Source organism: Sagittula sp. (assembly GCF_052825245.1).
The window spans coordinates 1-45,368 of sequence record NZ_JBRBWD010000056.1; the positions used below are offsets into that span (position 1 = coordinate 1).

At 62.1% G+C, this 45,368-nt stretch carries 44 protein-coding genes and 1 pseudogene; 32 read left to right on the forward strand and 13 right to left on the reverse strand.

Features of this window, described 5'->3' with window-relative positions:
* Positions 1–259: 259 nt before the first annotated feature.
* Positions 260–517, reverse strand: coding sequence for a helix-turn-helix domain-containing protein (locus ACU0DV_RS22810; protein WP_271109763.1), 258 nt, complete (start codon positions 515–517; stop codon positions 260–262).
* Between the two features lie 156 nt (positions 518–673).
* A complete protein-coding gene (locus ACU0DV_RS22815; RefSeq protein ID WP_223228095.1) occupies positions 674–994 on the reverse strand; it encodes a hypothetical protein in 321 nt (106 codons plus the stop codon).
* A gap of 144 nt (positions 995–1,138) precedes the next feature.
* On the opposite strand from ACU0DV_RS22815, the gene ACU0DV_RS22820 reads away from it, so the two are divergent.
* The 17 genes from ACU0DV_RS22820 (at position 1,139) to ACU0DV_RS22900 (ending at position 13,898) form a co-directional block, all read left to right on the forward strand.
* Positions 1,139–1,495 (forward strand): hypothetical protein, encoded by a 357-nt coding sequence (locus ACU0DV_RS22820; RefSeq protein WP_028093938.1) that lies wholly within the window; start codon positions 1,139–1,141, stop codon positions 1,493–1,495.
* Positions 1,496–1,538: 43 nt separating this feature from the next.
* A complete protein-coding gene (locus ACU0DV_RS22825; protein WP_088652953.1) occupies positions 1,539–2,159 on the forward strand; it encodes a lytic transglycosylase domain-containing protein in 621 nt (206 codons plus the stop codon).
* A complete protein-coding gene (locus ACU0DV_RS22830) occupies positions 2,156–2,446 on the forward strand; it encodes a TrbC/VirB2 family protein (RefSeq protein ID WP_009803468.1) in 291 nt (96 codons plus the stop codon). Before ACU0DV_RS22825 ends, ACU0DV_RS22830 begins: the two co-directional genes overlap by 4 nt.
* A gap of 12 nt (positions 2,447–2,458) precedes the next feature.
* Positions 2,459–2,737, forward strand: coding sequence for a type IV secretion system protein VirB3 (locus ACU0DV_RS22835; RefSeq protein ID WP_088652952.1), 279 nt, complete (start codon positions 2,459–2,461; stop codon positions 2,735–2,737).
* Entirely contained in the window at positions 2,727–5,102 is a 2,376-nt protein-coding gene (locus ACU0DV_RS22840) for a VirB4 family type IV secretion/conjugal transfer ATPase (protein WP_271109762.1), read from the forward strand. The genes ACU0DV_RS22835 and ACU0DV_RS22840 overlap by 11 nt, the downstream gene beginning before the upstream one ends.
* The gene (locus tag ACU0DV_RS22845; RefSeq protein ID WP_169726939.1) at positions 5,099–5,266 is read left to right on the forward strand and encodes a hypothetical protein; all 168 of its coding nucleotides are present in this window, start codon (positions 5,099–5,101) and stop codon (positions 5,264–5,266) included. Before ACU0DV_RS22840 ends, ACU0DV_RS22845 begins: the two co-directional genes overlap by 4 nt.
* A 10-nt stretch (positions 5,267–5,276) precedes the next feature.
* Positions 5,277–6,410 carry a lytic transglycosylase domain-containing protein gene (locus ACU0DV_RS22850; RefSeq protein ID WP_408630835.1) on the forward strand — a complete coding sequence of 378 codons (1,134 nt, stop codon included), beginning with the start codon at positions 5,277–5,279 and terminating at the stop codon, positions 6,408–6,410.
* Positions 6,410–7,237 (forward strand): type IV secretion system protein, encoded by an 828-nt coding sequence (locus ACU0DV_RS22855; RefSeq protein WP_233152353.1) that lies wholly within the window; start codon positions 6,410–6,412, stop codon positions 7,235–7,237. Before ACU0DV_RS22850 ends, ACU0DV_RS22855 begins: the two co-directional genes overlap by 1 nt.
* Positions 7,238–7,247: 10 nt before the next feature.
* Positions 7,248–7,904, forward strand: a complete 657-nt coding sequence (locus ACU0DV_RS22860) for a virB8 family protein (RefSeq protein ID WP_088652949.1) — start codon at positions 7,248–7,250, stop codon at positions 7,902–7,904.
* A gap of 120 nt (positions 7,905–8,024) precedes the next feature.
* Positions 8,025–8,696, forward strand: coding sequence for a TrbG/VirB9 family P-type conjugative transfer protein (locus tag ACU0DV_RS22865; protein WP_446273608.1), 672 nt, complete (start codon positions 8,025–8,027; stop codon positions 8,694–8,696).
* Positions 8,693–10,075, forward strand: coding sequence for a TrbI/VirB10 family protein (locus tag ACU0DV_RS22870; RefSeq protein ID WP_271109760.1), 1,383 nt, complete (start codon positions 8,693–8,695; stop codon positions 10,073–10,075). Before ACU0DV_RS22865 ends, ACU0DV_RS22870 begins: the two co-directional genes overlap by 4 nt.
* Position 10,076: 1 nt before the next feature.
* Complete coding sequence (locus ACU0DV_RS22875) at positions 10,077–11,066, forward strand: ATPase, T2SS/T4P/T4SS family (RefSeq protein WP_027264449.1); 990 nt, start codon at positions 10,077–10,079, stop codon at positions 11,064–11,066.
* Positions 11,063–11,254, forward strand: a complete 192-nt coding sequence (locus ACU0DV_RS22880; RefSeq protein WP_027264450.1) for a hypothetical protein — start codon at positions 11,063–11,065, stop codon at positions 11,252–11,254. Before ACU0DV_RS22875 ends, ACU0DV_RS22880 begins: the two co-directional genes overlap by 4 nt.
* Entirely contained in the window at positions 11,251–11,655 is a 405-nt protein-coding gene (locus ACU0DV_RS22885) for a hypothetical protein (RefSeq protein WP_027264451.1), read from the forward strand. Before ACU0DV_RS22880 ends, ACU0DV_RS22885 begins: the two co-directional genes overlap by 4 nt.
* Before the next feature lie 6 nt (positions 11,656–11,661).
* Entirely contained in the window at positions 11,662–12,741 is a 1,080-nt protein-coding gene (locus ACU0DV_RS22890; RefSeq protein WP_027264452.1) for a type IV secretion system protein, read from the forward strand.
* A 331-nt stretch (positions 12,742–13,072) separates the two neighbouring features.
* Positions 13,073–13,342, forward strand: coding sequence for a hypothetical protein (locus ACU0DV_RS22895; RefSeq protein ID WP_036051617.1), 270 nt, complete (start codon positions 13,073–13,075; stop codon positions 13,340–13,342).
* Positions 13,335–13,898, forward strand: coding sequence for a hypothetical protein (locus tag ACU0DV_RS22900; RefSeq protein WP_017467933.1), 564 nt, complete (start codon positions 13,335–13,337; stop codon positions 13,896–13,898). The genes ACU0DV_RS22895 and ACU0DV_RS22900 overlap by 8 nt, the downstream gene beginning before the upstream one ends.
* A gap of 70 nt (positions 13,899–13,968) precedes the next feature.
* Here ACU0DV_RS22900 and ACU0DV_RS22905 read toward each other — a convergent pair whose 3' ends face one another.
* From ACU0DV_RS22905 to ACU0DV_RS22920, 4 genes are all read right to left on the reverse strand, one after another.
* Entirely contained in the window at positions 13,969–15,993 is a 2,025-nt protein-coding gene (locus tag ACU0DV_RS22905) for a type IV secretory system conjugative DNA transfer family protein (protein WP_027264453.1), read from the reverse strand.
* Entirely contained in the window at positions 15,993–18,320 is a 2,328-nt protein-coding gene (locus ACU0DV_RS22910) for a relaxase/mobilization nuclease domain-containing protein (protein WP_027264454.1), read from the reverse strand. Before ACU0DV_RS22910 ends, ACU0DV_RS22905 begins: the two co-directional genes overlap by 1 nt.
* Positions 18,307–18,900, reverse strand: a complete 594-nt coding sequence (locus tag ACU0DV_RS22915; RefSeq protein ID WP_027264455.1) for a helix-turn-helix domain-containing protein — start codon at positions 18,898–18,900, stop codon at positions 18,307–18,309. Before ACU0DV_RS22915 ends, ACU0DV_RS22910 begins: the two co-directional genes overlap by 14 nt.
* Positions 18,901–19,462: 562 nt before the next feature.
* Positions 19,463–20,220 (reverse strand): IS5 family transposase gene (locus tag ACU0DV_RS22920; RefSeq protein ID WP_283984001.1). Its coding sequence is split into 2 segments (ribosomal slippage): positions 19,463–19,899 and positions 19,899–20,220, totalling 759 coding nucleotides; the frame shifts between segments, so codons are not numbered across the junction.
* 461 nt (positions 20,221–20,681) lie between these two features.
* Here ACU0DV_RS22920 and ACU0DV_RS22925 point away from each other — a divergent pair.
* From ACU0DV_RS22925 to ACU0DV_RS22960, 8 genes are all read left to right on the forward strand, one after another.
* Positions 20,682–20,999: a Dabb family protein gene (locus ACU0DV_RS22925; RefSeq protein ID WP_088652447.1), complete on the forward strand. Its 318-nt coding sequence runs from the start codon at positions 20,682–20,684 to the stop codon at positions 20,997–20,999.
* Positions 20,986–22,167 carry an aminodeoxychorismate synthase component I gene (locus ACU0DV_RS22930; RefSeq protein WP_143747362.1) on the forward strand — a complete coding sequence of 394 codons (1,182 nt, stop codon included), beginning with the start codon at positions 20,986–20,988 and terminating at the stop codon, positions 22,165–22,167. Before ACU0DV_RS22925 ends, ACU0DV_RS22930 begins: the two co-directional genes overlap by 14 nt.
* Positions 22,168–22,340: 173 nt before the next feature.
* Positions 22,341–23,393: a quinolinate synthase NadA gene (gene nadA, locus ACU0DV_RS22935; RefSeq protein WP_088652446.1), complete on the forward strand. Its 1,053-nt coding sequence runs from the start codon at positions 22,341–22,343 to the stop codon at positions 23,391–23,393.
* A 4-nt stretch (positions 23,394–23,397) separates the two neighbouring features.
* Positions 23,398–24,981 carry an L-aspartate oxidase gene (locus tag ACU0DV_RS22940; protein ID WP_446273602.1) on the forward strand — a complete coding sequence of 528 codons (1,584 nt, stop codon included), beginning with the start codon at positions 23,398–23,400 and terminating at the stop codon, positions 24,979–24,981.
* Entirely contained in the window at positions 24,978–25,826 is an 849-nt protein-coding gene (nadC, locus tag ACU0DV_RS22945) for a carboxylating nicotinate-nucleotide diphosphorylase (protein WP_088652444.1), read from the forward strand. Before ACU0DV_RS22940 ends, nadC begins: the two co-directional genes overlap by 4 nt.
* Positions 25,827–25,951: 125 nt before the next feature.
* A complete protein-coding gene (panB, locus tag ACU0DV_RS22950; RefSeq protein ID WP_088652443.1) occupies positions 25,952–26,779 on the forward strand; it encodes a 3-methyl-2-oxobutanoate hydroxymethyltransferase in 828 nt (275 codons plus the stop codon).
* The gene (panC, locus tag ACU0DV_RS22955) at positions 26,776–27,663 is read left to right on the forward strand and encodes a pantoate--beta-alanine ligase (RefSeq protein ID WP_088652442.1); all 888 of its coding nucleotides are present in this window, start codon (positions 26,776–26,778) and stop codon (positions 27,661–27,663) included. Before panB ends, panC begins: the two co-directional genes overlap by 4 nt.
* A 361-nt stretch (positions 27,664–28,024) precedes the next feature.
* Positions 28,025–31,888 carry an nSTAND3 domain-containing NTPase gene (locus ACU0DV_RS22960; RefSeq protein WP_446273603.1) on the forward strand — a complete coding sequence of 1,288 codons (3,864 nt, stop codon included), beginning with the start codon at positions 28,025–28,027 and terminating at the stop codon, positions 31,886–31,888.
* A 199-nt stretch (positions 31,889–32,087) separates the two neighbouring features.
* On the opposite strand, the gene ACU0DV_RS22965 is transcribed toward ACU0DV_RS22960, so the two are convergent.
* Both ACU0DV_RS22965 and ACU0DV_RS22970 read right to left on the reverse strand, forming a co-directional pair.
* Positions 32,088–33,125, reverse strand: coding sequence for a nucleotidyl transferase AbiEii/AbiGii toxin family protein (locus ACU0DV_RS22965; RefSeq protein ID WP_271109747.1), 1,038 nt, complete (start codon positions 33,123–33,125; stop codon positions 32,088–32,090).
* Complete coding sequence (locus ACU0DV_RS22970) at positions 33,122–33,787, reverse strand: DUF6088 family protein (protein WP_446273604.1); 666 nt, start codon at positions 33,785–33,787, stop codon at positions 33,122–33,124. The genes ACU0DV_RS22965 and ACU0DV_RS22970 overlap by 4 nt, the downstream gene beginning before the upstream one ends.
* 228 nt (positions 33,788–34,015) lie before the next feature.
* Between ACU0DV_RS22970 and ACU0DV_RS22975 the strand changes: the two genes are divergently transcribed.
* A complete protein-coding gene (locus ACU0DV_RS22975; RefSeq protein ID WP_271109746.1) occupies positions 34,016–35,029 on the forward strand; it encodes an AAA family ATPase in 1,014 nt (337 codons plus the stop codon).
* Positions 34,998–37,610 carry a S8 family serine peptidase gene (locus tag ACU0DV_RS22980; RefSeq protein WP_446273605.1) on the forward strand — a complete coding sequence of 871 codons (2,613 nt, stop codon included), beginning with the start codon at positions 34,998–35,000 and terminating at the stop codon, positions 37,608–37,610. Before ACU0DV_RS22975 ends, ACU0DV_RS22980 begins: the two co-directional genes overlap by 32 nt.
* 87 nt (positions 37,611–37,697) lie before the next feature.
* On the opposite strand, the gene ACU0DV_RS22985 is transcribed toward ACU0DV_RS22980, so the two are convergent.
* From ACU0DV_RS22985 to ACU0DV_RS22995, 3 genes are read right to left on the reverse strand one after another with little or no spacing between them, the layout of a single operon-like run.
* Positions 37,698–38,060, reverse strand: a complete 363-nt coding sequence (locus tag ACU0DV_RS22985) for a DUF6527 family protein (RefSeq protein ID WP_271109744.1) — start codon at positions 38,058–38,060, stop codon at positions 37,698–37,700.
* 1 nt (position 38,061) lies between these two features.
* A complete protein-coding gene (locus ACU0DV_RS22990) occupies positions 38,062–39,453 on the reverse strand; it encodes a HesA/MoeB/ThiF family protein (RefSeq protein WP_271109743.1) in 1,392 nt (463 codons plus the stop codon).
* The gene (locus ACU0DV_RS22995) at positions 39,453–40,355 is read right to left on the reverse strand and encodes a multiubiquitin domain-containing protein (protein ID WP_446273606.1); all 903 of its coding nucleotides are present in this window, start codon (positions 40,353–40,355) and stop codon (positions 39,453–39,455) included. Before ACU0DV_RS22995 ends, ACU0DV_RS22990 begins: the two co-directional genes overlap by 1 nt.
* A gap of 165 nt (positions 40,356–40,520) precedes the next feature.
* Between ACU0DV_RS22995 and ACU0DV_RS23000 the strand changes: the two genes are divergently transcribed.
* The 3 genes from ACU0DV_RS23000 to ACU0DV_RS23010 are packed head-to-tail and all read left to right on the forward strand — an operon-like array spanning position 40,521 to position 42,342.
* Positions 40,521–41,120, forward strand: a complete 600-nt coding sequence (locus ACU0DV_RS23000; RefSeq protein WP_446273607.1) for a hypothetical protein — start codon at positions 40,521–40,523, stop codon at positions 41,118–41,120.
* On the forward strand, positions 41,117–41,536 hold the full coding sequence (locus ACU0DV_RS23005; protein WP_271109740.1) for a hypothetical protein: 420 nt from the start codon (positions 41,117–41,119) through the stop codon (positions 41,534–41,536). Before ACU0DV_RS23000 ends, ACU0DV_RS23005 begins: the two co-directional genes overlap by 4 nt.
* Positions 41,533–42,342: an ImmA/IrrE family metallo-endopeptidase gene (locus ACU0DV_RS23010; protein ID WP_271109739.1), complete on the forward strand. Its 810-nt coding sequence runs from the start codon at positions 41,533–41,535 to the stop codon at positions 42,340–42,342. Before ACU0DV_RS23005 ends, ACU0DV_RS23010 begins: the two co-directional genes overlap by 4 nt.
* 24 nt (positions 42,343–42,366) lie before the next feature.
* Here ACU0DV_RS23010 and scpB read toward each other — a convergent pair whose 3' ends face one another.
* Positions 42,367–42,990: an SMC-Scp complex subunit ScpB gene (scpB, locus tag ACU0DV_RS23015; protein WP_271109738.1), complete on the reverse strand. Its 624-nt coding sequence runs from the start codon at positions 42,988–42,990 to the stop codon at positions 42,367–42,369.
* Positions 42,987–43,940 carry a DUF1403 family protein gene (locus ACU0DV_RS23020; protein WP_271109737.1) on the reverse strand — a complete coding sequence of 318 codons (954 nt, stop codon included), beginning with the start codon at positions 43,938–43,940 and terminating at the stop codon, positions 42,987–42,989. Before ACU0DV_RS23020 ends, scpB begins: the two co-directional genes overlap by 4 nt.
* 156 nt (positions 43,941–44,096) lie before the next feature.
* Here ACU0DV_RS23020 and ACU0DV_RS23025 point away from each other — a divergent pair, with 156 nt between their 5' ends.
* Positions 44,097–45,212: a tyrosine-type recombinase/integrase gene (locus ACU0DV_RS23025; RefSeq protein ID WP_027264267.1), complete on the forward strand. Its 1,116-nt coding sequence runs from the start codon at positions 44,097–44,099 to the stop codon at positions 45,210–45,212.
* Positions 45,213–45,270: 58 nt separating this feature from the next.
* Positions 45,271–45,368: pseudogene (locus ACU0DV_RS23030) on the forward strand (recombinase family protein); the annotation flags it as partial.

Below are 45,368 nucleotides of genomic sequence, written 5' to 3' on the forward strand. Positions count from 1 at the left end.
CAACAATCGCCGCCTTCTCGAACCCATCGGGAACATTCCGCCCGCAGAGGCCGAGGCAAACTTCTACGCTGCTCGGGAAACATCAGGCATGGCCGCGTAACTAAGACAAATCAGCCTCCGGCAAACCCGGCGCGGTTCACCTGTACCAGAGGCCGTGCGTCGCAGCGCCCCGTAACAATTCGTTGTTATCATTGCCCCTCGGTCCCACCGGGGCTTGAGCTCATCACTCCATAAGAGGCGACGATCCCATCGCCTCGTCCTAAATCCGGTGATCGAGATCCGTCGCCGCCTCGGCTGCCGCCAATAGCGTAACCGGATCGATCTGCAGAGCACGCGCGAGTACGATCAACTCAACCACGTCGACCCTACGCTCGCCGCTCTCCAGACGGGCGACAAAAGACTGGTGACATCTCAGACGCAAAGCGAGCTCCGCCTGCGTTAAACCAGCCACCTTCCGCGCCGCAATCAAAGCGTCGCGAAGTGCTTCATGTCCCGAACTCCTGATCGTTTTCGCCACGTGTCACAAACCTCTTGTGACAGGGCTAATCTACTTTATAGATTATCTAAAAAGTGGATAATGAGCGTTTACATGATGATAGAGACTCCGAATTGCACGCCGCCGATACGGCGGAATGTCACAAGACGGCGGCCCTTCGAAAAGGTCGCGGCCAATTCACTCGTCCATCAATTCCAGGAAGCGTCCGTAGTCCTGGCTCACCTCGCGCGCCTCTTCGAACGCCCGGGCACGCTCCTCCTCCAAGCACCGAAAGTAGCTTTGGATGTCCCGGATGTAGAGCTCAAAGTCGCTGCGGATGAGATCGGCATAGGCTTGCGCGGCTTCGGAATCGCTTGGCACGAACGGCCTGGGCGGCGGCAAACAGGACGCGGCGGAGGCTTCACCCACCAGGCACGTGACCAGAAGTATAGCTTGTGCCACGGTCGATGTGCACAACCTGAGGGCGTCCAAGCCCCCTATTTCCTTGATCAAATGCATGGGAACCGTCTATTCGTTAATTGAGCAAGAATCCGCTTGTCGCATCAAAAGTTTATCTTGTGCGTCAATAATATATCATCGTATGACTTGGTTTCAACACCTGAAGCCCGGTCATTCGCCCTGTTGGAGAACGTGATCCGGGTGATGGACCTAGAAAAAGAAGCCCCGAATGTGGTCACCGAACCCAGATTCCGCGATCTGGTCGCCAGCGGCTATCGCGTCGAAGTTGTCTGCAAGGAAGACGCCTTCAAGAAAGGCCCCAACTGGCATGGGGTCTGGATCATGCGCGCCGTCAGCGACGACGGAATCGAGAAACTTCTGGTTACGGCCAGGACCCGGACCTCGCGCAACGACATCAAGATCCGCGAAATCAAGACCGTCACCGGGGTCATCTCCTTCCTGCAAGGAATCGGTTTCTCACACGCCGACGTGCCCTTGGAAGAGGGCAAGCGGACGGTTCACAAGCTCTCCAGCGAAGAGATGGCTGCCAGCCGGGCTTAGCCTCCTTTTCTTTTCCTCCCTGGGCTTCCCGGCATCGGCAGACATGGTCCTGGTGATGGCGGGGGACGGCTCTCTTTCGCCGTCACGCCCCCAGGAACGGTTCGCGCGCAACTACAATGACGGGGTCGGCGTTGGCTCGACCTCAGACGGGTTGCGCATCTTGGGCGAAGAAAGCCGCTCCGAGGGACGTGAAGGGGTGCGCATCGCGGCCTTGGCCCCTCGCGCGCTCACACCACGCCCGGATATCCTCGCCGCGATCGAGGAGACCGGACTGCGCTACGCGAGCCACCCTGGGCTCCGTGCAGCCGATATCACAGTCACGGACTGGCTCCACCTCTATCGCGCCAATATAGAGATCGAGAGTGCGTACAATCCGAACGCCGTCTCCCATGTCGGGGCGGTCGGTCTCGGGCAGTTGATGCCTGACACCGCCCGTGCGCTTGGCGTTGATCCCAACAACTGGCGGCAGAACCTCGATGGCTCCGCGCGCTACCTCGCCCTGATGTTGACGGAGTTCGGCGATGCTCGTCTTGCGCTGGCCGCCTACAATGCTGGGCCCGACGCCGTGCGCGAGCATTCCGGCATTCCCCCTTACCGAGAAACCCAAAACCACGTCCAGCGGGTGCTGGCCGTCTTCAACCGGCTGGAAGGAGCGTCCCCATGAAGCCATTGACGAAATCCCTGATCACCCTTGCCGCTCTCCTCATCGTTGCGGCAGAACCGGCCCTGGCCCAGAGCATCGACCTCTCACCGATTCAGAGCTTGCTTCAGGGCATCGTGGACGCGCTGACCGGACCGCTTGGAGTCGTCATCGCCACCCTCGCGGTCCTCGGCGTGTTCCTCAGCTGGTTCTTCAACATCATCGATCTGCGCCAAGCCCTCTGGGTGCTGGTGGGCATCGCGGGTGTTGCGGCCGCGCCGACCATCGTTGCCGCCGTCTTCGGGTCGTGAGAGGAGGCGAACGTGGCCGAACGATCGCCGCTCTTTCTGGGCCTCGTACGCCCGCCGAAGCTCCTCGGCCTGCCGATCATGTATGCCATGGTCTGGCTCTTCGGCTCTGTGCTGCTGTTCGTCTGGGTGCAGCACCTGGTTGTCCTGGGCATCGCGGCGGTGCTCTATCCGGTTCTCTGGAAAGCGGCTGACTGGGATCCGCGTTTCATCGACGTGATGATGACGGCGTTGCAGGAGACGCCGCCGACGCGGAACCGGTCCATCCACGGGGGCGACAGCTATGCGCCATAGTGAAGCCCTGGACGAGACCGTCGATGAACGCACCCTCATGCCAGACTGGTATGCCCGCGAGAAACGCCTCGCGCATATGCTGCCCTATGTCAGCCTGGTCGACGACCATACGGTCCGGACCCGGGTCAACGAACTCTTACAATGCGTTCGGCTGAGCGGGGTCAACAGCTACACGACGGACGATGCCTATCTCGACAAGGTGACGGCGCTCTTCGCCCGGATCATCGCGCAGCTGGGACCCGAGTTCAGCTACTACGTGCACAAGGTCTCGAAGTCGATCACCCCGGACCTGCTCCCGGTCAAGGGGGACGGCTTCGCGGCGGCGGTGGATGATGCCTGGCGCGCAAAGCTGGCCTCGGCAGGTCTCCGGGACAAGACCCTCACACTCACAATCATCCAGCGCCCACCGCCCAGAAGCTTCCTCGGCTTCGTGAACCGTTCCGCACCGGAGCGATTCAAGGAAGAGACCGCGAAACGGCTCAGACGCCTCAAGGAGGCGGTCGGGGTCTTCACCTCCGGCCTGGCGGAACTCAAGCCCCGCATCCTCACGGCGACCTCTGGCGAGTTGGTCGGGTTCCTCGGTGCGCTCAACACCGGCCGCGAACTGCCGCTCTATCCCGCAAACCGCTACGGGTTTCTGGCCTACAACGTTGCCAATACTCGCGTGACGTTTCTGGAAGATCATTTCGAGCTCTCTGACGGCGTGGTCGGCCATCGCTTCGGTAAGAGCTTCACCATCGGCGAATATGCCGAAGGTACCACCTGCACCATGTTCGACATGCTGAACCTGCCGGTCGACATGATCGTCACCCATTCCTTCACACCGATCAATTCGAACCTGATGGCGGGCCGGATCAAACGCCAGAAGCGCCAGATGCAAGCCTCGCAAGACGCCGCTCTGTCGCTCCTAGAGGCACTCGACATCGCGCATGATGATCTTGAGGCCAAACGCCAGAGCTTCGGTGAGCACCACATGGTGGTGACCGTCTTCTGCGACAGCCTCGACGAGTTGCAAACCCTCGGGGCCGAGATCGTGAACGCCGCGGCCGCCGAAGGCGTGAAGATGATCGGCGAGCGGATGGCCGCGAAATCGCATTACTTCAGCCAGCATCCGGGCAACCAGCCGAAGCGGGTGCGCGCCAGCGCCGTTACCAACCGCAACTTCGCGGATTTCGCAGCACTTCATCGCACCCAGCTCGGCAAGGAGAAACACCAGCTGCCCTGGGGCCAGGAGATCACGCTCTTCCCGACGCCGGAACAGAGCGCATATCGTTTCTCTTATCACGAACAGGGCTCGCCAGAGAAAGAACCGACCAGCGGGCATACCCTGATCCTGGGCCGTCCCGGTTCTGGTAAATCGGTCCTCTCGGCCTTTCTGATGACTCAGGCCCGGCGCGTCGGCGCCCGCATCTTCGTTTTTGACTACCGGCTCGGGATGGAGATGGCCGTCCGCGCCAATGGTGGGCGCTACGCCTCGATCAAGGCGGGACAGACGACCGGTCTCAACCCGCTCTGGACCGAAATCGATGAGCGCGGCACCGCCTGGCTCTCGGATTGGCTCGCCTCGCTCCTCTATCGCTCTGACAAGCCCCTGACCCCGGCCCAGACCAACCGCATCCAGGAGGTGGTCCGCCAGAACGCCACAGCCACCAACCCGGCCTTGCGGAACTGGAAGGACTTCGCCTCGCTCTTTGTCTCGACCGACGACAATGGCGACCTGCACCAACGGCTCCTCGAATGGACGGAGGATGGCCGCTACGGCTGGATCTTCGGCCAGAGCCTCGAGGACACCTTCTCCCTTGATGGCGATGTCGTGGGGTTTGACCTGACCGGTATTCTTGACAGCGAGAGCGAAAAGGAACGCATGGCGGTACTCTCCTATCTCTTCCGCCGGATCGAGCGAGAGATCGAGGACCGTCGCCCCACCATCATCGTGATCGACGAGGCATGGAAGGCGCTCGACAACCCATACTTTGCCGAACGGCTCTCGAACTGGCTGGTGACCGCCCGAAAACAGAACACCGTCGCGGTGATGATGACGCAATATGCGAGCCAGCTCGAACGCACGCGGACCGGCAAGACCATCGTCGAGGCGGTGCCGACGCAGATCCTGCTCCCCAACATCCGGGCCCATGCCTCGGACTACGCGATGCTGAACCTCTTCGAGAAAGAGCTCGACGTGCTCCTGAACACCGGCAGCGACAGCCGTCTCGCCCTCATCCGCGACGACAGCGGCTCCGTGGTGGTCGATGCCGACTTCTCCGCCCTCGGCCCCCTCCTCACCATCCTCGGCGGCATGGAGAAGGGCGAGGCCCTCACCGGCCCCGACTACCGCGACAGACCTGATTTCTGGAGGCTCTCATGATCCGACCCCTCATCCTCCTCGCCGCACTCGGCGTTCTCTCTTCCTGCGCCGAATATCGCGAGCCCCAGGCCAACTGCTTCGCCTTCCGCGCCTCGCTAGATCAGGTCGAGCCGGATTGCATCTTCACACCCATCGGAAACCCGGAAGACGGCGTTGAGGTCTAGGGTCGCACATATCCTCCTGGCGGCTCTCCTACCGGCGGCCGCGCTCGCCCAGGGCGTTCCCACCAACGATTCCGGGCTGACGGCCCGCGATATCGTCGAGACGGGCGACCGGGACGCCGACCTCGCCGTCCAGCGTGAGAAACTCACCGTCGAAGAGTTGCTGACCGAGATCGAACGGGAACAGCTCGCCACGCTGCGCGCCATCCTCGACGCTCAGACGAGCTTCGGAGGCCAGGGTCTTCCGGGCATGGTCGCCGATCTGGAAAGCGGCAGCGGCGCTTCGGACCGGTCCGCGGCGGCGGTCTATGGCTCCGGCGATGTCGATCCCAATCCGGGCGGCGCGGGTATGTTCGGGGATGCGGCAGAAAACATCGAGCAGCTGATCATCCGGGTCGCCCAAGAAACCCACGGGCGGCCCGGGGTCGGGCGGGCCGGTCTTTCCGTCGTGCAATGGCGCGCCCTCCTGCAGGCGCTCATCTGGCAGGAGAGCCGCTTCTCCATCGGCGCACGCTCGCCCGTGGGCGCCTTCGGCCTCACCCAGATCATGCCGGGCACCGCGAGCGATCTCGGAATCAACCCGGAATATTATGACAGCCCCTACTTGCAGGTCGAGGGTGGCGCGCGCTACCTCGCGGCCCAGCTCAACACCTTCGACGGCAACGTCGTCAACGCGCTAGCGGCCTATAACGCCGGGCCTGGCCGTGTGTTCGAATATGGCGGCGTACCGCCCTTCAAGGAGACCCAGCACTACGTCACGGTCATCCCCGAACGCTACAATCTTTACCTTGCCCGGATCGGTGGCATCGAGGCGCTCGGCACGATCGACCCCGCGCTTCTCGCCAACGCCCATCTCTCGCTCAGCGGGTTCGGGGCCGCCTTCTACGGCAGCAATTCCCCCACCGCCATCCGGCAAGCCGCCTTGCGCATCCAGGACATCGTCACCCGGATCGGCGGCACCGAGGACCTCCAGGAGAGCATGGCACTCAACACCTATGCCCGCGCCGAACTGGTCCGGCTGATGGCCGCGCGCATTCGCCTGAAAGCCGCACGGACCCAACCGCTCAGTGCCGCCCAATTGGCCCAGGCCGCGGCCCGCATTGCCGAAAACGAATTCATGGAGTTCACATTGGAGGATCTGGATTGATGCCCCGCAGAATGTTCATTTCAGCACCACTTCGCACGTTGACCCTGGCCAGCGTCTTGGCGCTTTGCTCACCTTTCGTGACCAGTGCCCCCGTCCTGGCCCAGGGCGTGCCGGTCGTGGACACCCAGAACATCGCCCAAAACATCCAGCAACTCCGGCAGATGATCGAGGACGAGATCCTGCAAAACGAGCAACTCGTGCAGCTCCGCGAACAGCTTGCAACGCTCACGGAGCAGCTCGCCGAGCTACAACGAACATATGAGGCGCTGACCCGTCTCGCTGAACTGCCCGAGATCATCCGGACACAGATGGAAGACGAACTGAACGGTCTGCTGGACCAGGAGTTCGGCGACATCATCGCCACGATTCAAGCGATCAAGACAGGGGATTTTTCCGGGCTCACCGGTTCCGGCGCCAGTGAAATCGAAACCCAGATGGATAGAGTGCTGGCCGATCTCGGTTTCGACGAGGACACGCTCTCGGAAATGGCCCGCAGTGGCAATCCCGGTGCCGAGCGCGTGGCAACGCAAGCCACGACCGGCGCGCTGGTCTCGGCCGCGGCCCAGAACAGCTACGAGGATGCCGGGCAATCGCTGGAACGTGTCGACCGGCTCGTCGGGCTCATCGACGACATGGATGAGCTCAAAGAGAGCGTCGATCTCAACACGCGAGTGACGGCCGAGCTTGCCATTGCGCTCGTCGCCATGTGGCAGCTCGAAGCGATCCAGACCGTAGGAGATGGCACCGGCGGCGTGATCGATGCCGCCACCATCGCCGAAGAACAACGCTTCATGGAGTTCACGCTCCCGGAACTGAGCGCGGATTGAGGGCTGATTGTTGGACGAAGAAACCGCCATCATCGAGGAGGAACTGGTCTACGGCGCGCTGAGACGGGAACGGCTCTGGCAGCGCCTGGGACTCTTCGGCCTTGGCTTTGGCATCCTGGGCTGCCTCAGCGCGGCCGCCGTGGCCATCCTCGATGTCGATCCGCCCCCTGTAGTGGTACCTTACGACCCCGCCACCGGCTTCGCCCTCCCCGAAGCCACCGTCGGGGCCACCACCGTCACCGAGAACCGCGCCATTATCGAGGCGGAAGTCTTCCGCTACGTGACCGACCGCGAGGTCTACAACCAGCTCGACAATGACGTGCGCATCCGCAGCGTGTTGCGCCGTTCAGACCGTGCAGCAGGGGCCTCACTGCGCCAGATCTGGAACTCGGCCAATGCCGACTATCCCCCGACCGTCTATGGACCCAACGCTCGTCTGGACGTCGAGATCCTCAGCATCAACCTGATCGGCAACAACCGGGCCACGGTGCGGCTTCGCAAGCGCCTCACCTCGATTCAGGGGGTTCAGGCGGGGCTCTTCACCGCGACGCTCCTCTTCGAGTTCCGCCCCGAGGAGAGCCGCTCCATCGACCAGGTCTGGACCAACCCGTTTGGCTTCACGGTTGTCGAATACGCGATCCGCTCGGACAGATTGGAGAACCAGTAAGTGCGCTTCCGGAACAAGAAATCAGGGAACGCCTTGCCAGCGTCCCAAAAGCGCGAGACGCGCCAGGGTATTGGCAATGCGAAACACGCCGGACACGCTCGGGCGTTCGTCGCGGCCTTTTTGCTGGTCTCTCTGTTTGCGTCCCACGCGTCAGCCGAGGCGATCCCGCGCGGGGGAGCCAACGACCACCGCGTGCGGGTCGCGTCCTACCAGGAAGGCCAGGTCTACAGGCTGAACGTTTCCCTGACCCATGTCACGACCATCGAGTTCGGGACAGGCGAGAGCATCCGCTCAATCATCGCCGGCGACACGGAAGGATTTGAGATCGACGGCGTCCCAGGTGGTCGCGCCTTTGCGATCAAACCTGTCGCCCGCGGCGTCCATACCAACGTGACCGTCTACACCAACAGACGGAGTTACTATTTCAACGTGAACGAGGTCTCGAGCCCAACCTTCTATGTCGTGCAATTCCGCTACCCGCAAGACAATCGCCGCTCGGCCGACGCCATCGCACGCGCCGCGCCAAACACCAATTACTGGGCCAGCGCACGGACGGAGTTCACGCCGACCCGGGTCTGGGACGACGGCACCTTCACCTATTTCGCCTTCCCACGGAACGCACCCGTCCCGGCGATCTTCCGTTACACGAACGGGCGCGAGCGCACGGTGAACACAGGCGCGGTCGAAGACGGTGTGATCCGTGTCTCGGGCGTGGGGCGCCAATGGGTGCTGCGTCTGGGCGAGGACGTGGTCTGTATCGAGGCGACGCCGCCCGCGGAGGCCGCCTCATGAGTGACAACAACCCGGATCTCGAACAGCGCCTCGCCGCACTCGAACGGGGCAACCCGCGCCACGGACCCGCTCCGAAACGCCGCACACCGCTCCTCGCCCTCCTCCTCGCAGGACTGATCCTGGCGGGCGGCTTGGTCCTTTTGCTGTTTTCGGGCCCGGGGCAAGAGGTCGCCCTGCCGACGGCCACCCCGGACGAGTTCCAAACCGAGGGTGACGGGTTCGGAGAGATCGAACCCTTCGTGCCGCCGCCCGCCCCGGAACCCGAGATCGTTCTCGTCGAACCAGAACCCAACGCCGAACTTCTGGCGCAGATCGCCGCACTCCAGGCCCAGATCGAGGAACTGCGCGACGCGCCGGACACCGACGCCGGGGCGGACAGCGCGGCAGCGGAGGCGATCGATGCCCTGACCGCACGGATCGCAGCCCTACAGGACGCCTCCGAGAATGCTCAGGAACAATTCCAGACCGAACTCGCCGCACGAGATCGGGAGCTGCAACAGCTGCGTATGGACCTGGACCTCGCGCGGCTGGAGGCCAACAAGCCGGCACCCGCCCCGCTCGGACCCACCGACGAAGAGTTGCGCGCCCGCGAAGATGAGCGGATGCGACGTGAGGAAGAGGCGCGGCGGCTGGCCGAGCTGCAACGCCGGGCCGAGGAGGAGCGTGCCTTCCAGGAACGGCGGATTTCCTCCCCCGTTATCGCCTTCGGCGGAACGGGCGGCGCCAATGCGGGCGAGACAGAACTCACCGAACGCACCTTCGGCGAGGTGACAGACTTCGTGCTGAACGGCGCGTTGCCGAGCGCCATCACACAAGCCGAAGTCATCGCAAATCCCTCGAACACGGTCATCCAGGGCACGATGATCCAGGCCGTGATGGAGACCGCACTCGACAGCTCGCTCCCCGGACAGACCCGTGCCATCATCTCCGAAGACGTCTTCAGCTATGACGGCTCACGGCTCCTGATCCCGCGCGGCTCGCGCCTTATTGGACGCTACCGCTCCGGCATCGAGATAGCCCAGAAGCGCGTCACCATCGCCTGGGACCGGATCATTCTACCAAACAACCAGACCGTCCAGATCAGCTCCTTCGGGGGAGACGCGTTGGGCCGTTCGGGTGTCACCGGTTTTGTTGATACCCGCTTTGACGAGCGGTTCGGCTCCGCCGCGCTGATTTCCATCATTTCGGCCGCCCCGAGTGTGGCCGCCGCCCAGGTCGAGGATGAGACCACCGCAGACGTACTTGAAGATGTGGGCGATGACCTGGCGGACGCCACCGATTCCGTGATCGGCGAATATCTCGCCATCGGGCCCGTCATCTACGTCGACCAAGGCGCACGCGTCACCGTCATGGTCGACCGGGATCTGGAGATTTTCTGAGATGACGCTCTCCTATCTGCAGACCTCACTCGACAAGCTCGCGGACGCCGGTCGCGACGACGTCATCGAGATATGCATCAACCCCGACGGCTCTTGCTGGGGTGAGTTCCAAGGGGATCACTTCATGCGCGCGCTGGACCAGCGCCTGAGCGTCACCGAGCTGCGCGATCTCGGCAACCAGATCGCGTCGTCGGCCAATACGACGATGAGCAAGGACAAGCCCATCGTCTCGGTCTCTATCACCTATCGGGGCCGACCGATCCGTGCCCAGGTCGTGACCCCGCCCGCCGTCCTCGCGGGCATGTCGATCTCGCTGCGATTCTTCTCCAACCTGCCGCTCGACCGGATCGAACTCAGCTTCCTCTACGGCGAAGAACGCAAGCTCGAGGAACTGCGCCAGGAGAAGAACCGCGCGCTGCGCGAGGTCGTCGCCTCCGGTGACATCTACGCGGCCATCCGCTTCTGCGTCGAAAACAAGCTCAACATGATCGTCTCCGGCGGCACCTCGACCGGCAAGACCGTCGCGGCGCGCAAGATCCTCTCCTACGTTCCCGACGAGGAACGTATCGTCACCATCGAAGAGGCGGCGGAACTGCTGCCCGCCCAGCCCAATGCCGTAACGCTCATCGCCAACCGCGACGCGGAGTTCCAGTCCGCCGACGTGCTCCTGACCGCGACGCTGCGCATGCGGCCCGACCGCATCATCCTCGGCGAGGTGCGCGGCAAAGAGGCCATGACCTTCCTCGAGGCGATCAACACCGGCCATGGCGGCTCGATGACAACACTCCACGCCGAGACCCCACAACTCGCCGTCCAGCGGCTGGCCATCGCAGCGCTCAAGACCGAGATCCCAATGACCTACCAGGACATGATCCAATACATCGAGAGCTCGATCGACGTGATTATCCAGGCCGGCCGCGAGGACGGCGAACGCGGCATCACCGAATTCTATCTCCCTGGAACCGAATTGCAGGAAAGGCACAATGCATGAAGCAGTTTGAGTACGACATCCTGTTCTGCAAGGTGAAGAAGCAGAAGGACTATGAAGAGATGCGGCGCGCCCTGAACGAACGGGGCGCCGAAGGCTGGGAGGTGATCTCGGCCGAGGCGGGCGATTACGGCTATACCGCGTTCCTCAAGCGTGAGGTCGCGGACCGGCTGACGGAGACTGCGACATGACACGCGTCACCATTCTCGTCTGCTCATTCCTTCTTTTTTCGGGCAGTATCGCATCGGCCGAGCGCGACCTAGTCCCGACGCTCGACAATCAACCCGATGTCTGCCCCGATCAGCCGCCCGAGCCGGAGTGGATGCGAAACACAGAGGCGCGCGACGCCTACAAGCGGCTCCTGGTCCAGCAAATCTACCGGTTTCAGAGCATGGAACGCATCGTCGACGCGCAGAGCTGCACCTGCGCCACCCGGTATCCGCCTTGGGAGGCAACTGAGGCGGTCTATTTTGATCTCTATTCCTCAACTGACTATTGGAGCGTGGTCGAGGCGACGTCAGACTATCGCCGACGGGCGAACGATCTCCGAAAGCAGGCCATGCCGATCTGCGACGCGGCCGGCAACTGGTAGCGGGTCATGAGCGTCGTCGCGTATTTCGTGGAAACGGCCGAAGGCTATCTGGACTCAGCGGCGGAAACCCAGTTCGGGGCCGTGGCCGCCACGGTCGGAACGATGCTGGTCCTCGGGACGACGCTCGTGGTCATCCTCGTCTGTCTCAACATGATCTACCAATACCGTTCCATGGACGGCCGGACCGCCTTCTGGCTCGCCGTGAAGATCGGCCTGATTGGCATATTCGCGACCAACTGGGTCCAGTTCAACGCACTCGCATCCGCGATCCTGAACGGGATAGACAGCATCGCCGGATCGCTGGTCGCGTCGGTCGGCGGCGGGATGCCAGGTCCGTCTGGAACCTTCGCCGAGGAGTTCGATCAGCTCATCGCGGCGCTTGGGGATTACCTGAACGCAGCAGGCTCCGAGTTGAACTGGATGGCCGGCGCGCTTCTCGACACGCTCGGCGTTCTCCTGCTCTCGATCCTCGGAGGGCTGGCGGCCTTCATTGTCGTCGCCTCCAGGCTCATGATCACGCTGTTGATCGGGATCGCGCCGGTGATGATCTTCCTGACCCTCTTCGAGGTGACCAAGGACTATTTCGCGCGATGGCTCTCGGCGCTGATTTCCTTCGCGATCTACCCCATCGTCATCGCCGGCGTTTTCGCGACCATCACCGGGGTCTCGCGCGCATTGCTCGCCGAACTTGGTGATCCGGAGGGGGCTTCGAACATCGGCGCCCTCCTGCCCTTCTTCATGATGGTCCTCATGGCCAAGGGGTTCATCATCGCCACGCCCTTCATCGTCCGGTCGGTCTCCGGAAACATCATGATGCCGGCGCTTTCGGCGGGCTTTGGCGGAAGCTACGCCTTCGCCCGAGGCTTGGCAGGAAGTCAGCAAGTCTATAACCGATACGCCATCGGAGGCGCGACAGGCGCCGAATATGCCGCGCTTCGGGCCAGGCAGTTTCTCGGCGTACAGGCGCTCCCGACCCGCCCTAATGCCGCGGGTGGTGCGCCGGCTGCACCTTCAGGCGACTCATCTAGCACCGGTGCCCGCATGCTTGCGCAACTGGCACGGCTGAACAGGCTGGGCCGACGGTAGAGTTGACCGGAGGTGGCACGACTAGCCGGAACAGGCTGTTCGCAGGTCAAACCTTTGCTGCCTGCTGGGATCATGACAGACAGCATGAATGGTTTTGCGTTGGTGGCATCGTGCCGCGTCTGGGGACGGCACACTGCTACAGGATCAGACGCAACGGCATCCGCGCCGGTGTTTCTGTCTGGGACGTCCGTCCTGTATCCCGTTCTCACATCAAAGCATTTGACGGCAAGCTTCCTATGGGAAATTGCCGGTAGCGGACAGTAAATTGCAGCGACGTTTTGCTGAGCTATTAACTTGTCACTTGACAATTTAAGAAAGTGGGGTATCTAGGGTGCCAAGGAAGAAGCACACGTCAAAGGAAATCGAGGCCGTCATCCAGGAGCTCGAAGAGCTGGGATGGGACCTTATTGAGGGCAAGGGGCACGCGTGGGGGATCCTCCGATGCCCGGCCAACGATAAGGATTGCCGCTGTGGCGAGTTTTGTCAGATGTCTGTCTGGTCGACCCCGAAGAATCCACAGCAGTTCGCGAAAAAGATCCGACAGAAGGCCCTGGCCTGCGTGAAGCTTCAGAAGAACGACGAAGGTAATGCCAATGGCTGAAGAATTCGAATTCGAACTGGTCTTTGCACTCCCCGACGGAGAGCACGATGCGTTTTCGCTCTCTGACGCGATCTTCGAGGCGGGTTTTGAAGATGCGCTCGTGGGCACCGGTCACGCCGGTCTTCTGGGTGTAGAACTGGAACTTGAAGGGGATGAGGCCGAGAGCGCGATCCTTGAAGCGGCGCGGGCTCTGATCAAGGCGCTGCCGCAAGGCACAGTCCTGCGCGAGGTCCGTCCCGACCTGGTGTCTCTCGCGGATGTCGCCGAGAAGCTCGAGATAAAGCGACAGGCGCTCCAGCAGCGCAAGATGCCCCTCCCCGTTGCGGGTGGCCTCTACCGCATCGATGAAATGATCGAGGTTCTGATGGAGGCCGCAAACCCGGCAAAGGGGCAGCGTCGTCCGCGCTTTAACCTGGCTTCCGCCGCGAAGTGGTTTCGTGCGGGCCCCGCGGCCCGCAGGGTGAACGCCCAGTTGACGATGCGTGAGATCGACCCTGCGACGATTGAGCGAGCCCCTCGACCAGAGCGCGACGACCCTGGCTTTCTTCACCCGTGACAATGGTCGGCTCAAGGCCGTGGCCACAAGACACCATCGCGACATTCTTTCGTGTCGCCCGCATGGCGGCTCAGCCAAGCCCGAATTTCTCGCCCGTCTCGCTGACGTTTGCTTCCGAACCGGACATCTCCGCCTCCAACCGCTCGAGATCACTCACGGCGTCCTGAACTCGGGCGACGTCGTTTTCGGACGCAGCCTCCACCTCCAGATCTGCCTGCCGCCCGAACTCCATCTCCATCTGCCGCTGATCATCCGCAAGAACAGCGGCGCGGCCGCGCCGAGGCGCTTGAGCCGGACCGGACTCAAGGGGTGCAATCCCTCCGCCTTCTGTTAGCCCCATCCTGGCCTCGAAATCACGTTCCGTGAGACCTGACCCCCGCGGCGCCGTGGGCATCGCCCTGACGCTCAGGGGCAATTCCCCCATCGGAGGGACCGGCCCCGTCGGGAAGGGTAGCTCCCCCTCCTGGGCGGCATGGATGCCCTTGAAGAATGGGTCCTCGAAATACACCACGCGCTTGGCCCGGACCGGCATCTGGGCGTCCACGACGACGACGATCTCGTCGAGCGGCAGGCGCCGCGCCTCATCCTCGGGCAGGAGCGACACCTCCTCCGTCCGCTCCGATTGGCTGCGGCCCTCGAACGGGTTCTTCCCGACCGCGCGGGACCGCGTGACGACGGTTTTCGTGGTCTTGCCGACCGCCTTGCTCAGCTCCTCGACGGTCTTCTCGTCGGAGGGCGTCAGGTAGAGCTTGATCCCGGCGTTGCCCTGCAAGGCGCGCCGCGTGTTCTCGCCGTAGATCTCGTCGATGGCCGGGATGGTCTGGGTCACCACCGCGAGATGCCCGCGATAGGCGCGCAGCACCTCGATGCTCTCGGCCACGATCGGCATCTTTCCGAGCCGGTTGAACTCGTCGAGCATGATCATAACCGGCCAGGGCTCGTCCGGACCCGGTTCCTTGTCCTGAAGCGCCGACAGCAGGTCCGAGAAGAAGAGCCGGATCAGAGGTGCGAGGGGTTTCACCATGAGGGGCTGGACGACGAGGTAGACGCTGAAGGGTTTCTTGCGGATCGTCCGGAAGTCGAAGTCCGAGGTCGCCGTCGCATCGTCGATCGCCGGGTTCTGCCATTGATCGAGGCCCGAGGTCATCAGGAGCGAGACATAGGATGTCAGCGTATCGTTGTTGGTGGACGCCAGCCGTGTGAAGATCAGCCGCGCCGCGGCGTTTTGGACCTCATGGGCGCGCGCGAGATATTCCTTCTGCTTCTGCCCGCCCGAGGCGGCGATGCGGTATATCTCGCCGAGCGTCGGCCTGCGGCGTTGGAACGCGAGTAGCCCGGCCGCGACGAAGAGATCGATCCCCCCTTTGAGAAGCCCCTGAACACGGTCGTTGTCGTTCTGCAGGAAGAGTGTGGCCAGGAGCTGCAACTCCATCTGCTGGCGGGCCGGGTCTTTGAGCTCATAGATGCGCAGAAGTGGGTTGTAGCGATGCGTCCGCCTGTCCTCCCAATCCGTGGGCGCGAAGCGGAACACTTCGTCACCCTGCGCCGCCCGGTGGCGGGCCGAGGCCTCGAAGCATTCTCCCTTTACGTCGAGCACCACCGCTGAGCCCTGCCAGGTCAGGAGGTTCGGAATGACGAAGCCGGTGGTCTTGCCGCGCCCGGTCGGCGCTACGATCAACGCATGGGGAAAGGTCTTGGAACACAGGAACGGCGCACGCGAGCTTGGCTTTCCAAGCTTGCCGATCACAAAGCCCGTGCCCGGCGCGCCGAAGAAGCCGTTCCGCTTCATCTCGCGGCGGGTCTGCCAATGGGTATAGCCGAACCGGGTGAGCGCCGAGCCCGACATCGCAAGGCTCATCATGAGGCCCGCCACCCCGGCCCCGCCCATGATCAGGTTGATCAGGCGGAAGTCGTCGGGACGGGCGGCCCCGATGGCGCGGTAGTTCTGCACGATATAGAAGAAGTCGATCTCGGCCCGGAAACCCAGGTCCCGGAAACTGATCACGGCCGAGGCGATGACATAGCCGATCGCGATAGCGACCAGTGTGACCAGCGCGACGCCGAGGGCGAGGCGGCCCTTCCCTACCCCTCCCATCAGTGCGTCTCCCCGCGCTCGGTCTCGCCATCGACAAGATCGGCGCGGTGGAGCTCGAACTCGCGGTCGGCGATCTCCTCGACCACGGCGCGGGTCGCCTCGCTGTTGGCGGTGGCCGCGTCCGACTGCAGGTAGGTCTTCGCGGCGTAGAGCCGATCGAGACGGTCTTCGATCTGGGTCTTCAGCACGTCGACATCCCCGTCCCGCAGCCGGTCGATCTGCGCCGCGTCGAGCTCGCGCTCGACGGCGTCGCGGTAGGTCAGTCGCTGACCGTCGTCCTGGAACGGCGACTGCAGATTGCCGGCCCGTTCATGGTCGACGACCCGCCGGATGTCCGGATCGGCGATCGGTGCCCCCTCGACAGCGTCCCCCTCGCGCGCGTCCGAAAGCCGCCCGTCGCGCAGGTCGAGCGCCACCTCCCGCAACTCGTTGTCGCGGCGGACCTGGTTGAGGGCCTCGGTGTCGCGCAGATCGGTGACGGAAGCATAGGTCGCGCCAAGCCCGCGGGCGAGATGCGACGGCATATCGGGATAGCGCGCGCGGAACTCGTCCGTGACGGCATCCGCAACGGGGGTCCGCGCGTCGCGACCTTCCATGATCCGGTCGACTTCGCGGGTGATCTCGCGGGCCCGGGCCTCGTCGGTGATGCGCTCCCGGTAGGGCTCGGACCGGTCGATCACGTCGCCCGGGCGCGCGAGCAGTTCGGGATGCGCATCGAGGTAGCTGCGTTGCTCTTCTTCGATACGCCGCTCCGCGCGGGAGACGATCTCCCACTCCCGCGCCTCGATCTGGTCTTCGGTCAGACCTTCCGAACGCATGTCCTGGCGGATGGCGCGCTCCATGTCCTCAGTGGCGTCCCGATGATAATGGACCCTCTCCGTCACGGTGCGATCTTCCACGACACCGTCCTCACGCAAGACCCCTGCCCGCTCCAGCGCGACGCCGAGCTGGACATGGGCCCGGTTGAGGGTCTCGCGCGCCGTCTCCAGATCCGCGCGGCGCTCGAGGTTGAGACCGTCCCTCTCGGCCACCCGCGCCAGATCGTCAGCGATCCATTGCCGCTCGAGCGCGGCGTTCTGCGCGCCGGTTTCCATCCGGGCGACCACCACGGACGAACTGATCCCGGTCCCGCGCAGCGCGGTGTCGACCTGCGCCCGCACCTCGGGGTCTCGCAACCGGTCGAGCCGGGCCGCATCGATATTGGTCTCGGAATAGACCCCGCCCTCCGAGGGCTTTTCGGTCAATGTCACGGATCTGAGCCCTAGCGGCTGCATATGCGCGAGCCGCGACTGGATCTCGTTGAGGCTGCGCTCGAGCCGCGGCCGTTCGGCCTCCGGCTTCGCATCGATCATGCCCTGGACGCGCGCGACCTGATCGGCATAACGGGTCCTCAGATCCTCGAACGATTGCTCCTCTGCCATGTAGACGCCTCCTTCCAAAGTCAGCTTGCCGCCCTTGGCCAGAAGCTCTCCCGAGCGGAACAGGGCATCGGCGATGTCCTCGCGGTTGTCCGCAGAGGCCTCAGCGGCAAGCGAGTGATAGATGATCCGGGTGTTTGCGATCTCTTCGAGGGCGCGATCAAGATCGGCCCCGACCCGTGGCCGTGGCTCCGCGGCCCGCCCCTCAACCTTGGCCGCATAGACCTCGCGGGTGCGCGGCGGGTAGTGCACGACACCCCGATCGAGCCGCCGCGTGGCCTCCAGACGCACGCCGAACCGCTCGGCCTCTTCCACCATGGCGAGGCGGAAATCGTCGTAGTTGAACCGGTGATCGCGACCCAGGAAGAAGAACTCACCCTCCTGCGACCGGCGATTCAAAACTATATGTGCGTGGGGGTGATCGCGATCCTCATGCACCGCGATGATGTAGTCGAAATGTCCCTCTTCGGACTGAAAGAACCGCTCGGCGACATTGGCGGTGATGTCGCGCACGTCCTCGCCCCGGGTGCCGATCGGATAGGACATCAGCATATGCGTCGTCTGTCCGAGCTTGGGCTTGAACCCCGCACTCCAGCGCTTGGCGAACCGCTCCGTCAGGTCCTTGATCTCCGATCCCTCAAGCCTCGTCTTCCCATCCAGGAACCCGCTGCTGTCCACGATATGCGAGGACTTGGTGGTGAGGTAATCAAGCTGGTTCATGAGCTGGGATTTGGAATGCGTGCCCCCGCCCCGGATCGCCTTGAAGACCGCCGCACGATGCCCCGCAGCGGCGCGCACGAGCTGCCTCTGCCGGGACGCCTGCAGCCCTTGCATCGAGCCCCGTATCCGGCTCCAGCCATCCCGGAAGATCTCTCCGGTGACGTCATGGACGGCATCATTCAGCCGCATGGGCGAACTCCCTCAGAGCGGCAGTGGCGGAGAGCCGCATCCCATCCCGACGACGGCGCAAAAGCAGGTCGATCTCGTCAGCGGAATCGAGGATGAACCGCGCCAGCGCACGCATCTGCACGAGGCGCAGTTCGGACAACTCTGCGTTCGGCGCGGAGCCTTCCCCCTGCCCCTCCCGGCTGGCTTTCATCATCTGCTTGGCGACCTGCACGACGCCGTTGCCGACCTCGTGCAAGGAGGCCCGGTAGCGCGCCATCTCAGCCGCCAGATTCGCGTCCGGAACGAACGTTCCCCCCGCCGCCTGGATCAGCCGCCGGACCCCCTCCGTGCGGGTCTCGATCCCCGCCGCGGACAGCACCTCATCCAGCGCAGCAAGCTCTTCTGGTGTCAGCTTCACCGTCACCGCGGCCGTCGCCACGGCCGCATCCTTCTGGCGTTCTTCGTCCGCCTTCAACGTGTACTGGATGGCCCGCGGCGTGACCCCGAACCGCTCCGCGAGCGCGGAAGTCCCCACACCTGCTGCGGCCTCACGGATAATCTCCGCCCGCTCCGTCTGTGTCAGTCTCTTGGTCCGGCTCATACGAAGAAAGCCCCCCTATTTCCTGCCACCTTCATTCAAGGTCGCCTTCATCATACGAAACTATATTTACCGGTCAATACAATATTATTGCAGATTGCCCCCAGGCGACCTTGAATTCCGCTTCGAGCCGAGCACCGCAGGTGCGAGGCCCGGCCCGAAGGGCCCAGAAAACCCGACCATCTCCAACCGCACCTCGGCCGCCCGTTGTCATGCCCGCGCCCGAGGGTCTGGCCGAACACGGACCCGTGTTCGGACGGAAGCGAGGGGCGGCGCATCCCTCCACCGACGGGGCTGACGGACAGGGTCAAGGGCGGCCAGATTTGGCTCGGCCCAAATCTCTGCCGGAAAAACCGGCGGGCGTAGCCCGACTGTTATTCCGGATGGCCCCCTTGAGGCTGGCCGGCAGACCTGTTCCAGGCGATCTCTGATATCCCCCGTCAGGACCGCTTGCGGTCCTGACGCCTTCCCGGGGACGCCGGCCGAAGGCAGGGGTTCCCGGGTACAGCGCAGCCTTCCCTGAAACAGGGAAAGGGCCGCCCCTAGGCTCCAGACTCGTTAATTCTCAAAGCCAGAAGATGACAGTTGCAGCGAGAGCCACGGCGGACAGAAAGACCTTCGGGCACCTGTCGTAGCGGGTCGCAACGCGGCGCCAGTCCTTTAGCCTTCCGAACATGATCTCGATACGGTTGCGCCGCTTGTAGCGGCGCTTGTCGTATTTGACGGGCTTGCCTCGGGACTTTCGGCCCGGGATGCAGGCCTTGATGCCCTTGTCCTGCAAGGCTTCACGATACCAGTCGGCGTCATAACCCCGATCGGCCAACAACCATTCTGCCCCAGGCAGGCTGCTCAGCAGGGCTGCCGCGCCGGTGTAGTCGCTGACCTGGCCGGCTGTCATGAAAAACCTGATTGGGCGGCCGTTCGTGTCCGTGACGGCATGTAACTTGGTGTTCATGCCACCCTTCGTTCGCCCAATCAGCCTGCCACGCCCCCCTTTTTCAACCGCAGGCTCGAAGCCGTGCGGTGCGCCTTGAGATAGGTGGCGTCGATCATCACTGTCTTCCGGTCGGCGCCCTCGGCAGCAAGCCCCTCCATCATCCGGGCGAAAACTCCCATGTCGCTCCAGCGCTTCCATCGGTTGTAGAGCGTCTTCGGTGGACCATACTCCGTGGGCGCATCGGACCAACGCAAGCCATTACGATTGATGAAGATTATACCGCTCAAGACCCGCCGATCGTCGACCCTCGGTTTGCCATGGCTCTTTGGAAAGAACGGTCGCAGCCGCGCCATCTGCTCGTCGCTCAGCCAGAAAAGATTGCTCATCATGCCCCCATCAGTTTGGGAGCGTGAATCACGCCGACAAGGTGGTCGCAAGCCGATTAATGGGTCCAGACCCTAGGGCAGACCCTGACCGATGCGACGACAAAACCTAAACAGAACGAGTTGAAGTACGCGGACACCAAGGGGAGCAGGCCAGCGCCTTTGGGACCACAAATTGTGGCCTGCAGGGACGGATCGTCCTCATATGCATCCTTGCCGAGGTCGACGTTGAAGCCGTGGTCGCGTTTGGGTGCCGTATCGTAGTCGGCACCAGTCTTCTTGAATGGCGCGACGCCGGTCAGAGAAGGACCAGAAGGCAGGCTAGGGTCAGGTGACACACACCTTTATGACCCAGCACTATCCGGTTGAACGACGCGAGGCAGACCCTACAACTCGGTCTGCGGACGACTCCGGGCCACGCGTCGGGAGCATCCGCATGTTCTCAGAAACCAACCGGGATTGCCATGATCCGCCACATCGTCTTCTTCACCGCCATCAACAACGACAATATCGAATCTATCAGAAAAGGGCTCCAGATGCTCACCGGCATCCCGCATGCCCAGCACCTCGAAATCTCGCTCAATCGGAAGTCAGATCCAAACAGCAAGGAAATCGACGTCGTCGTCTACGGCGAATTCGCCGATGATGCGGCCCTGGCTGCCTACAAGGCGCACGAAACCTACGCGGAATCGATCCGCCGGGTGAAACCCCTGCGCGAACTGCGCTTCGCTGTAGACTACGATCAGGCCCAGGCCTTCACGGCTCCCGATGGACAGGCCTGAAGCAGCCTATCGCGCGGACGGGCCAAGCATTCTGCTGCGCGATGACCTCACCGGTACCGAGATGCGGTTCGCCATACCACGCGAGGTGATCCGCGCTGACCATCCGGACGAAGTCCAGGCCGCGCTCGACCGGATGGAACGCACACGTGCGGCCGGGAAATGGTGTGCCGGTTACGTGAGCTACGAGGCCGGTTACGCACTCGAGCCGAAATTGCGTGACATCATGCCCGGAGGCCGCCGCCTGCCGCTCGTGCTCATGGGGGTCTTCAACGCGCCCGAGACTGGATCGGTAGGGACACGGGCAACAGGCAAGGCGACTTTGACGGATGTCCGGCCAGAATGGTCCTTCGAGAATTACAGGTCGCGTTTCGAAAGGGTCCACCGGCACCTTCGCACAGGCGATTGCTACCAGGCGAACCTGACTTTCCCGTTCTCCGCGCGATGGTCGGGAGATCCGATAGCGCTGTTCGAAGAAATGACCGCCAGGCAGCCGGTCCGCTATGCTGCACTGATCGACTTGGGTGGGCCCATCATCCTCTCACGGTCGCCTGAACTGTTCTTCCAGGTAGACGCGGAAGGCTGGATCGAGACCCATCCGATGAAAGGCACTATCGGGCGCGGATCGACGCCCGAGGCAGACGCCGCCCTTGCCGAGACCTTGCGACAGGACGGGAAAAACCAAGCCGAGAACCTGATGATCGTCGACCTGCTGCGCAACGATATCTCGCGCATCTGCCAATTGGGCACGCTGCATGTACCCGAGATGTTCCGGATCGAAAGCTATCCCACAGTGCATCAGATGGTCAGCCGCGTTCGGGCGCGGCTGGCACTGGAGACGACCGTCTCCGATACTTTCACTGCGCTCTTTCCCTGCGGCTCGATCACCGGAGCTCCGAAGATCCGTGCGATGCAGATCCTGCGTGCGCTGGAAAGTCGTCCGCGTGACATCTATTGCGGGGCCATTGGGTTCGTCGCTCCGTCCGGCGAGATGCGCTTCAATGTTGCCATCCGCACCCTCACACTGCACGCAGGCGGAGAGGCCGTCTTCAACGTAGGCGGCGGCATCGTGTTCGATTCCGAGGTTCGCTCGGAATACGACGAATGCCTGCTGAAAGCCCGCTTCGCCTCTGGACCGGATCCAAAGTCTTGCCCGCGCACCGACGTCTGAGCCCATAATCGTATGACGGTGGCTTTCGGTACATGTTAGCGTGCGTCATTGAAATAAGACGCCCCGCACACTTGCCCTAAGGTAAGCCGACCCGTAAACACCTCTTAGCCGACGCCACCCGCGTGCGGTCGCGCCCTCCACGGCGGCCCGAAGTAACCTCAGGAACTCCGCTTTTGCTCGACCAGATCGCGCTGCGCGCCGAACTCGCCGATCACTACGATCTATCTCCGTCCACCGACATCGCCAAGGCAAATGCTGACATTTTCGCCCGGATAGACCGTGTCGTGACGCCCCCAGACTGGGCGATATTTGCGCCCTATGTCGCGGCGATCAATAAGCTGAAAAAGGAACGCAACGCGGTTATCCTGGCGCATAACTACATGACGCCCGAGATCTACCACGGTATCGCGGACGTGGTTGGTGACAGCCTTCAGCTGGCGATTGAGGCGACCAAGGTACAGGCAGACGTGATCATCCAGTGCGGCGTGCATTTCATGGCCGAGACCTCGAAGATCCTGAATCCGTCCAAGACGGTGCTGATCCCCGACATGGACGCCGGCTGTTCCCTGGCCGAAAGCATCACCGCCGAAGGTATCGCCGAAATGCGTGCCAAATATCCGGGCGCGCCGGTCGTCACCTATGTGAACACCACCGCCGAGGTGAAGGCCGCATCCGACATCTGCTGCACCTCCTCGAACGCGGTGCAGATCGTGCGCGGGATGGACAGCGACACGGTCATCATGACGCCGGACAAATATCTGGCGCAGAACATCGCCAACCTTGTGCCGGAAAAGAACATCGTCTGGTGGGACGGTGCCTGCATCGTGCACGAACAATACACCGCGCAGGACCTGAAGGATTTCCGCGAATGGAACCCCGGCACGCGGATCATCGCGCATCCCGAATGCCCGCCGGATGTCGTGGCCGAGGCCGATTTCTCCGGCTCGACCAGCGGTATCATCGACTATGTGACGCAGCAGCGCCCGGAAAAGGCGATGCTGGTGACGGAATGTTCGATGGCCTCGAACATCTCGGACGCGCTGCCGGACGTGGATTTCGTGGGGCCCTGCAACATGTGCCCCTATATGAAGAAAATCACGCTGGAAAAGGTGCTGTGGTCGCTGCACACCATGCAGGGCGCGGTCGAGGTCGACCCGGCGGTTGCCGACAAGGCCCGCATCGCCGTTCAGCGCATGATCGACCTGTCCGCCAAGATGGCCGGTTAGGGCGATGACCCCGACCGAAACGCCGATCAATACGGGTCGCGTGATCATCGTCGGCGCGGGCCTTGCGGCGCAATATGCGGCGCTGAAACTGTCCCCGCACCCCGTGCTGATGATCTCGCCCGAGGCATTGGGCGCTGGTGCGTCCTCGGCCTGGGCGCAGGGCGGCGTTGCGGCGGCGATGGATCCGGCGGACAGCGCCGATGCCCATGCCCGCGATACCGTCACCGCCGGTGCGGGCACCGTTGATCCGGGCGTCGCCACCTCGGTCACAGCCGAGGCGCGCGATCATGTCCTTGACCTGACCGGGCTGGGCACGCCCTTCGACCGCACCTCGGACGGGTCCTATGTCCTGTCGCGCGAGGCCGCGCATAGTTTTGCCCGCGTGGTGCGCGTGCAGGGCGATCAGGCCGGGGCCGAGATCATGCGCGCCCTGACCGTTCAGGTGCGCGAGGCCGACCATATCCAGGTGCTCGAAGGCGTCATGGCCACGGCGCTTGAGGTCACTCAGGGCCGCGTCACCGGCGTGGCCGTCGCCCGCTGTGATCAGGGTCAAAGCGCCAGCGTCACCCTGCGCGGTGCCGCCGTTCTGCTGGCCGGGGGCGGATCGGGTGGGCTTTATGCCCTGACGACGAACCCGCCGCGCATCCGTGGGCAGGTGATCGGCATGGCCGCCCGCGCGGGCGCGCAAATTGCTGACGCTGAATTCGTTCAGTTTCACCCGACCGCCATGGCCTGCGGGCTGGACCCTGCCCCCCTTGCGACCGAGGCGCTGCGCGGTGAAGGCGCGACGCTGGTCAACCGCCTTGGCGCGCGGTTCATGCCGGACGCCCACCCAGACGCCGAACTGGCCCCGCGCGACATCGTGGCCCGCGCCGTCTATGCCCAGACACAACAAGGGCTGGCCCCGGCGCTGGACACCCGCGCGGCCCTTGGTGCGAAGATCCTGACGGATTTTCCCGCCGTGGCCGCCGCCTGCCAACAGGCGGGTCTGGACCCGTTGACGCAGGTGATCCCCGTGGCCGCCGCCGCGCATTACCACATGGGCGGCGTGGCGACGGATGGCGAAGGCGCCACGACCCTGCCCGGCCTCTGGGCCTGTGGAGAGGTCGCCTCGACCGGGTTGCACGGGGCGAACCGGCTGGCCTCGAACGGGCTGCTAGAGGCGCTGGTCTATGGCCGCCGCTGTGCGCTTGCGATTGACGCCGCCCTGCCCTCCCCCGCAGATGCCGCGCCCGTCACCCTGCCCGACCTGCCCGCCGCCGAAACGCCCGATCCCGCGCTGGTTGCCCGGCTGCGGCAGGCGATGACCGATGGCGCGGGCGTGATCCGCACGGCGGAGGGCCTGACCCGCACCCTGACCGAAATCGCCGCCATCGAAGCCGCGCAGCCCGACTGCGAGGCGCTGGCCAACATGACCGCCACCGCCACCCTGATCGCCGCTGCCGCGCTGATGCGCCGCGAAAGCCGGGGCGCGCATTTCCGCTCGGACTATCCGCAGGCGGACGGCGCAACCGGCACAAGGTCGCTGATGACCCTGAAAGATGCGCTCGCGATCCGCGACACCACGACCCGAAAGGAACCGGCGTGACCCATACTCCCCTGCCCGACCTGATCCTTGAACCCCTCGTGCGCGCCGCGCTGCTTGAGGATCTGGGCACCTATGGCGACATCACCACCCGCACGGTCATTCCCGCCGGCACCACCTATTCCGCGCGGCTGAACGCCCGCGAACCCGGCGTCGTGTCGGGCCTGCAAATCGCCGCGCTGGCCTTCCGTCTGGTGGACCCGGCGCTGAAGATCACGGCGCATAAAGCCGACGGTGACACGGTTGCGCCGGGCGATCAGCTGATGGAGATCACGGGCAACGCGGCCTCCATCCTGTCGGGCGAACGGGTCGCGCTGAACTTTGCCGGGCGCATGTCCGGGATCGCCACGCTGACCGCCGCCTTCGTGGCCGAAACGCGCGGCACCCGGACCCGCGTGACCTGCACCCGCAAGACCACGCCGGGGCTGCGGATCGTCGAAAAACAGGCGGTGCTGCATGGCGGCGGGTTCAACCACCGTTTCAGCCTGTCGGACGCCATCCTGATCAAGGACAACCACATTGCCGCCGCCGGGGGCATCCGCCCGGTGCTGCAATCGGTCAAGGCAAGCGCGTCCCACATGATCCGCTGCGAGATCGAGGTCGACCGGCTGGACCAGCTCTCCGAGGCGCTGGACGAAGGTGGGGCCGATGTGGTTCTGCTGGACAATATGGACAGGCAAACCCTTGTCGAAGCTGTGAAAATGACCGACGGTCGCGTGGTGCTGGAGGCCTCGGGCAACATGAAGCTGGACCGCATTGCCGAGGTCGCGGCGACGGGTGTGGATTACATCTCGTCTGGTGCCCTGACCCATTCGGCGCAGGTGCTGGACCTTGGGCTGGACTTCTGAACGCGCCAATCGTCGCGATACATATATGACTTTTTCCCATAGTGCAACGCAATAATATTGTGCTGCACTTGCGAATAGGTCCCCAACCCGCTATCCCCTCCCAAGCCCGTCTGAGGAGGACCGACATGAGCCAATCCGCCCCGCAACGCAGCCTGACTGCCTCTGACATTCGCGCGCGCAAAGGGGCCGATCCGCTTGTCTGCCTGACCGCCTATACGACCCCCGTGGCCCAGCTGGCGGATGCGGAATGTGACCTTGTTCTGGTCGGTGACAGCGTCGGAATGGTGCTGCACGGGCTGCCCTCCACCCTCGACGTGACGATGGAGATGATGGTGATGCATGGTCGCGCCGTCTCCCGCGGCCTGCACCGCGCCCTGATGGTCGTCGACATGCCCTTCGGCAGTTACGAGGAATCCCCCGCTCAGGCCTTTCGCAACGCCGCCCGGCTGATGGCCGAAACCGGGGCCGGCGCGGTCAAGCTGGAAGGCGGCGCGCATATGGAGGACACGATCCGTTTCATCGTCGACCGCGGCATCCCCGTCATGGCCCATATCGGTCTGACACCTCAGGCGGTGAACGCGCTTGGCGGCTACAAGGTGCAGGGGCGCGGCGCAGATGCCGAACGGATCACCCAAGACGCCCGCGCCGTGACCCGCGCCGGGGCCTTCTCGGTCGTGCTGGAAAAGGTGCCCGCCACGCTGGCCGATCAGATCACCGCCGATATCGATATCCCCACGGTCGGCATCGGGGCCTCGGCCGGATGCGACGGACAGATCCTTGTGATCGACGACATGCTGGGGTTGTTTGATGCCTTCAAGCCCAAGTTCGTCAAACGCTATGGCGATCTGGCCAGCGACGCCCGGACAGCCATCCGCACCTATGCAGAAGAGGTCCGCGCCCGCAGCTTCCCCGCCCCCGAACATGTCTTTTCCCAAGAGGAACCCGGCAAATGAAGATCATCCGCACCAAGGCCGAGCTGCGCGCCCTGACCGAAAGCTGGCGCCGCGCCGGGGACAGCATCGGCGTCGTGCCGACCATGGGCGCGCTGCATGCCGGGCACCTTAGCTTGGTGGAACGGGCCTGCGCCGAAAATGACCGGGTGATCGTGACGCTGTTCGTGAACCCCAAACAGTTCAACAACCCCGAGGATCTGGCGAAATACCCTCGGACCGAAGACAGCGACGCCGCAAAGCTGACGCCCTATGGCGCGGATGTGCTTTACGTACCCGACGGCGCACAGATGTACCCCGAAGGTTTTGCCACCACGATCTCGGTCACCGGTGTCAGCGAAGGCCTGTGCGGCGGGGCGCGTCCGGGGCATTTCGACGGGGTGGCCACGGTGGTGACCAAGCTGTTCCTGCAATGCGATGCCGACCGCGCCTATTTCGGTGAAAAGGACTATCAGCAACTGCAGGTGGTGACCCGGCTGTGCGAGGATCTGGACCTGAATACGGAGATTGTCGGCTGTCCGACCATTCGCGAGGAAGACGGCCTCGCCATGTCTTCGCGCAACCTTCGGCTCGGTGCCGGGCCACGCAAAACGGCGCCGATGATCGCCCAGGTCTTGGAAGACGCGGCGCGTGTCATCGCCCGGGGCGGACACGTCGAGCAGACCATCGACAAGGCCAAGAAGGCCCTGCTCTCAGCCGGGTTCGACTCCATCGACTACCTCGAACTGCGCAGCGTTCCCGACCTGAAGCTGATGACGAGTGCAGACCGCCCCAGCCGCCTCTTCCTGGCGGCCTGGCTCGACGGTGTGCGCCTGATCGACAATGTCTTCGTTGCAGACCTCGCGAGCGTCGGGAAATCAAAAGATCGACCGCTCGAGCCGGCCTGAAAAGAGACAGGAGATGATAGGAGGGGCCATTATCGTTACCGCTCGGGCGGGCAATTTCGGAGCGCTGAACCGCCTTTTCTGAATTGCGTGAACACCATCTCAGGAGTTCAGCGTGCGTCGTCTCAATTGCATCATCCGCATCGCTGATCGTCGAGGGCAGTTCCGTCAGGCCAAATGCACGGCTGACTTCCTATCTGGTTGGCGCAGCCTGAGAGCAAGCAACTGCGGAGTTATTTCTCGCCAACCGCCACGAGCATTCTAGTCTGCACTTGCTCAGGCAGCCGCCGGAGAACAAAACTGGCCAGACTCTGGTTCGTCAGACAGCACCAGCCAGAGCGTATGGCAGAAAAAACTACAGCAGGTGCAGACAACATTGAATATCGCAATTGTCGGACCCGAAAAGTACAAGTTCCAGGACCTCGTCTGCGTCGAGCTGGCGCTCTCGCTTCGCAACAGCGGGCTGAGCGCAATGGTACCCGAACCGCAAGGAGGGGAGGACACAGAGTTCACTTGGGACGATGTCGACGGCATCGCTCTGCTTGAAGTTCAGGTGAAAGGCACACAGAAGGATTTCACAGCCGCCGACCTGGCCGACTACCTGACGCATTATCCCAGTCACAGTGCGACCGGCTCCTTGCTCGAGCGTCTGGTTGGCGATCCCACGCGCGGTGCGCTTTTCGTGACTTCCGGCCGGCTCACCGATCCGCTGACCGAGTTCGCCTTGGCACGCGGAATTACGGCAATCCCCGCAAGCCACTCGGTCAGTCGCGACACGCTCCAGCAATTCGTTGCTGAGCTAACCACGATCGCGGGGGGCGCCCCGGCCTCCAAGCTCGACGCGACGAGGCGCGGGGATATAGATCGCCTGGCAAAGTTGCCGCCGATGAAGCTACGCAGCGCCCTCTCTCGCGTTTTCGTCGTCGCCGAAGAAATCGACGCGACCGTAGAGACTCGGCTCCACGCGCACTTGCGCACAATGCGGTTCGCTACGTTTTCGCTGCGCGGGGCGATCGCAGCGCTTACCGATGAGCTCGACAATGCCAAAAAGGCGCAAACAGATCTGCTCGCGCCAATGCTCCGCCGCCTAGATCAAATAGCACCCGCCTCGGTTGCGCCGCTCAACTATGTCGATCTCGGCACCGAGAGGGCGTTGCTCGACCAATTGCGATCCGAAGGCATCCTGCTGCTCAGCGGCCCGCCGCGTGCCGGCAAGAGCTGGACGCAGCGCGCGCTTGGCGGCGTCTTGCAGCAGGCCGGATACGAAGTGCGGCAAGGGACGAGCGTCGAAGAAGCCGAGCGTTTCCTGACCGATGAGGCAGGCGGCGAGCGCCTGTTCCTTCTGGACGATCCATTCGGCTCACGTGAGCGGACGGAAAAGGCGTCAGCGGCATTCAGCGACTTGCGACGGCTGATTGAACATCTGCCGCGCAACCGGCACCTGATCGTCGCTCAGGTCGATCATGTCCTCTTCGAGATCTGCCGAAAGTCCGACCTCGCGCACTGCGCGGTCGGTACTATCGGCTGGAATCCGGTGCGGCCGATCTCGGTAGAGGCGGCACACGCCATCTGGGTTCAAGGAGCCAAAGTGATGCACCTCGATACAGATGTAGTCACGAGGATCGACGGCTTGATCGACCGCGACGCCCGGCTGCGAAGTCCTGGAGCGCTAACCTACCTCGCCACCGCCTGGGCGGATTTGCCACCTGACCTCGACGACGACGCGATCGGCGTATTCGCCCATGGCGATGCTACGGATTTCGCGCGTATGCTTGTGGACAAAAGCCCCGATATGGAGCCCGTACTCGTGTCGATGGCGATCGCCACCGGCATCGATCAGGGCACATTCACCACCGAACTCGCTTATGTCGTCGATGGCGACGGCAGCCAGCCAGGGCTCGTGCCCGAGCTCGGGATCATCTCGCTGACGGACGACGTCAAGGCGCCAGATTACTGCACGCCCCCGACGCTGACGGTCGCACAAACCGCAATCGTCGATCAATTGTCGCGTCGGCGCGTCTTCGAGGAACGCCAGCAACGCCTCAACTTCACGCATCCCTATTTGCGCGCCGGCGCGCAGATGCTGATGATGCCCGATTTGCCCGCTGACGTGGCGAAGGTTCGGGACCGTCTGGTGCGCGGAATCGGCTCGCTCTCTCCTGAAACCTCGCTCGCGGTCGCGCGCAACTTGCGGTGGGTGCGCACGATGATGGCCAGAAGCGCCGACCAGGCGTTGTGTTTCGCGGTTGCCGAGCACGGACTCCGCTCGATCTTCCCCGCGACCCGCGACGCCTGTTTCGCCTTCCTGCTCGATCACGTCGATGACTTGCCCGACGAGATGCGCGACGACATTCCACAATGGGCGGAGCGTAGCATCGTGTCGATCGACGACATTTCGGTCGATCGCGGTCTTGCCTTCCTATTCTCAAACGGTTGGCCCTTTGGCGGGTTCGACGTGCCTATCGCGCAAGTAACGCCCTATCTCGACGCGATCGAGAAAGAAGAACCTCTCGGCCTCGACTTGCCGCTATCTCGCCAGATCCTGACAGCGCTCGCCGATCATCCCGACCGCATGACGATGAAAATGGTGAATCGCTTTCTCCATGCCGATGAAGCGGTCGTGCGCGCCGAGGCTGCCCGTACCTGGTTGTGCATCCCGCGCACAGACGATCACGTCGTGCTTGACCGCATCGGCCTAGATAGGGCCCCGGCAGTTGCGGTGGCGGTCCTAAAAAGCGCAGTCGCTGCCTGGCCGGAAATCGACGATGATCGGCGCGCGCGCTTGCTCGGCATTCTCGACGATCAGGCTAAAGCGCCGCCGACCGCGAGTGCGCTTCTGTCGCGACTCGTCTTGTTCGACCGGGTTGAGCGTTTTGGTGAGAACCCGCCCTGGATCATCTTTGCCCGCCTGATGCCCACCATCCTCGATCGTTTGCCGCCTAACGTCGCATTGAGCGACGGGCGCTTTAACAATGCGCTTGAGCAAGCCATCGCGTCTGGATTGATCGAGGAACTGTCGCCGATCGTGGTCGCTTGGAGTCGGCGGTTGGTCGAGCGAGTGCGGGAATATTTCGTCGACGATTATGAACTCGGGATGATCGAACCGCTACTGCGCGTAGCGCGACCAGAGGCGCGCGCCGAGGTGTTCGAGCAGCTCTACGGCCTTGTCGACACCGGCGCCCGGGTCGTGATAGCGGCCGATATCGCCGACGATTGGAATCTACTGACCCAAGATGAGCACAACCGATTCATCGCTTGGGTCGGCGAGCCGCGGAGCGACCGTCGTTGGGTGGACGCCACCCTCCTGACGCGGCGCGACGTCAATCCTGCGATCATCGAAGCGATCACCGGTTGCCAAGATCTTGCGGGTCGCGATGCGGCGCAAATGGAGGCACTTGTCGGTCCTGGAAGGTTTGAGGCTTGCATCCGGATGTTCGTCGGTGTGCCGCAACCACTATGGGCATATGGCAAGCACCACAGCGCCAAGAAACTCTGGACACCGATTATCCACGCGATCGCAGCTGACCCGGGACATCGGCTATTCGAGGCAGCCTTCGACGATACTCTTTCGTTTGCAGATGAGGCGACGATCGAAAAGATCGTCGGACGGATGCCGTCAGAAGGCCTGCCGCAGGCATTTTCCAACATGCTGGCGGCCAAAGTCCGGACGGTGGGGGACTGGCATTGCGAGGCTTGGGTGTCGTTGTTGGAGCGAGGCGAGCTTGACGGTCTGCTCGAGGATTGGTTCGTGCGCATCGATCAGAAGCTGGACGGAATTCTGGAAGACGTTCTCGATTCCAAACGATGGCTCGCATCGAGTCGCTTCGCAAAGCATGTTGATGAATTGGTGCGCGCCGATATCATCGCGCTTACTGAGCTCCACCGAATTGCAGATGTTGCGGCGAGGTTCAGGACTGCGCCGCAAGCCGAGAGGAGGGCGGAGGAGAACGTCACGCTGGCTCTAACGATGCTATTCGACGAAGAGATGAAGCAGATTCTTGCAAACCCGCCGAGGCTGCACGGAACTTGGAGTCGCATCGGGGGATTTGCGAAGGAATTCAACGCGAGCGCAGAGATGAAGAATCGGATCGAGGTCCAACGCTTGGCGGCGGTCGAGCGCCACCACGAGCTCAGGCGAGCCGAGAAGGACTACAGCGTCGGTATAGCGCTCGAGGGCTGGGTGGACCCCGCTCAAGATGCCCGCTGCCGAGGAGCCAAGGGCGCGTGACCTACAACGAGATTCTTCCTCCACCATCCCCTTTATGCAGACCATTTTTTGGAGATTGTGTCCCTTATATGTTTCGAGGCGTAGCCCTAATTAGACGTTGATACCTCGGACATAACCCGACATGGACCAAGGCAGCCTATCAATGTCACGCGATCTGACACAGAGGCAACTCCTCGTCAAACCTGACGCAAGTCCACCATCAGCCGTTCAACCTGTCCTCGATCTCGTCGATCGACGATAGGATATCCCCGAAATCGGGGGCGTCACCAAAGATCATCGCCCTAGTGTTGTCGTAGTCCCGGGCCAATCGATCAATCATGTGGCCTACGGGCCGAAGGGCGTACGTACCGGGTGCGGCGGCTGCGAGGTCGTAATCCGGTCTACTGAAGAACGTTCGGGCATGCTCAATGCAATCCGCACCGAGAGCCAGATCGGCGACGGCCGAGGCGCCAACATCCGAGAGCAGGAGCGAATGCAGATCGTAGTAATGTCGGGAAATCCGCTGCCCGTCCTGGCGAAGTTCGCCGCGCCGCTCGAACCAGTTGCGCAAGCCGTGAACAATCACGATCTTGTCCCAGAAGGTTCGCTCGGCATGAATCGTCGTGACATCCGGCACGCTAAGATCCAGTGCTTCGAGATCAGCATCGATATAAGGACCAATGGTAACGGGACGGTTCGGATCAAGTGCGGATTTCGCGCCTGACTCGATCTTGACTGCGGCCTGCACATATCCGGTCTCAGATGCATCCACCCGCGGATACCAGACCAGCAGCGTTTGAGAACTTGGATCGCTATCGTCGATCTCGACGCGACCCGTCCCCCCCGTGTCGGCTACCAGAATTTCAGCGACGGCCTCCAGAAGCTCTGTGGTGATATAGCGGCTGCAATCCGCTGCAATCGCGTCAAGAGCAGCCTTCCGCTTCTTGTTGGAAAGTGCCGCGATCTCAGCAGTGCTCCCAGGGTGACCGAGGTCATCTCTGAAGACGGTGACGTCAATGTCTTCCGAGAACCGGTTGATCAGACCATAGGCCTTTGAAAGCGACGTGCCGCCTTTGAAGAGAAGGCGCGGGCCGCCCTTCGGCAGCCGATGGTAGAGGGTGTTGAGTGTCCAGCACACCCAGAAGTCTTTCTCGATGTTGATCAGGGGTGAACCGAGCCGCCGGGCCGTCGTGAGGAAGAGGTCAGCGCGGTCAGCGGGCTCCGCGCGGATGACTTCCAAGAACGCCTCTGTCGTCATGTGTTTCTCTCCGCACCTGCCGACATGATCGGTTTGCGCAGGATGTCCTGCATCCATATCGGCATGGCCGAGAGACCGATACGAAGGTCCTCGGTTAGTTTTGGCCCCCCGTCACTATCGGTAAGGAGCTTTCGAATGGTCCGATCGACTTTCGAGCGCTCGGTCTCAGCCCTCATGGTATCGTGGACCCAATGCAGTGCCTGAACAAGATACATTCCAGGGCGTCCCGCCCAATACAAACGACTGGGCGCAGCATGCTTGAAGACAATCTTTTGGTTGCCCAGTTCGATGGGTTTCAGGCGGGCATCGACCAGGACCTCAATCTTGGCTGGAACGGCGTTTGTCAGTCCGAGAGTGTTGGCCGCGGTCATTCCGTCTACGACAAAGCGCGCCTTGTCCCGCCGTGCGACAGCTTCTATGACAGCGCGATAGTCCGGTGCCGACGGTTTCCCGGTCAGTTTGTTGAGTCGCGGCTTGTCGTAGAGGCCGCGTTCGATACGACGGAGCTCGCCGGACTTGGCAAGCCGTTGGAGGGCCTTGTCGACGGCCTCGCGCGAACCGGCATCCGCAAAATCTCCCGGCGTCCAAACCTTGGCAGGTTCGGCACTGATCCGATCAAGGATCTGAGTGGGCAAAGCAGCAGGTGATCTAGCATCCATCATGTCCGAAGATTACCGCATATTTCGGACATACGCGAGTCCGAAGTTTGCTACATATTTCGGACATCCAAAGCCTGACAGCATGGTACGAAGAATTCAGCAAATTGCATGTGTCTCATTATCAGCGCCTTTTCCTCTGAATCCGCGTGAAAACCTAAGTATCGGGTGACTTTCCGCCCGATCCGTCTATGATTCAGATGGGAAGCATGTTGAACATTTTTAAGGCGGGTCATGGCGAGAAGCGACCTCATCATCGATTTGGTTAAGGCCGGGGTGTCCGGGGATACAGACTCCGTTCGCGTTACAGCTGAAGCAATTGCCGCTGACGAGCGATCGAAGAAGCATACTGGAGTCGCGGATCGGATTTCAAAGGCACTGACCGTACCGCCAAAACCAGGAGTTAACGGGCGCTCATCGCAGCCGGCTATGCGGCTCCGAGACGGTTCTGGCGGAATACAGCGACGTGAGCCCGAGCGCCCGATGTCGAGCTTGTTTCTGGACAAGAAGGTTCAAACTGCCTGCGGTGAACTCATAGAAGAACAGCATCGGGCCGATGTTCTTAGAGCGCATGGGCTGGAACCACGGCACAGGTTGCTACTCGTTGGGCCGCCAGGAAACGGCAAGACCTCTTTGGCCGAGAGTCTTGCTTACGAGTTAGCCTTGCCTCTGTTCGTGGTGCGTTACGATGCAATCATCACAAGCTACCTCGGCGACACAGCGACGCGACTTCGGCGCATGTTTGATTTCGTACGCACGGAACCATGCATTCTATTTTTCGACGAGTTCGACGCCTTGGGAAAGGAAAGAGGAGACCTCCACGAAACAGGAGAAATCAAACGCGTTGTGACGACGTTGCTGCTACAACTTGATGATCTTCCGTCATATTGTGTCCTTGTCGGCGCGACGAACCACCCCGAATTACTTGACCGCGCAACCTGGCGAAGGTTCGAAATCAAACTGGAACTCGGGAAACCAACAGATGATCAGATGACAGATTACTTTGCTCTCCGGATGAAGGAGTTCCACGATAACTTCGGGTATACCGCCAAACGCCTACGTGCCGCGATTTGCCCAAAGAACTTTTCCGAGGCCGAAGACTTTTTTATGGATATTCACAGGCGTCGTGCACTGGCACAGGGAAACGTCACCTTCCGTACTTTGGTCAAGGACCGTATAGGCGCATGGGCCTCACAGCATGGAAGTGTGACCGGGGATGACAGATCGACCGATCCTTCGACTGCCTAATCCCGAACTCACCGTTCGTCTGAAAGGTTCGCCAGACCGGCGCCGACGCCCGCGCGGCGCCGGTCGCCAAGGTCAGGACGCGCGATTTGGCGAAGCATTCAGGCGTCTGGAAGAAGCCTTCCAGGGTGAAGCGCCGGATGTGCTTCTTCGCCAGGATCCTTCCGGCATTGCGCCAGAACGAGCGCTTGTTTTTGAGACACTGCTGCCCATCCAGAACTTTCAGAAGGCCACCGCGCGCATCGGCTTCGAGTTGCTCATCGAGGACCGGCTCGACGATAATTACGAAATCCCGGACGAGCTCGTTGATGAATATGTTGCTGCTGCCGCACCAACGCTCTATGCGACAATGCCCTCAGCAGCAGACCTTCAACGCATGCTGCAGCTTTGGCGCGCCTACCAAAACGACGAGGAAAAACCATACGGGCTGGCTCCATGGTGGCAGCTATTCGATTTGCTCGCGGACATCCGCCCTTGGGGACCGCAGGACCGGTTGACGCCCCAGGCCCAAGCGGAGCTGCTCAAGCAACTTGCCGACGATGACGCTGTGCCAATGCGTCTCGAGCTGGAGATCTGGCCGACAGCAAACCGCGCGCAACGGAACAGATGGCAAACGGATACGCGGGCGCGGGTTGAGGCACTGGGCGGAGAGGTTGTGCGAACCAGCTCGATCAATCTCAATGGGTTCATCTATGAAGCGGCGCTCATCGACATGCCGTCAGGTGCTGTTCGGGCGATGCTTGAAAATCCGTTCGCTCCCGACGGTCTTGCGACCATAGACGGGCTGCAGTTCGTGCTCCCCCAGACCGTAGGTCAGTCTCTTCCCGATCTCTCGGACGACGAACCCGATACCGATTTCGGCGATCTTACACCCTTTGATCCCAACGCGCCCGTACGAGCCGTGCTACTTGATGGCACACCGATCGCCGGTCATCCTGCCCTGGACGGTGGCGTCGATATCGAGGACGTTCACGATCTGGTACGCCTCTCGCAGGTGCAGCACCGACGCCACGCGACCTCCATGGCATCGCTGATCCTAAGAGGCGACCTTGTTGCTGATGGCGCCCCTCTAAATGGCGCTCGTCTGCTCGCCATACCAGTGCTTGTCGACGGGGCGGATGGCGCCTCCTCGCCAGACGATCAGTTGTTTGTCGACCTCGTCCACATCGCACTAACGCGCGCGTTCTTGGGTGACGATCCACTGGCACCGGAAGCATTCATCGTCAATTTCTCGATCGGCGTGCGTGGATCGCATTTTGCAGGTCGGATCAGTTCGCTTGCACGGCTACTTGATTGGTGGGCGGAGAACCAAGGTATCCTTTTTACAGTCTCCGCAGGCAACGCTCCGGACGGCTTGGTCGTCCCCAATATGAGGTCCATTGACTTCGAGGATGCTGGTCTTGAAGCGCAAAAAGCCCATATCGATGCGGCCTTGCGCGTCGCGCGACATACTCGAACGCTTCTTGCACCCGGCGAAGCGGTGAACGTGGTCACTGTTGGCGCGGCCTCTCGGGACCTCACCGACCCGACGATGCCGCTGCCGGCAGGCATGATTTCTCTGGACGGCGGTGAGGGTGTTCTAACTGCCGTCTCGTCAGGGCTGGGCCTCGGCGCCTTTCGGTCGATCAAACCCGACTATGTCCACACGGGTGGCGAGCACGATCTACGCATGTCTCCGATCGGCGCCCATCTGCGGCTAACCGTCCCCAACCAGTATCAAAGGTCGGGTCTTTATGCGGCAACCGTGCAGCGGGGTGCAGCCTCTCAATATCGTGTCAGAGGGACGAGCTGCAGCAATGCTTTGGCAACACGCGCACATGTCAATGCCGCTACCGAACTCATGGGCGACGACGGACCCTTCGAAGGACAGAATCTCGGCAGACGCGATCTTGCCCTGATTACCAAAGCATTGGCCGTGAACGCAGCTCGATGGCCGGAGAATGCGATTGCCTACTATGAGTCGGAACGGGCGCGGCTCAATGGCAACCATTCGAACGCACGCGAGGAGGTGTGTCGGCATTTTGGTCACGGGGTGCTGAATGAAGTCTTCATGCGGGAAGCGCCGGACTATGGCGTCACGTTGATTGGCACTGCAACCATTCGCAAAGACCGTGCGGCTTTGTTCGATGTTCCTCTGCCACCCTCGCTTGCCGGTGAGCGCTTGGGCCGTTCCATGTGGGTAACGATTGCCTGGTTCTCTCCGGTCCTTGCAACCAGAGCTAGATACCGTCTGGCGCTTCTGGAAGCGGTGCCGCATGGAACCGATCTCTTGGGGAATTTGATCGAGGATCAGGGCTGGAACCTCGACATGCGGGCCCGCGAACTGGACGCGAATATCATCAAGAGGGGTACTGTCTGGTCTCGACGCCTGATTCAAGATGGTCCGATTGTGCCAAACTACGGTCAGGGTGCGGTGCTTCCCATACGTGTTCAATGCCGGGACAACTCCGGCGGAGGTCTCAGTCCAGACGAAGAGATACGCTTCGCGATCGCAGTGACCCTCGAATTGGAAGTGGAAACCCAGTTTGATATCCGCAGCGAAATCGAGGACCTTATCCGGGTGCGGCTACGCGAGGCCGGGTAGCGCATGTGCTCACTACAAACCGGGACCCAGGCGGACCGGGAGCCTACCTGAGTCTTGAGATTTTTTTTTACATATTCCTCCCCTGTACTATGGGTGACCGCATCCGCTGTTCCGGCACCAAGTGACTGCCCCTTTTCGGATCCAGAAGTGCGCCCTGCAGGCGTTGCGTTGATGCACCGAAGGGGAGAGGGAAGGTCGCCCGAGCCAATCACGGTTGACGGACCAGTGCGGCCGCCGATTGGACACAAGTGGCAAGCGCATGATGTTACCACACCCACCAGGGCAGGCCATGACCGCCCATTTCAGCTTGTCTCGGTCGCCGACAAGGATGACGTCGCCAGGCGCAATTTCCTCAGGTGACGGCTGCTGTTCCAAATATCTAAGCAGGACGGCCGGTCGATCGACAAGGCGCAGTGTGACCAAACAGGTACGAAGGATGTCTCTGATCATCTTAGGCCACCCGGTCTAGGAACGGGGTGATATCGCCGATCCCCCAGATTTCGCTTTCGCCGCAGATCGGACAGTCCGGATCGATCTTAGCACCGGTGCGCCGGTCTTCGGGAACCTGAAACCGCCGCAGCCGCTGAGTTGCCGACCCGCCTGCACCGCGAAAACCGGTCATGAGCTGTAGCATCTCTTCCATGGCCATGGTCGCCACCGAAGTCGTCATCGAAATGAAGGCCGGTTCCGGATTGCCGCCGCCCAGAATGTAGCCGTCGTCAGCCTGTTGAAGGAAAGCCTCGGGATCACGGCGCCGGAGTTCCTCTGCGCGGGCACGGGAAGGGTCGACAATGTTTCGGCACAACAGGCATGCGGCGCCTGGATGGAGCGTCGTGACGCGTCCGGTCATGTCACGAATGCCCATGTCGGTTCTTTCGATGGCAAGCCCGATATCGACGACGGGGATCTCATAGAAATAGGCAAAACGGTTGAGCAGGAGCCGTCCAGCGTGATCGTCCGTACAGCAGAAAATCAGATCAGCAGAGACTAGAAGATCGCGATGTGCGGCATCTAAAATATTTCCCTGAATGCCGATGGCTCCCGTTTCAAGCCCCATCCCATTGATGTGATCGACGATAACCTCGGCCTTGGCCCGGCCTATATCGCAAACCCGTGCACCGTGAAGACGGTGCAGATTGGTGTCCTCGACGATATCGGGATCGATAATGACGGGACAGCGCACCCCGGCACGCGCCAGCATCACCGCCAAGGGCGAGCCGGTCCCTCCTGCTCCAACGATCAAGACGCGCAACGCCCGAATTTGATCGTTGAAGAGATCACCAAAGACCCGGGCCTGGCGATCGAGATCGCTGCCGTGCGCCGCAACAATGGGGTGTCGATCCATGATGCGCACCTGCGATCCGGCGATCAATACTGTCGCGGCTTGAGTCATGCAGTCCCCGTGCCAAACCCGTGCTTTCAGGGTGTCGTCCGGCAACACCAAGAGGCTGACAAAACCCGCCTCCGGACCGTTCCGGTTCCGGGTTGCCTGCGTTAGTGCCTTATCGTTCATGTCATCTTGCATTGAGAATGCGGAGTACCCGCTCGGATGGCCGTGCAGGAAACCAGGTGTGAGACCTTCACACTGGGCTTGGCGCAGGATCGGCATGAAGGTGTCGGTCTTCACCGTAATGTGTTTCGGCGAAGACGACACGGTATCTGTCACGGCGAAGGGCTGGATATGCCGGAGGATGTAGCGGTGACGCGGCTTGGTATTGACCGGATCCCGGGTCACCCGCGCGGAACTGAACAAGGCCCAGGCGCCACCTTCTTTGGCGCCGTTGAATGCGGCCTGTCGCAACGGCTCCAGGAACCGCTGCGGGACAATGACGTCATAGTCCATTAGACCGCCTCCCGCAGGGCATGCTCGACGCGCTTGATCATCGTCCAGATGCCGTCTTTGCCAGGGCGCCATTGGGAATTGTGCCGAGACCAACGCTGCCAGGTGATGCCGGAAAAGGGCTGTGGAATATCGGCGCATTTCGGATAGGCTCCGTTGGAAGCCCTACGGAGCCAGGGGTGGCAATAGAACATGTCGGGCGGCGCGTCGGGATAACCGGCGGGCAGAATGATCAGGATGTCCGTCCGTCCGACATCGAAGCCGCCGTCCGGCAGAACAAAATCCTTCAGGACGATCCCGACCTGATGCTTGTCGTTGATCACCTGAAATCCCGGTGCCGCGGCTGACAGATAGATCTGGTCGCGGCGGGGCAACGCCCCGCCACTCTGCGCATCGCCCGCCGTGGTCTGCTCGATGACCGTGAAGAACCGCTCAAGTCCGTCTGCGCTCAAATCCACCAACTGGTCGTTGGAGATCGGAAGGTCTTCGCCACCTCGAACCTCACGCCAAAGCGCATAGGTTGCGGGATCAACGCCAGCGATCTCCTTCAGCCTGAGACCGGTGATGAGCTTGGTTCCCCATTCGATCCGCTGACCGTCAATCTCAAACCGATACGAAGCGGAGCTCTCGAAGGTGAGGAACCGCTCGGCACCCGGCCGGGTCAGATCCACGGTCTCATCCAGCCTGATCTCTTCGAAGCCACCGCCCCGAAGCACGAGGAAGATAAGATACTCATCGAGCGGTTTCTGCTCGGTCAGCGCCAAGAGCTGACGACCGGTGGGTTTGGGATCGTCGATGCGATAGCGCACGTCATCGATGCGGATGCGAAAGCGCGTCGCAGTGGGATCATGGCGCCCTTCGCGGGCGCAAGCTTCAAGGTCAAGAAAAGTGTTTTCGTCAGTCATGGGTCTAAGTCCTCTTAAGATGTTGTGGCGATTGCCGCTCACATCCACAAAGGCTTGTGCTCACATTCGATTCCGACACAGCAAAAATATATGCTGTAGGTGTCCGAATCGGCGCTGGTCATGCGCCTATAGGAGTGTCCCACCATCAATGAGGAGGACGGAACGTTGGGCGTGATTAAGCCTGTTGACATCAAGGAGACGGAAGAACTCCGGGACGAGCTTGGCGCGCTATGCCTCACCGATAAGGCTCGTTTGTTGAAGATCGCAAAGAAATGGGCCGCAGTCTCCGGCGACATCGAGCCCGAGGATCTGCTGCATGAAGCCATGATGAAGGCAATTGAAGAGAACCCCCGATATCGCCGGCGCTGTCCCAAGGGAGTCGAGCTGGTGACCTTTCTGGCGAATGCCATGCGCTCGCTTGCCGACAATCGCATCGAATGGCGTAAACGGCGCAAAGACGCACTCGCCGCCGAGGTATCGCACCCGGAATACGATCTTCTGACTGCCCTTACCGCAGATGAAACGACCCGGACCGGCGAACAGGAGTTGCTGCATGCCGAACATGAGGCGGCGTTCCATGCCTTTCTCGAAGAGCAGTGCAAAGGGTGTGAAAGAACCCACCTTGTTTTGCTCGGTGGGTTTGATGGCCTGCGAGGTCAGGAGCTTTGTGACTTCGCTGGCGTGACAAAAGAGGAGCTAGCCACGATCCACCGGCGCATTGCCCGAATGATGGATCGTTTCAAGAAAGAACGGAGTCAATCATGACGACCAAGTCCAAGCGTGAAGAGCTGTTTGATCTGACGGATAATGTCGTCGATGCAATTCTCAGCATGAGCGACGAGGAGATTCTCGCAGATCTCGAAGATGATGGGATCGCTGCTGAAGATGCAGGACGCGCATTCGACAGTCTGCTTGACAGTGCACAGATGAAAGCGGGACGAAAAGCGCTTGCCCGCGCGCGCGCCGAGATGAATGCGGATCGCCTAGCATCTTCTCAGTCCTGGAAAGTCACTGCTGACGATGCGCGCGTCATCGTTGCACGGATCGCGCGTGACGTGCCAAGCCTGACACAGGCCGCACGAAATGCCTGCGCTGGTCCGATGTCTGATCGCGAGGTTCTCGATCTTTTGGCAGATTTTCGAGAGCTTGGCGTCGCATTACCAGGAGAGGGCGACCCGTGAAAGCGCTATCGGATGCCGAACAACATCTCGTACGATACGGGGTCACCGAGCCCGGCCAAATCGACCTGGAAACGATCGCCTGGACCATGGGTGCGAAGGTCCGGTACCGCCAATTGGAGAGCTGCGAGGCGAAAATCACAGGGGTCCAGGACAAGGCGATCATCACCGTGGATGACCGTTTTGGGGTCCGGCGCGCACGGTTCTCACTCGCCCATGAAATCGGCCATTGGAAAAGACATCGCAATCAGATCTTAGCCTGTGCCAAACAGGATATCGGCTCGGCAAATGGTAAGGCCAAGGTCAAAGAGCGCGAAGCGGATCGCTACGCCGCGGAATTGATCATGCCTCGATTTTTGTTCCTACCGCGCATGAGGGGCATTGGAAGGACCTCCTTCAACGCAATCGATGAGCTCGCTGAGGCTTTTGATGTCAGCCGCAAGGCAACCGCATTGCGCTTTGTTGACCTGAGCGCGGCGGAAACGATGCTCATCTGCTATGGGCCAAATGGTCGGAAATGGTTCCGGAAATCGTCGTCCTGGCCAGACAGCTGGATGCCGCGGAAGGACCACGATCCCGATACGGGCGTCATGGACTTGCTGTTTGCTGGTGAGAACGAAACCACTCGCGCACATCTACATCCCGCAAGCGGGTTCTTCGGTCACTACAAGGCCGCGGAGTTCAATGTCTATGCTCACTCGGTGATATCGGGATCCCGAACGCATTCGGAACACAAGGAAGTACTCACACTTTTGATCCCAGAGACCGTCGACATGTTCACGTCAGGCACCCTTTCGACACGCTGGTAGGCGTTTCGACGTGGGCCAGTCACGCTATCTTGTCGTTTGGACTTCCTCCCTTGCGGATGGCAGCTCCAGCTCCGGCAGATCTCGCAGGCTCTGCAGATCGAACGTCACCAGGAACGTCTCGGTCGTCACGAACGTATGCGGTGCCCCCGGCCGCGGAGACCGCGGGCCGCTGGCGATTAGTTCTTTGTAGCGCAACCGGGCCAGCAGATCGCGGCTCACCTCCTTGCCGAAGATGTCTGCGAGACCGGCCCGGTCGATCGGCTGATGATAGGCGATGGCGCAGAGCACCCCCATCTCCATCTCGGTGAAGCCAAGCGACTGCTCGCCCAGATCGGCAGCGGCCTTGATGGCATCCGCGAACTGGGTCTTCGTTCGGAACATCCATCCGCCGGCAACCTGTGCCAGCTCATAGGGACGGCCGGTGAGTTCGGCCTGGATGTCGTCGATGAGCATCTCGACCGAGGCCCCCTGCCCCACCACGCACGCAAGATCCTCGCGGCCGACCGGCGCGGCACTGGCGAAGAGCACCGCCTCGATCCGCCCCATCCATTCGCGCCAGCGCAGCTCCTGTGGCCGATCGTCAAGCTCCCGGTCGAAGACGGCGCCGCCCTCCTCCGCCGGTTTCCGTTTCCTTGTCGCGACCGTCATGATGCGATCCCGTAGAGCCGGAAGGTCGGCCGCCCGGTCAGTTCCCGTGCCACGCCCAGCTCGACCAACCGATCGCAGAACCGCCGCGCGGCGCGGTCGGTCATCGGGATCGAGGTGCCGCGAATGCGCGGCGACAGCATCGACGCCGGCGCCACGGCATCCTCGGTCAGGAACAGGTCCACTGCCGCTGTCGATCCCTTCGCACGCAGCTTCGGCGCGATGGCGCGAAGCGCTTCCGCCCGACGGGCCAGATCCCGCGCCAAGCGGATCGACTCTTCGATGGCCTCAAGGATCCGCATCTCGACTGCCAGATCGGCCCCCTGCCCTTCTGCGGTAAGGTCGCGCAGAGCCGCCTTTGTCAACCGCTGCGCCGACACCGGCAGCAAGGTCTTCCAATTCAGCGCCCGCGCCAGGACGATGTCCGAGAGCAGACAAGCGATCCGTTCCGCCCGGTCGTCTGCCTTGAGCACGGCTTGCAGGGTGGTCACACAGCCAGCCAAGGGTCCGTGGGTCCGGGCGCGTTCCTGTCCGGCGTCCAGCCAGACACCCTCCTCGCCTGCGAGGTGCGCGCCGATCAGGTCTGCGATCTCGCCGGGTCCGTTCAGCCGAAGCCGCACGGCCTCGCGCCAGAACGCCAACAGATCGCCATCCGGGCCCCGCGCCTCGCCCGGTGGCGTCAGATGGTAGGCGTCGCGGATGTCCGCCTCCCGCGCCATCCGTCCTTCCAGTTTCGAGGTGGCCGTCGCCGCACTCAGTGCCAGCCGGTTGGCGAGCAGTTTCACAGGCACACAATGCCTGGGATCGCTGATCAGCTGGTCGAGCACTGTCAGCGCGGCTCCCGACCGAAAGGCCACAGTTTCAAGGGTTTCCGCACGCCCGGAGGTGACCCACGCGGGAAGCTGCGATAGGGTGGCCAGGTCGTCCGAGATCGTGGCGGGCAGGTATGTCATGCCCAAAGCTACACTCTCGCGGCGCTTTCGTCCACAATATGATGTAGAAACCGCCCCACTCTACTGCTCTCCGCTATGTCCAATAAGTTTGCATTATCGGATGTGAAAAGATATGCTGGGAAGCAGTTCAATTTCATTGCCGGATTCAGTGAAAATATGCCCTCAGAGACCGAGAAATCGACGCCAACGCCCTCTGGTGAGCCTGATGACGATCGCGTCGACGCTAGCGATCAAGAGGAAAACGATGACATCGCCCTGCCCTCCCATGTCGCGGGTTCCGGCACGCTCGATCGACTGGTGGACACCGCCCGAGATTACGCCCGCGCCGCGGCTTCAGAGAACACGCTGAGGGCCTATGCGAAAGACTGGGCGCATTTCGCGCGATGGTGCCGAATGAAGGGCGCGGAGCCATTGCCCCCCTCTCCTGAGATGATCGGGCTTTACCTCGCCGATCTGGCCTCCGGGTCAGGCTCCTCCCCTTCGCAGTCGGCGTCCCGACCCCTGTCGGTCAGCACGATCGACCGCCGCCTGTCCGGTCTCACCTGGAACTACGCGCAGCGCGGGTTCATTCTCGATCGCAGGAACCGGCACATCGCGACAGTTCTGGCGGGCATCAAGCGCAAGCACGCGCGGCCGCCAGTCCAGAAGGAAGCGATCCTGGCCGAGGACATCCTCGCGATGGTGGCCACCCTGCCCTATGACCTGCGCGGGCTACGCGATCGGGCAATCCTTCTGCTTGGATACGCCGGAGGCCTCCGCCGATCCGAAATTGTCAGCCTGGACGTGCACAAAGACGATACACCGGATTCCGGCGGCTGGATCGAAATCCTGGAGAAAGGCGCCCTCCTGACCCTCAACGCCAAAACCGGTTGGCGCGAAGTCGAGATCGGCCGCGGCTCCAAGGATCAGACCTGCCCTGTTCGTGCCCTTGAGCAATGGCTGCACTTCGCGAAGATCGACTTCGGCCCGGTCTTCGTCGGAACCTCGCGTGATGGCACACGGGCATCCGAAACGCGGCTCAACAACAAACATGTGGCTCGACTGATCAAGCGCACGGTCCTCGACGCCGGCATCCGATCAGAGCTGCCCGAAAAGGATCGCCTCGCCCTCTTCTCTGGCCACTCTCTGCGCGCCGGTCTCGCCAGTTCGGCCGAGGTCGACGAGCGCTATGTCCAGAAGCAGCTCGGACACGCCTCGGCCGAGATGACCCGCCGCTATCAGCGCCGCCGCGACCGGTTCCGGGTGAACCTGACCAAGGCAGCCGGTCTCTGATCGCGCGGTCATTCGGTCGTTTATTAGTGTTATCTAAAATTGCAAATGGCCCGTTTTCATGCCCCTGATAGGCTATGCGCGCGTATCCACAGAGGATCAGACCCCCCTGCCCCAGTCCGAGGCGCTGCAATCGGCGGGATGCGCCGAGATCTTTGA

What these genes read in the sequence shown, in the direction of transcription:
- ACU0DV_RS22905 (WP_027264453.1), bottom strand. Translation starts at nt 15,993, where the DNA reads ATGGGAGGGGTAGGGAAGGGCCGCCTCGCCCTCGGCGTCGCGCTGGTC.
- ACU0DV_RS22910 (WP_027264454.1), bottom strand. Translation starts at nt 18,320, where the DNA reads ATGCGGCTGAATGATGCCGTCCATGACGTCACCGGAGAGATCTTCCGG.
- ACU0DV_RS22830 (WP_009803468.1), top strand. Translation starts at nt 2,156, where the DNA reads ATGAAGCCATTGACGAAATCCCTGATCACCCTTGCCGCTCTCCTCATC.
- ACU0DV_RS22990 (WP_271109743.1), bottom strand. Translation starts at nt 39,453, where the DNA reads ATGGACTATGACGTCATTGTCCCGCAGCGGTTCCTGGAGCCGTTGCGA.
- ACU0DV_RS22870 (WP_271109760.1), top strand. Translation starts at nt 8,693, where the DNA reads ATGAGTGACAACAACCCGGATCTCGAACAGCGCCTCGCCGCACTCGAA.
- panC (WP_088652442.1), top strand. Translation starts at nt 26,776, where the DNA reads ATGAAGATCATCCGCACCAAGGCCGAGCTGCGCGCCCTGACCGAAAGC.
- ACU0DV_RS22875 (WP_027264449.1), top strand. Translation starts at nt 10,077, where the DNA reads ATGACGCTCTCCTATCTGCAGACCTCACTCGACAAGCTCGCGGACGCC.
- ACU0DV_RS22915 (WP_027264455.1), bottom strand. Translation starts at nt 18,900, where the DNA reads ATGAGCCGGACCAAGAGACTGACACAGACGGAGCGGGCGGAGATTATC.
- ACU0DV_RS22820 (WP_028093938.1), top strand. Translation starts at nt 1,139, where the DNA reads ATGGACCTAGAAAAAGAAGCCCCGAATGTGGTCACCGAACCCAGATTC.
- ACU0DV_RS22880 (WP_027264450.1), top strand. Translation starts at nt 11,063, where the DNA reads ATGAAGCAGTTTGAGTACGACATCCTGTTCTGCAAGGTGAAGAAGCAG.
- ACU0DV_RS22900 (WP_017467933.1), top strand. Translation starts at nt 13,335, where the DNA reads ATGGCTGAAGAATTCGAATTCGAACTGGTCTTTGCACTCCCCGACGGA.
- ACU0DV_RS23020 (WP_271109737.1), bottom strand. Translation starts at nt 43,940, where the DNA reads ATGACATACCTGCCCGCCACGATCTCGGACGACCTGGCCACCCTATCG.
- ACU0DV_RS22985 (WP_271109744.1), bottom strand. Translation starts at nt 38,060, where the DNA reads ATGATCAGAGACATCCTTCGTACCTGTTTGGTCACACTGCGCCTTGTC.
- ACU0DV_RS22995 (WP_446273606.1), bottom strand. Translation starts at nt 40,355, where the DNA reads ATGACTGACGAAAACACTTTTCTTGACCTTGAAGCTTGCGCCCGCGAA.
- ACU0DV_RS22890 (WP_027264452.1), top strand. Translation starts at nt 11,662, where the DNA reads ATGAGCGTCGTCGCGTATTTCGTGGAAACGGCCGAAGGCTATCTGGAC.
- ACU0DV_RS22980 (WP_446273605.1), top strand. Translation starts at nt 34,998, where the DNA reads ATGACAGATCGACCGATCCTTCGACTGCCTAATCCCGAACTCACCGTT.
- ACU0DV_RS22840 (WP_271109762.1), top strand. Translation starts at nt 2,727, where the DNA reads ATGCGCCATAGTGAAGCCCTGGACGAGACCGTCGATGAACGCACCCTC.
- ACU0DV_RS22845 (WP_169726939.1), top strand. Translation starts at nt 5,099, where the DNA reads ATGATCCGACCCCTCATCCTCCTCGCCGCACTCGGCGTTCTCTCTTCC.
- panB (WP_088652443.1), top strand. Translation starts at nt 25,952, where the DNA reads ATGAGCCAATCCGCCCCGCAACGCAGCCTGACTGCCTCTGACATTCGC.
- scpB (WP_271109738.1), bottom strand. Translation starts at nt 42,990, where the DNA reads ATGACGGTCGCGACAAGGAAACGGAAACCGGCGGAGGAGGGCGGCGCC.
- ACU0DV_RS23025 (WP_027264267.1), top strand. Translation starts at nt 44,097, where the DNA reads ATGCCCTCAGAGACCGAGAAATCGACGCCAACGCCCTCTGGTGAGCCT.
- ACU0DV_RS22930 (WP_143747362.1), top strand. Translation starts at nt 20,986, where the DNA reads ATGGACAGGCCTGAAGCAGCCTATCGCGCGGACGGGCCAAGCATTCTG.
- ACU0DV_RS22965 (WP_271109747.1), bottom strand. Translation starts at nt 33,125, where the DNA reads ATGACGACAGAGGCGTTCTTGGAAGTCATCCGCGCGGAGCCCGCTGAC.
- ACU0DV_RS22925 (WP_088652447.1), top strand. Translation starts at nt 20,682, where the DNA reads ATGATCCGCCACATCGTCTTCTTCACCGCCATCAACAACGACAATATC.
- ACU0DV_RS23005 (WP_271109740.1), top strand. Translation starts at nt 41,117, where the DNA reads ATGACGACCAAGTCCAAGCGTGAAGAGCTGTTTGATCTGACGGATAAT.
- ACU0DV_RS22885 (WP_027264451.1), top strand. Translation starts at nt 11,251, where the DNA reads ATGACACGCGTCACCATTCTCGTCTGCTCATTCCTTCTTTTTTCGGGC.
- ACU0DV_RS22855 (WP_233152353.1), top strand. Translation starts at nt 6,410, where the DNA reads ATGCCCCGCAGAATGTTCATTTCAGCACCACTTCGCACGTTGACCCTG.
- ACU0DV_RS22970 (WP_446273604.1), bottom strand. Translation starts at nt 33,787, where the DNA reads ATGATGGATGCTAGATCACCTGCTGCTTTGCCCACTCAGATCCTTGAT.
- ACU0DV_RS22940 (WP_446273602.1), top strand. Translation starts at nt 23,398, where the DNA reads ATGACCCCGACCGAAACGCCGATCAATACGGGTCGCGTGATCATCGTC.
- ACU0DV_RS22815 (WP_223228095.1), bottom strand. Translation starts at nt 994, where the DNA reads ATGCATTTGATCAAGGAAATAGGGGGCTTGGACGCCCTCAGGTTGTGC.
- ACU0DV_RS22975 (WP_271109746.1), top strand. Translation starts at nt 34,016, where the DNA reads ATGGCGAGAAGCGACCTCATCATCGATTTGGTTAAGGCCGGGGTGTCC.
- ACU0DV_RS22825 (WP_088652953.1), top strand. Translation starts at nt 1,539, where the DNA reads ATGGTCCTGGTGATGGCGGGGGACGGCTCTCTTTCGCCGTCACGCCCC.